The 57,277-nt window shown below is 72.4% G+C and carries 48 protein-coding genes, 1 other RNA gene and 1 pseudogene (1 of these 50 cut by a window edge); 21 read left to right on the top strand and 29 right to left on the bottom strand.

What is annotated here, in order from left to right; translation table 11 throughout:
* From IEZ08_RS21255 to ftsE, 7 genes are all read right to left on the bottom strand, one after another.
* Positions 1-179: the 5' end (the start) of an isocitrate lyase/PEP mutase family protein gene (locus tag IEZ08_RS21255; RefSeq protein WP_068921499.1), read on the bottom strand. 658 nt of this gene lie to the left of the window's left edge; the window shows 179 of its 837 coding nt (coding positions 1-179); the start codon lies at positions 177-179; its stop codon lies beyond the left edge, outside the window.
* Positions 180-402: 223 nt separating this feature from the next.
* Positions 403-543: a hypothetical protein gene (locus IEZ08_RS21250; RefSeq protein ID WP_189242766.1), complete on the bottom strand. Its 141-nt coding sequence runs from the start codon at positions 541-543 to the stop codon at positions 403-405.
* A gap of 203 nt (positions 544-746) precedes the next feature.
* Positions 747-1,131: a transfer-messenger RNA gene (gene ssrA, locus IEZ08_RS21245) on the bottom strand.
* Positions 1,132-1,678: 547 nt separating this feature from the next.
* Positions 1,679-3,538 carry a penicillin-binding transpeptidase domain-containing protein gene (locus tag IEZ08_RS21240; RefSeq protein ID WP_229803363.1) on the bottom strand — a complete coding sequence of 620 codons (1,860 nt, stop codon included), beginning with the start codon at positions 3,536-3,538 and terminating at the stop codon, positions 1,679-1,681.
* A 44-nt stretch (positions 3,539-3,582) separates the two neighbouring features.
* Positions 3,583-4,050: an SsrA-binding protein SmpB gene (smpB, locus tag IEZ08_RS21235; protein ID WP_068921498.1), complete on the bottom strand. Its 468-nt coding sequence runs from the start codon at positions 4,048-4,050 to the stop codon at positions 3,583-3,585.
* Positions 4,051-4,073: 23 nt separating this feature from the next.
* Entirely contained in the window at positions 4,074-4,982 is a 909-nt protein-coding gene (ftsX, locus tag IEZ08_RS21230; RefSeq protein ID WP_068921497.1) for a permease-like cell division protein FtsX, read from the bottom strand.
* 30 nt (positions 4,983-5,012) lie between these two features.
* Positions 5,013-5,702, bottom strand: a complete 690-nt coding sequence (gene ftsE, locus IEZ08_RS21225) for a cell division ATP-binding protein FtsE (protein WP_043620538.1) — start codon at positions 5,700-5,702, stop codon at positions 5,013-5,015.
* A gap of 234 nt (positions 5,703-5,936) precedes the next feature.
* On the opposite strand from ftsE, the gene IEZ08_RS21220 reads away from it, so the two are divergent.
* The gene (locus IEZ08_RS21220) at positions 5,937-6,128 is read left to right on the top strand and encodes a hypothetical protein (RefSeq protein WP_068921496.1); all 192 of its coding nucleotides are present in this window, start codon (positions 5,937-5,939) and stop codon (positions 6,126-6,128) included.
* 6 nt (positions 6,129-6,134) lie between these two features.
* Here the strand turns inward: IEZ08_RS21220 and prfB are convergent, their stop codons facing one another.
* Entirely contained in the window at positions 6,135-7,253 is a 1,119-nt protein-coding gene (gene prfB / locus IEZ08_RS21215) for a peptide chain release factor 2 (protein ID WP_068921495.1), read from the bottom strand.
* 126 nt (positions 7,254-7,379) lie between these two features.
* Between prfB and IEZ08_RS21210 the strand changes: the two genes are divergently transcribed.
* Complete coding sequence (locus IEZ08_RS21210; RefSeq protein WP_189242765.1) at positions 7,380-8,447, top strand: DUF8094 domain-containing protein; 1,068 nt, start codon at positions 7,380-7,382, stop codon at positions 8,445-8,447.
* Between the two features lie 54 nt (positions 8,448-8,501).
* On the opposite strand, the gene IEZ08_RS21205 is transcribed toward IEZ08_RS21210, so the two are convergent.
* Complete coding sequence (locus tag IEZ08_RS21205) at positions 8,502-13,391, bottom strand: NAD-glutamate dehydrogenase (protein ID WP_189242764.1); 4,890 nt, start codon at positions 13,389-13,391, stop codon at positions 8,502-8,504.
* An 864-nt stretch (positions 13,392-14,255) separates the two neighbouring features.
* On the opposite strand from IEZ08_RS21205, the gene IEZ08_RS21200 reads away from it, so the two are divergent.
* The 7 genes from IEZ08_RS21200 to IEZ08_RS21170 are packed head-to-tail and all read left to right on the top strand — an operon-like array spanning position 14,256 to position 22,660.
* Positions 14,256-15,818, top strand: coding sequence for a sugar transferase (locus IEZ08_RS21200; protein WP_189242763.1), 1,563 nt, complete (start codon positions 14,256-14,258; stop codon positions 15,816-15,818).
* Positions 15,819-15,822: 4 nt separating this feature from the next.
* Positions 15,823-17,205, top strand: coding sequence for an O-antigen ligase family protein (locus tag IEZ08_RS21195; protein ID WP_068921491.1), 1,383 nt, complete (start codon positions 15,823-15,825; stop codon positions 17,203-17,205).
* On the top strand, positions 17,202-18,782 hold the full coding sequence (locus IEZ08_RS21190) for a lipid II flippase MurJ (RefSeq protein ID WP_189242762.1): 1,581 nt from the start codon (positions 17,202-17,204) through the stop codon (positions 18,780-18,782). Before IEZ08_RS21195 ends, IEZ08_RS21190 begins: the two co-directional genes overlap by 4 nt.
* On the top strand, positions 18,779-19,498 hold the full coding sequence (locus IEZ08_RS21185) for a polysaccharide deacetylase family protein (RefSeq protein ID WP_068921489.1): 720 nt from the start codon (positions 18,779-18,781) through the stop codon (positions 19,496-19,498). The genes IEZ08_RS21190 and IEZ08_RS21185 overlap by 4 nt, the downstream gene beginning before the upstream one ends.
* Positions 19,495-20,631: a glycosyltransferase gene (locus IEZ08_RS21180; RefSeq protein ID WP_189242761.1), complete on the top strand. Its 1,137-nt coding sequence runs from the start codon at positions 19,495-19,497 to the stop codon at positions 20,629-20,631. Before IEZ08_RS21185 ends, IEZ08_RS21180 begins: the two co-directional genes overlap by 4 nt.
* On the top strand, positions 20,628-21,500 hold the full coding sequence (locus IEZ08_RS21175; RefSeq protein ID WP_189242760.1) for a YveK family protein: 873 nt from the start codon (positions 20,628-20,630) through the stop codon (positions 21,498-21,500). The genes IEZ08_RS21180 and IEZ08_RS21175 overlap by 4 nt, the downstream gene beginning before the upstream one ends.
* Positions 21,497-22,660, top strand: a complete 1,164-nt coding sequence (locus IEZ08_RS21170) for a glycosyltransferase (RefSeq protein WP_203863440.1) — start codon at positions 21,497-21,499, stop codon at positions 22,658-22,660. The genes IEZ08_RS21175 and IEZ08_RS21170 overlap by 4 nt, the downstream gene beginning before the upstream one ends.
* A gap of 236 nt (positions 22,661-22,896) precedes the next feature.
* On the opposite strand, the pseudogene IEZ08_RS39695 reads toward IEZ08_RS21170, so the two are convergent.
* A pseudogene (locus tag IEZ08_RS39695) lies at positions 22,897-23,049 on the bottom strand (hypothetical protein); the annotation flags it as partial.
* Between the two features lie 923 nt (positions 23,050-23,972).
* On the opposite strand from IEZ08_RS39695, the gene IEZ08_RS40300 reads away from it, so the two are divergent.
* The 5 genes from IEZ08_RS40300 (at position 23,973) to IEZ08_RS21140 (ending at position 31,278) form a co-directional block, all read left to right on the top strand.
* Positions 23,973-25,259: a carboxylate--amine ligase gene (locus IEZ08_RS40300; RefSeq protein ID WP_141703611.1), complete on the top strand. Its 1,287-nt coding sequence runs from the start codon at positions 23,973-23,975 to the stop codon at positions 25,257-25,259.
* Positions 25,260-25,361: 102 nt separating this feature from the next.
* Entirely contained in the window at positions 25,362-26,624 is a 1,263-nt protein-coding gene (locus IEZ08_RS21155; RefSeq protein ID WP_068921485.1) for an FAD-dependent oxidoreductase, read from the top strand.
* A 115-nt stretch (positions 26,625-26,739) separates the two neighbouring features.
* Entirely contained in the window at positions 26,740-28,278 is a 1,539-nt protein-coding gene (locus IEZ08_RS21150; protein ID WP_068921484.1) for an FAD-binding oxidoreductase, read from the top strand.
* A gap of 125 nt (positions 28,279-28,403) precedes the next feature.
* Positions 28,404-30,662 (top strand): sensor histidine kinase, encoded by a 2,259-nt coding sequence (locus IEZ08_RS21145; protein ID WP_189242759.1) that lies wholly within the window; start codon positions 28,404-28,406, stop codon positions 30,660-30,662.
* Entirely contained in the window at positions 30,640-31,278 is a 639-nt protein-coding gene (locus tag IEZ08_RS21140; RefSeq protein ID WP_141703607.1) for a response regulator, read from the top strand. The genes IEZ08_RS21145 and IEZ08_RS21140 overlap by 23 nt, the downstream gene beginning before the upstream one ends.
* A gap of 75 nt (positions 31,279-31,353) precedes the next feature.
* Here IEZ08_RS21140 and IEZ08_RS21135 read toward each other — a convergent pair whose 3' ends face one another.
* Positions 31,354-32,025 carry a hypothetical protein gene (locus IEZ08_RS21135; protein ID WP_068921482.1) on the bottom strand — a complete coding sequence of 224 codons (672 nt, stop codon included), beginning with the start codon at positions 32,023-32,025 and terminating at the stop codon, positions 31,354-31,356.
* Between the two features lie 139 nt (positions 32,026-32,164).
* On the opposite strand from IEZ08_RS21135, the gene IEZ08_RS21130 reads away from it, so the two are divergent.
* The gene (locus IEZ08_RS21130; RefSeq protein ID WP_068921481.1) at positions 32,165-32,812 is read left to right on the top strand and encodes a GNAT family N-acetyltransferase; all 648 of its coding nucleotides are present in this window, start codon (positions 32,165-32,167) and stop codon (positions 32,810-32,812) included.
* Between the two features lie 28 nt (positions 32,813-32,840).
* On the opposite strand, the gene IEZ08_RS21125 is transcribed toward IEZ08_RS21130, so the two are convergent.
* Positions 32,841-33,830, bottom strand: a complete 990-nt coding sequence (locus IEZ08_RS21125) for an NAD(P)H-binding protein (protein ID WP_189242758.1) — start codon at positions 33,828-33,830, stop codon at positions 32,841-32,843.
* An 86-nt stretch (positions 33,831-33,916) separates the two neighbouring features.
* Here IEZ08_RS21125 and IEZ08_RS21120 point away from each other — a divergent pair, with 86 nt between their 5' ends.
* The gene (locus tag IEZ08_RS21120; RefSeq protein WP_084779591.1) at positions 33,917-34,273 is read left to right on the top strand and encodes a winged helix-turn-helix transcriptional regulator; all 357 of its coding nucleotides are present in this window, start codon (positions 33,917-33,919) and stop codon (positions 34,271-34,273) included.
* Positions 34,274-34,343: 70 nt separating this feature from the next.
* Here IEZ08_RS21120 and IEZ08_RS21115 read toward each other — a convergent pair whose 3' ends face one another.
* The 4 genes from IEZ08_RS21115 to IEZ08_RS21100 all read right to left on the bottom strand — a co-directional run bounded on the left by IEZ08_RS21115 (position 34,344) and on the right by IEZ08_RS21100 (position 39,915).
* Positions 34,344-35,807, bottom strand: a complete 1,464-nt coding sequence (locus IEZ08_RS21115) for an AAA family ATPase (protein WP_068921479.1) — start codon at positions 35,805-35,807, stop codon at positions 34,344-34,346.
* Positions 35,808-35,873: 66 nt separating this feature from the next.
* Entirely contained in the window at positions 35,874-37,907 is a 2,034-nt protein-coding gene (locus IEZ08_RS21110; protein WP_068921478.1) for an acetoacetate--CoA ligase, read from the bottom strand.
* Positions 37,908-38,008: 101 nt separating this feature from the next.
* Entirely contained in the window at positions 38,009-38,887 is an 879-nt protein-coding gene (locus tag IEZ08_RS21105; RefSeq protein ID WP_189242757.1) for a serine hydrolase, read from the bottom strand.
* Complete coding sequence (locus IEZ08_RS21100; protein WP_189242756.1) at positions 38,884-39,915, bottom strand: LysR family transcriptional regulator; 1,032 nt, start codon at positions 39,913-39,915, stop codon at positions 38,884-38,886. Before IEZ08_RS21100 ends, IEZ08_RS21105 begins: the two co-directional genes overlap by 4 nt.
* 106 nt (positions 39,916-40,021) lie before the next feature.
* Here IEZ08_RS21100 and IEZ08_RS21095 point away from each other — a divergent pair, with 106 nt between their 5' ends.
* Positions 40,022-41,584: a penicillin-binding transpeptidase domain-containing protein gene (locus IEZ08_RS21095; RefSeq protein ID WP_068921475.1), complete on the top strand. Its 1,563-nt coding sequence runs from the start codon at positions 40,022-40,024 to the stop codon at positions 41,582-41,584.
* A 51-nt stretch (positions 41,585-41,635) separates the two neighbouring features.
* Here the strand turns inward: IEZ08_RS21095 and IEZ08_RS21090 are convergent, their stop codons facing one another.
* The 4 genes from IEZ08_RS21090 to IEZ08_RS21075 form a co-directional block, all read right to left on the bottom strand.
* Positions 41,636-42,352, bottom strand: a complete 717-nt coding sequence (locus IEZ08_RS21090) for an HAD family hydrolase (RefSeq protein ID WP_189242786.1) — start codon at positions 42,350-42,352, stop codon at positions 41,636-41,638.
* Positions 42,353-42,434: 82 nt separating this feature from the next.
* A complete protein-coding gene (locus tag IEZ08_RS21085) occupies positions 42,435-43,070 on the bottom strand; it encodes an HAD family hydrolase (protein WP_068921474.1) in 636 nt (211 codons plus the stop codon).
* 85 nt (positions 43,071-43,155) lie between these two features.
* Positions 43,156-43,662 carry a DUF6912 family protein gene (locus IEZ08_RS21080; protein ID WP_068928399.1) on the bottom strand — a complete coding sequence of 169 codons (507 nt, stop codon included), beginning with the start codon at positions 43,660-43,662 and terminating at the stop codon, positions 43,156-43,158.
* Positions 43,663-43,798: 136 nt separating this feature from the next.
* On the bottom strand, positions 43,799-44,443 hold the full coding sequence (locus IEZ08_RS21075; RefSeq protein WP_068921473.1) for an HAD family hydrolase: 645 nt from the start codon (positions 44,441-44,443) through the stop codon (positions 43,799-43,801).
* 82 nt (positions 44,444-44,525) lie between these two features.
* On the opposite strand from IEZ08_RS21075, the gene IEZ08_RS21070 reads away from it, so the two are divergent.
* Complete coding sequence (locus IEZ08_RS21070; protein WP_189242755.1) at positions 44,526-45,728, top strand: acyl-CoA dehydrogenase family protein; 1,203 nt, start codon at positions 44,526-44,528, stop codon at positions 45,726-45,728.
* 10 nt (positions 45,729-45,738) lie between these two features.
* On the opposite strand, the gene IEZ08_RS21065 is transcribed toward IEZ08_RS21070, so the two are convergent.
* The 9 genes from IEZ08_RS21065 to IEZ08_RS21025 all read right to left on the bottom strand — a co-directional run bounded on the left by IEZ08_RS21065 (position 45,739) and on the right by IEZ08_RS21025 (position 53,937).
* The gene (locus tag IEZ08_RS21065; protein ID WP_141703605.1) at positions 45,739-46,197 is read right to left on the bottom strand and encodes a hypothetical protein; all 459 of its coding nucleotides are present in this window, start codon (positions 46,195-46,197) and stop codon (positions 45,739-45,741) included.
* A 36-nt stretch (positions 46,198-46,233) separates the two neighbouring features.
* The gene (locus IEZ08_RS21060) at positions 46,234-46,878 is read right to left on the bottom strand and encodes a response regulator transcription factor (protein WP_068921470.1); all 645 of its coding nucleotides are present in this window, start codon (positions 46,876-46,878) and stop codon (positions 46,234-46,236) included.
* Positions 46,869-48,182 carry a sensor histidine kinase gene (locus IEZ08_RS21055; protein ID WP_189242754.1) on the bottom strand — a complete coding sequence of 438 codons (1,314 nt, stop codon included), beginning with the start codon at positions 48,180-48,182 and terminating at the stop codon, positions 46,869-46,871. The genes IEZ08_RS21060 and IEZ08_RS21055 overlap by 10 nt, the downstream gene beginning before the upstream one ends.
* Before the next feature lie 175 nt (positions 48,183-48,357).
* A complete protein-coding gene (locus IEZ08_RS21050) occupies positions 48,358-49,689 on the bottom strand; it encodes a glycoside hydrolase family 3 protein (protein WP_229803362.1) in 1,332 nt (443 codons plus the stop codon).
* Positions 49,690-49,775: 86 nt separating this feature from the next.
* Entirely contained in the window at positions 49,776-51,458 is a 1,683-nt protein-coding gene (gene ptsP, locus IEZ08_RS21045) for a phosphoenolpyruvate--protein phosphotransferase (protein WP_189242753.1), read from the bottom strand.
* A complete protein-coding gene (locus IEZ08_RS21040; protein ID WP_068921466.1) occupies positions 51,455-51,712 on the bottom strand; it encodes an HPr family phosphocarrier protein in 258 nt (85 codons plus the stop codon). The genes ptsP and IEZ08_RS21040 overlap by 4 nt, the downstream gene beginning before the upstream one ends.
* Before the next feature lie 332 nt (positions 51,713-52,044).
* The gene (locus tag IEZ08_RS21035; protein WP_068921465.1) at positions 52,045-52,491 is read right to left on the bottom strand and encodes a PTS sugar transporter subunit IIA; all 447 of its coding nucleotides are present in this window, start codon (positions 52,489-52,491) and stop codon (positions 52,045-52,047) included.
* Positions 52,492-52,538: 47 nt separating this feature from the next.
* Positions 52,539-52,775, bottom strand: a complete 237-nt coding sequence (locus IEZ08_RS21030) for a PTS sugar transporter subunit IIB (protein WP_068921464.1) — start codon at positions 52,773-52,775, stop codon at positions 52,539-52,541.
* Positions 52,776-52,902: 127 nt separating this feature from the next.
* Positions 52,903-53,937 (bottom strand): SIS domain-containing protein, encoded by a 1,035-nt coding sequence (locus IEZ08_RS21025; protein WP_068921463.1) that lies wholly within the window; start codon positions 53,935-53,937, stop codon positions 52,903-52,905.
* 161 nt (positions 53,938-54,098) lie between these two features.
* Between IEZ08_RS21025 and IEZ08_RS21020 the strand changes: the two genes are divergently transcribed.
* From IEZ08_RS21020 to IEZ08_RS21010, 3 genes are all read left to right on the top strand, one after another.
* Positions 54,099-54,839: a GntR family transcriptional regulator gene (locus IEZ08_RS21020; RefSeq protein ID WP_068921462.1), complete on the top strand. Its 741-nt coding sequence runs from the start codon at positions 54,099-54,101 to the stop codon at positions 54,837-54,839.
* A gap of 35 nt (positions 54,840-54,874) precedes the next feature.
* Positions 54,875-56,212, top strand: coding sequence for a PTS transporter subunit EIIC (locus IEZ08_RS21015; RefSeq protein ID WP_068921461.1), 1,338 nt, complete (start codon positions 54,875-54,877; stop codon positions 56,210-56,212).
* A 262-nt stretch (positions 56,213-56,474) separates the two neighbouring features.
* Positions 56,475-56,990, top strand: a complete 516-nt coding sequence (locus IEZ08_RS21010) for an Rv3235 family protein (RefSeq protein WP_189242752.1) — start codon at positions 56,475-56,477, stop codon at positions 56,988-56,990.
* The last annotated feature ends 287 nt before the right edge of the window (positions 56,991-57,277 follow it).

The raw sequence follows: 57,277 nt of genomic DNA, 5'->3' as shown, positions 1-57,277 counted from the left end.
TCCCCGTCGGGCGAGCCGAGGCTCCAGGCGACACCGGCGCTGGTCGTGGCGATCGCCGTGGCGCCCGCCTCCTCGATCAGCCGTGCGCTGGCGACGTCCCAGGCGTTGGCGAGGAGAAGCACGTCCCCGCCCCGGTGCAGCGAATCGAAAAGAACTGCCTTATCCCGAAGAGTCGTCATATATATCAGTAAATCATCCCGTAACGCACAAATCTCATTAAATCTCCGGCCCAGCCAACGCCTGTAATGCCGCCTTGGCGGAACTCACCGAGTCCGGCGATGCGCGAGATCCCGTCCGAGCTCGTGGGACCGCCGTCAACAGTCGAGGGCGGCGGTGGTCCGGGGCCTGCCTGAGGCGGGGTCCAGGGCGACGGGGAAGGTTCGCCCGCCGGCCAGCCGGATCTCAATCGAACTCGGACCCGTCCACGTGACCGAGTCGAATGCGTCGTCGGGGATGGTCGGCGGGGATGTCGTCGTTGAAGCAACCGAGATCCCATTCCCTGCTGAGCAGCCCGTCGTCCCTGCGGACGCTGAGCCACGTCACCGTGTCTCCACGAAACCCGTACAACCTCCGGATCGGCACCTGACCGCTGGAGTGGAGCAGCTACAGGCCGTGATCCGCGCCGCTGTTCCACGCACACAGGGCCACAAACAACAACGGCGGTGCCTTGACAGGCACCGCCGCTTACAGGGGGTCCGCGCTCCTCGCCGCCGCTCTCGACGAGCGGTGTCCGAGGAACGAGACTTGGGTGGAGGTGGCGGGAATCGAACCCGCGTCCTTCAACTCCAAGAAAGGGCTTCTCCGGGTGCAGCCTGCTCTGCTTTTCTCAGCCCCGGCGATCACACAGGCAAGACGCCGACGGGCTCAGCCACTGTTAGATTTCCCGCTCGACCCCGTGGCCGGGTCTCGCGGTTGAGCCTCCTAGCGATGTCAGCTCCGGGCCGGAGGCGCTCCCGGGCCGACAGAGGTTCCTCGCTGCTTAGGCGGCGAGGGCCAGGTTGCCCTGGCTGACCTCGGAGTGCGTCTTATTGGCACTTATTGGTCGCGGTCACAGGATTAACGAGGTTATGTCCGCAGTCCTCGACCCGCTTCCCCTGACTTGCAAAGCCAAAGTCGAAACCAGTCACCCCCCTGTTGAGTTGTCAACACCGCTCCCCGAAGGGACCGGGCGATCCGAAGATACCGGTTACAACACCGCCGACGCCAACTCGATTCCCACCGGGCACCGCCGAAGGTGAAGTTTCCGGCCTCCGGGACACGCCCTCCGGCGTGACCGTCCCGGGCGCACCGCTCCGGGACATCTCGTACAACATCCGGATCTCCGGCATCATTCCCGGTGCCTCGCCGTACCCGCCGGGCCGGAGAAACGGTGGGGCCCGGGAAAACGGCGAAGCCCCGGGAGCGCGGCGTGACGCACGCGCCCCCGGGGCCGACCGGCAGGGTCGAGCCGGTCCGGACGGCAGGGCCTCCCCCGAGATGAAGCCCTGATCTCATCACGGCGACTGAGTCCGCAACCCCCCGAGCGGTGCTCAGTCACATGGAAAGACGCCGAGAAGGGCCCCGATGGTTGCTCGCTGTCATGAGAATTTTTCGCAGAGTGACGGACGGATCTCCTCCGCCGATCGCCGGCTCGGTGCCACACCCTTCCCCGCCACGGGTCCGGGCCGGCCGGGCCGCGTCACGTCCCCTCGCGCAGGTGCTGGAAGAACCGGCCCGCGACGGTCGCCCCGGCCGTGGGATCGGGGTTCTCCACCAGTACGGCCACCGCGATGTCCCCCTGCCAGCCCACGAACCAGGACAGCGCCCTGCCCTCCCGCGAGGCCGCGGCGGTGACGCCGTGCACCGGGTCGCCCGGAGCCGTGGCGGCACGGGCGGAACCCGATGTCACCGCGGTGCGCATGAGGGCACGCAGGGTGCTGACCGTCTTGTCGTCGAGCTTGACCGGGGAAACCGGTTTGCGCTTCTCCGTCTCGGTCGACAGGTCGGTGGTCTTCGGTTCGAGGACCAGGACCGGCGGGCGCCAGGTGCCGGAGGCGACCGCCCCGGCGACCAGCGCCATGGACAACGGGCTGACCAGGACGTTCTGCCCGGTGATGGCCCGGGCGGTGGCGGCGTCGTTCTTCAGCGGGCCCATCGAACCGCTGAAGGACCTCAGCGGCAGCGTCCAGGACGACCCGATGCCGAACGCGGTGGCGCTGCCGCGCAGCGCGGCCGGGTCGACCCTGCGGGCGAGCGAGGCCAGAGCGGTCACGCAGGCGTTGGCGAAGCTGCCCTGGAGGGTCGGCTGGCTCCCGGCGGGCGAGCCCGTCTGGCGGAACCGGACCCCGCCGACGGTGCGATCCGCCGGGCACGGCAGTTTCTGCTTGAGGTCCACCTGCGCCTTGAGCAGCGCCTCGACGGCCACGATCGAGAAGGCGGTCCCGGCGGGGAACTTCCCGGCGAGCGCGTCCGTCTCCTGGTGGTACTCCTTGGTCGCGCTGACGGCCCACACCTCGCCGGTCGATCCCTGGACCGCGACCACCATGCCCGGTCCCCCCGTGGCCAGCGCGGCGTCGGCGGCCCGCTGCGTGTGCCGGTCGAGCGTGGTGTGCACCGGGGTGGCGGTACGGCCCGGCCGCCACTTGGCGAGCTCCTCCACCTCCTCCAGCGTCTTGAGGTCCACAGTGATCACGCTGGTCTGGGTGGACCCGGTCAGGTGCTCCTGGTAGGCCTTCTGCAGCCCGTCCCGGCCGACGGTGTCCCCGGCCCGCTGCGGGCCGCCGAGCTGCTGCTCGGTCTCCGGAGTGACGGCGGTGACGGCGCCGACGATCTGGACGGGCGAGGCGGGCGCGACCGCCTGCGGCCGGATCGAGAACCGGAGCCCCTCGATCGCCTCCAGCTGCTGGCGGAGCCGGGCGAAGCGGGTGCGGCTGAAGGTGACCAGCGGCACCTCCATGCTGGGGCTGGCCGACAGGATCCGGCTCAGCAACCGGTCCTTGGGGAAACCGGTCAGCTTGGCCAGCTGCTCGCAGAGCGCGGCCGGGTCCTTCAGCCTGGCCGGGATGACCGTGGCCACGTGCAGGTCGGCGAGTTCCTGCAGCGGGTCGCCGGCGCGGTCCACGATCGGGTGGCGGTCCTCGGGGTCGGGCTTCACCGCGAAGCGCTGGCCCTCCCGCAGCCGGGGATGGAGCACGCTGGGCGACCAGCGCACCTTCCACTGCCCGTTCACCAGGTGGAGGGGGAGCCTGCCGTCGTACTCCCACAGGGGGTTGTTCTCCCCCAGGTCGATCTCGGCGGCGAAGTCGGCCTCGGCCCGCCCGTCCGAGCTCCGGATCCCCTTGAGGGCGAACCGGAACGAGGCCGCGTCCAGCTGGATCTTGGCGTCCTCCAGCGCCTTGCGCACCTTCCGCTCGTCGCCGTCGGTGCGCCGGGCGGCCGTGGAGTAGTCACCGGTCTGCCAGCCCACGAGGAAGTCGCGGACCGCCTCGTGAGCCGAGGGCTCGTCGAGGCAGGACGACATCATGGGGACCGTCACCGCCAGCGCGAGCGCGGCGGACACGGTCCTCGGGGTCCTCGGGGCCCTTGAGGGTCTCCCCGTCACGGTTACCTGTTCCTATGCCTGAGCTCGCGGGCCATCTCCCGCTTGGCCTGCTTCTCCGCCAGGGTCTGCCGCTTGTCCCAGTCCTTCTTGCCCCTGGCCAGTCCCAGCTCGACCTTGGCCTTGCCGTCCTTGAAGTAGAGCGAGAGCGGCACCAGGGTCAGGCCGCCCTCCTTCGTCTTGGCGGTCAGCTTGTCGATCTCCTTGCGGTGCAGGAGCAGCTTGCGCGTGCGCCGCGCCGCGTGGTTGGTCCACGTTCCCATCGTGTACTCGGGGATGTGGATGTTGATCAACCACACCTCACCGTCCTTGACGGTGGCGTATCCGTCGGCGAGGGAGGCGCGGCCCAGGCGCAGCGACTTGACCTCCGTACCCTGCAGCACGAGGCCGGCCTCGAAGGTGTCGTCGATGTGGTAGTCGTGCCGGGCACGCTTGTTCTGGGCGATGACCTTCCGCCCGGTCTCACGTGGCATGCCTTGGAGCCTACCGGGACGCGTCACACCCGCAGGTAGCGGCGGAGCGTGACGAAGGAGGCGAGGATACAGATGATCACGCCGATGACCATCGTGCCGAGGATCACCTGGGCCACGTCGTTCCAGGTGAGCTGGGTGCCCGCGGCGAGGTTGATGCTCACGCTGTCGAACAGGAACACCTTGGTCACGATCAGCAGGACGGCGGAGACCACCCCGCCGAGCAGGCCGGCGATGACGCCCTCCATGACGAACGGCAGCTGGATGTAGAGGTTGGAGGCACCGACCAGGCGCATGATGCCGGTCTCACGCCTGCGGTTGTACGCCGAGAGCCGGACCGTGTTGCCGATCAGCAGGATGACCGCGAGGACGAGGAAGCCCGCGATCATGAGGGCGAACCCGCGGATCTTCTCCATCAGGTCGAAGAAGCCGTCCAGGAGTTCCCGCTCGTCGACGACCATCGAGATGCCGGCCACGTTCTTCAGCTCGTCGATGACCGTGCCGTACTCTTCGGGGTTCTTGACCTTGACCCGGAAGGACTCGGGCATGTCCTCGACCTGGATCGCCTTGACCAGGACGTCGTTCTCGCCGTACGTGCTCTTGAAGTTCTCGTAGGCCTTCGCGGAGTTCTCGAACTCCACCGACTCGACCTGGGCCATGCCCTGGATGCGCGCCTGCAGGTCGGCCCGCGCCTGCTCGGTGACCCCCTTGCTGCCCTTGCAGGAGGGGAGGGGGTCGTTCTTCTTGCACAGGAAGGCCGAGACCTCGACCTTGTCCGACCAGAAGCCCCTCATTTTCGCGACCTGAGAGTTGACCATCAGACCGATGCCCAGCAACGCCATGCCGATGGCCACGGTCACGATGACCGCGATGGTCATCGTGAGGTTACGGCGGAGGCCGATCCAGACCTCGGAGAAGATGAAGTTTGCCCGCATGCTCTTCCTGTCGCTTTTGACCGGTCCTGGTCAGTACGCCTGGCCGTACACGCCACGCGACTGGTCTCGGACGATCTTTCCGTCCTCCAGTTCCACTACGCGCTTGCGCATGGAGTCGACGATGGCCGCGTCGTGCGTGGCCATGACGACGGTGGTGCCCGTCCGGTTGATCCGGTCGAGCACCTTCATGATGCCGATGCTCGTCGCGGGGTCGATGTTTCCGGTGGGCTCGTCCGCCAGGAGGATCATTGGCCGGTTGACGAAGGCGCGGGCCATCGCGACCCGCTGCTGCTCGCCGCCGGACAGCTCGTCGGGCATCCGGTGGGCCTTGCCCTCCAGTCCGACGAGCTCGACGACCTCGGGCACGACCTTGCGGATGAACCGCCGGGGCTTGCCGATGACCTCCAGGGCGAACGCCACGTTCTCGTACACGTTCTTGTTCGGGAGCAGCCGGAAGTCCTGGAACACGCAGCCGATCCGACGGCGCAGGTGGGGCACCTTGAAGTTCGACAGGCGGGCGAGGTCCTTGCCCGCCACGTGGATGGCCCCCGAGTTGGGGCGCTCCTCCTTGAGGATCAGGCGGAGGAAAGTGGACTTCCCGGAGCCCGACGGGCCGACGAGGAACACGAACTCGCCCTTGTCGACGTCGACGCTGACGTGGTCCAACGCGGGCCGGTTCTGGTTCGCGTAGACCTTGGTGACATTATCAAAATGGATCACGGGCGCATCACAGCATGTCAGTCTAGGGGTTAGGACGGTCGCGGTGGTGGCAGAGGACCACTTCCCGCCTCTCACCGGCCGGGGCGCGCCGATCTTTACCTTGATCGACGTTCCGGTTGGCCGGAGCCCAGTCTAGGGGGAAGACTGGCATGGAAACTCCATAACGGAAACAAAACGATTCGACGCCCGGTAACGACCGCATAAAGTGGTCACGAATCCGAAGGCGAGGACACTATGAGCTGTGACGACCTGGTCTGCGCGCGGTGCGCTCACCCCGTCGCGGAGGGCCGCTGCCCCCTGTGCCGGGCCAACCGCGACCGCATGCACCACGGCGACCTGGGCGGGATGACGCCCGCCCTCGTCTCCCTCGTGCTGATCGTGCTGTTCTTCCTCACCCTGGCCCTGAAGCACCTGATGGAGGTCTGAGACCGCTCAGGCCTCCCCGCCCGTCTCCTGGCGACGGGCCCAGCGGATCTCCGACTCGATGAACTCGTCGAGGTCGCCGTCCAGCACCGCGCCCGGATTTCCCGCCTCGGTGCCCGTCCGCAGGTCCTTGACGATCTGATAGGGGTGGAGCACGTAGTTGCGGATCTGGGTGCCCCACGAGGTCGTCGCCTCGCCCCGGATCTCACTGAGCGCCGCCGCCTCCTCCTGCCGCTTGCGCTCCAGCAGCTTGGACTGCAGGACCGCCATCGCGGTCGCCTTGTTCTGCAGCTGGGAGCGCTCGTTCTGGCAGGAGACCACGATGCCGGTGGGCAGGTGGGTCAGGCGGACCGCCGAGTCGGTGGTGTTGACGCCCTGACCGCCCGGGCCCGAGGAGCGGTAGACGTCGACCCGCAGGTCGTCCTCGTTGATCTCGATGTGGTCGGTCGTCTCCACGACCGGGACCACGTCCACGCCCGCGAAGGACGTCTGGCGGCGGCCCTGGTTGTCGAACGGGCTGATCCGGACCAGGCGGTGGGTGCCGTGCTCGCCGCGGAGGGTCCCGTAGGCGTAGGGGGCCTTGACCGTGAAGGTCGCCGACTTGATCCCGGCCTCCTCGGCGTAGGAGGTCTCGTAGACCTCCGTCGGGTAGCCCTTGCGCTCGGCCCAGCGGATGTACATCCGCAGGAGCATCTGCGCCCAGTCGGCGGCGTCCACGCCACCCGCCTGGGAGTTGATGGTGACGACGGCCTCCCGCGCGTCGTACTCGCCCGAGAGCAGGGTGCGGACCTCCAGCGCGCCGATCTCGCTCTTGAGTGCGGCCAGCTCGCGGTCGGCCTCCTCGCGGGTGTCGGGGTCGTCCTCGGCCTCGGCGAGCTCGTACAGGACGGTCAGGTCGTCCAGCCGCCGCCCGAGAGCCTCGATCTTGTTGAGCTCACCCTGCAGGTAGGAGAGCTTGCTGGTGACCTTCTGCGCCCGCTCCTGGTCGTTCCAGAGATCGGGGGCGGCGGCCTGATCCTCCAGCTCCTCGATCTGCTTGCGCATCGCGTCGAGGTCCAGCACATCCTGAATGCCGTTCAGCGTGCCGGTAAGCTCGTTGATCTCTTCTGTCGGATCGTTGAGTGCCACGTCTGTAAAGGGTACGCGACCGGGACACCCCGTTGTGTACGGCTCAGGCAGTCATCGTGGCTAGGGTGTGTCCGGTGTGGGCAACCCTGTGCCGGGCACCGCGGCGGGGATCATCGGGAGGCGAGTGTGCGGGGACATGGGCGGCGGGGCCTGCTCGCGCTCGCGCTCGCCGTGGCCGCCCTGGCGGCCGGTCCGGCGGCCTGCACCGCGGCCGGTGACGCGGCCCCCGGGCCGAGCCCCACGGCCGGCGGCGCCACCCCCTCACCTGCTCCGGCCCGCCCCCTGGTCACCATGGCCGAGGCCGGCAGGGCCCTGAAGGAGATCCTGTCCGCCGACGGAGTCCTGGGCGCGGCCGCCCCCCGGCTGCCCGCCGACCAGAACAACCTGCTCAGGCAGTCCCGTGACGGGCACCTGGCACTGGCCCAGGCGGCCTTCGAGAGTGCGGAGAACACGGGCGAGGCCCCGCCGCGCCACACCTGGGGCGAGCCGCGTCTGCTGGTCCCCCGGCTGGAGGGGGGAGCCGCCTGGTTCGCCGCGGTCGTGGACCGCCGCGACGCCTCGGGCGGGACGTACCCGGTGATTCTGACGCTGTCCAGGCAGGGCGAGGACGACTGGCAGATCAGCTCCCTGTCGCGCCTGGAGGAGGAGCTCCCGCAGATCGCCCTGGACGCCGACGGCTACGCGACCGCGCTCGGCGACGACGATCCCGCGGTGCAGATCAGCCCCCGCCTGATGGCGCCGCTCCACGCGACCACCGCCGAGGAGGGCGCGGCCGGGTTCGCCGCCGGGCTGATCGCCGACGGCCCGCACACCTCCGCCCACGCCTCGGAGATCGTGACCGAACGCCTGAAGGAGAAGAAGAAGTGCGTCGGATATGACTCGATCTTCGCCGCGGCGAACTACCCGGTGCGCGCCCTGCGCACCGCGGACGGCGGCGCCCTGATCGCGTACTCCCTGATCAGGACGACCACCCGGGTGGTCAAGGACCGCTGCGCGCCGTTCGTCAGGGTGCCGGAGGAGGCTCTGGGGCTCGCCTCGGCTCCCTACGCCCTCGCCGAGCTGCGCGTCGTGGAGACGCATCAGTACGTGAGCACGGTCCCGGCCAAGGACAGCAGCAGGACGGCCCGGATCGTCGGCTACACGGGCGGCATCACCCGGGTGATCATCACTCCCGACCTGGAGGCCCCCTCCTAGGGCGGCTCCCGGCGGTTGTCCGGAAGCCGCCCGTGCGGCCGGGCCCAGCCCCGGTCAGGACTCCTTGTGCGGCAGGCTGGTGGAGGCCACCAGCGTGCGGACCGCCCGCAGCGCCACCGAGAGCGTCGCCAGGTCGAAGTTGTCGCTCTCCCAGATCTCCGACATCGTCTGCCGTGCCCGCGCCACCGCCGCCCAGTTGGCGTCGGCCCAGTGCGCCAGCCGCTCCTCCGGGGCCAGCCCCGGCTCGCTGTGCACCAGGACGTCCCGGGTGAGCGCCGCGTGCGCGGCGTACAGGTCGTCGCGGAGCGCGGCCCGCGCCATGGAGTTCCACCGGTTGTCCCGGGGCAGCGCGATGACCCGCTCGCGCAGCGCGGACAGCTGGAGCCGGTCGGCCAGGTCGAAGTAGACCTCGGCGGCCTCGTTCACCGGGCGCCCGGTGACGGCCGCGATCTCCACCAGGTCGAAGGTGGAGTAGGCCGGGACCATCGCGGCGACCCGCTCGGCCAGATCCTGCGGCACGCCGCGGGCGATGAACATGTCACGGCGCTCCTCGAACGCCAGCAGGTCCGACCCGGTCAGCAGCTTGGGCAGGTGGGCGAGCAGGCCGTCCATGCCCGTGGAGAAGAAGCTCACCGTCGAGGCCAGATCCAGCGGCGGGCGGCGGTTGCCCAGCAGCCAGCGGGCGGCGCGCTCGCAGAGCTTGCGGGCCTCCAGCTCCATGGCGATCTGAGTCGAGGTGTCGACCTTGTTGTCGAGGCGCTCGACGGCCCGCCAGAAGCTGGGCAGGTCGAAGACCTCCCTGGCGACCAGGTAGGCGCGGGCGATGTCCGGCGAGGAGGCCCCGCTCTCCTCCCCCGTGCGGAACATGAACGTGGTGCCGCCGGAGTTGACCAGGTCGTTCACCACGCAGGTGGTGATGATCTCCCGGCGGAGCGGGTGGTCGTCCATGAAGGTGCGGAACCGCTCGCGCAGCGGCGTGGGGAAGTACGACACCAGCCACGACGCCAGATAGGGGTCGTCGGGCAGGTCGGAGGCGAGGATCTCGGCGTCCACCACCAGCTTGGTGTAGGCCAGCAGCACCGCGAACTCCGGGGCCGTCAGGCCGAGCCCGGCCTGACGGCGCTCGGCGAGCGTCTTGTCCGAGGGCAGGAACTCCAGCTCCCGGTTGATCAGCCCGGCCCGCTCCAGGCGGCGCAGGTAGCGCGCGTGGATGTGGAGCATCTCGGGAGCCTGCGCGCGGGCGGCGGCCAGGACCACGTTCTGGTCGTAGTTGTCCCGCAGCACCAGCCGCGCCACCTCGTCGGTCATCTCGAGGAAGATCTCGTTGCGCTGCTTGTGGGTGAGCTCGCCGTCGCGGACCACGCGATCCAGCAGGATCTTGATGTTCACCTCGTGGTCGGAGGTGTCCACGCCCGCGGAGTTGTCGATGAAGTCGGTGTTGATCAGCCCGCCGTTCAGCGCGAACTCGATCCGGGCGAGCTGGGTGAAGCCCAGGTTGCCGCCCTCGCCGACCACCTTGCAGCGCAGCTGCGAGGCGTCGACCCGCAGGCTGTCGTTGGCCTTGTCGCCGACGTCGGCGTGCGACTCGACCGACGCCTTGGCGTAGGTGCCGATGCCGCCGTTCCACAGCAGGTCGACCGGGGCCCTGAGGATGGCGTTGATCAGGTCGTTCGGGGCCAGCGCGGTCACCCCGTCGGCGATGCGGAGCGCGGCGCGCATCTGCGGCGAGATCGGGATCGACTTCGCGCTGCGCGGCCAGACGCCGCCGCCCTCGGAGATCAGTGACGGCGAGTAGTCCTCCCACGAGCTGCGCGGCAGCTCGAACAGGCGGGCCCGCTCGGCGTAGCTGCGCGCGGCGTCGGGGTCGGGGTCGACGAAGACGTGCCGGTGGTCGAAGGCCGCGATCAGCCGGATGTGCTGGGAGAGCAGCATGCCGTTGCCGAACACGTCGCCGGACATGTCGCCGATGCCGACCACGGTGAAGTCGGTGGTCTGGACGTCCACGCCCATCGTGCTGAAGTGGTACTTCACCGACTCCCAGGCGCCGCGGGCGGTGATGCCCATGGCCTTGTGGTCGTAGCCGACCGAGCCTCCGGAGGCGAAGGCGTCGCCCAGCCAGAAGCCGTACTCCTTGGCCACCTCGTTGGCGATGTCGGAGAACGTCGCGGTGCCCTTGTCCGCGGCGACCACGAGATAGGTGTCGTCCTCGTCGTGCCTGACCACGTCGGCGGGCGGGACCACCTGGCCGTCGACCAGGTTGTCGGTGACGTCGAGGAGGCCGGAGATGAACGTGCGGTAGCAGGCGACGCCCTCGGCCAGCACCTCCTCCCGCGAGCCCGACTTCGGCGGATTCTTCACGACGAAGCCGCCCTTGGAGCCGGTGGGGACGATGACGGTGTTCTTCACCATCTGTGCCTTCACCAGGCCGAGGATCTCCGTACGGAAGTCCTCCATCCGGTCCGACCAGCGCAGGCCGCCCCGGGCCACCTTGCCGAAGCGCAGGTGCACGCCCTCGACGCGGGGCGAGTAGACGAAGATCTCGAACTTCGGCCGGGGCAGCGGCAGCACGCTGATCGAGGGCGAGTCGAGCTTCAGCGAGATGTACGGCTTGCGCTCCCCCGCCCGGCCGGAGCCCGACGTCTGGAAGTAGTTGGTCCGCAGGGTGGCGCGGATCATCTCCAGGTAGGCGCGGAGGATCCGGTCCTCGTCCAGCGAGGCGACGTCGTCCAGCGCGCCGAGGATCTCCTCGTGCAGCGCCTCGGACAGCTCGGCGCGGACCTCGCCGGAGCGGTGCGGGTCCAGCCGCGCCTCGAACAACCGCACCAGCAGCCGCGCGAGCCGTACGTTGCCCAGCAGCACACGCTCGATGTAGTCCTGGCTGAAGGTGGTCCCGGCCTGGCGCAGGTACTTGGCGTAGACCCGCAGGATCTCGATCTGCTCCCAGGTCAGCCCGGCGGTCAGGACGAGCCCGTTGAAGCCGTCGTTCTCCACCCGGCCGCGCCACAACGCGTCGAACGCCTCCTGGAAGAGCCGCTTGAACTCGTCCCGGTCCACCTCCCCCGAGGGGGTGTAGCGCAGGCCGAAGTCGTAGATCCAGGCGTCCTTGGCCTCGGGCATGTCCGCGCGGTCGATCTGGTAGGGGCGCTCGTCGACCACCTCGACGCCCATGCGCTGCAGCAGCGGCAGCACGTGGGAGAGGGAGACCGGCGCCCCGATCCGGTAGAGCTTGAACCGGCGCTCGCCCTCCGCGGCCTCGTAGGGCTCGTAGAGGTTCATCCCGATCTCGTCGCCGGTCTTGGCGAGCGACTCCAGCCGCCGCAGGTCGGCCACGGCCATCCGGGGCGGGAAGTCGGCCTTGTAGCCCTCGGGGAACGCGGTGGCGTACCGGCGGACGAGCCGCGGGGTCTCCTCCTCCGAGCTCAGCTCGGAGATCGCGGCGGCCAGGTCGTCCTCCCAGGAGCGGGTGGTGGCCGCCAGCCGGGACTCCAGCTCCTCCACGTCCACCCCGGCGGCCGACACCGGCCGGCCCCGCTCTCCGCGCACGACCACCTGCAGCCGGGCCAGCGCCGACTCTCCGATCATCGCGCTGTAGCCGGACGTCGTGCCGCCCAGCGCCTTGAGCAGGATGTCCTGCATCCTGACGCGGATCTTGGTGGTGTAGCGGTCGCGCGGCAGGTAGATCAGGCAGGAGATGTAGCGGCCGTAGTCGTCCGGGCGCAGGAAGAGCTTGACCTGCTTGCGCTCGCGGAGCCGGAGCACCCCGAGCGCGATCGGCAGCAGCTGCTCGACCGAGGTGGGGAAGAGCTCGTCCCGGGGGAAGGTCTCCAGGATCTCGATGAGGTCCTTGCCGTCGTGGCTGTCGGGGGCGATCCCGGCCCGGTCGAGCACCTCGGCGAGCTTGCGGCGCAGGAGCGGGATACGGGTGATCGACTCGTTGTAGGCCGAGTGGGTGAACAGGCCGAGGAAGCGCCGCTCGCCGACGACCTCGCCCTCGGCGTCGAAGACCTTGACCCCCACGTAGTCCAGGTAGGCGGGGCGGTGGACCGTCGCGCGGCTGTTGGCCTTGGTGATGATCAGCAGCTGCTTCTCCCGGGCCTTCGCGCGCAGCTCGGGCGGGAGCGAGGAGAAACTGCTCGAACCCGCCTTGTCGTGGCGGAGGATGCCCAGCCCGGTCCCGGGCACCGCGTGCAGCTCGTCGCCGTCGTCTCCGCACTCCAGGCGGTACTCGCGGTAGCCGAGGAAGGTGAAGTGCCCGTCGGCCAGCCAGCGGATCAGCTCCAGCCCGTCCTCCACCGCGGCGGGGTCCAGCGGCGACGGCGGGTTGAGCGCGAGGTCCTCCGCGGTCTGCACGGCCAGCGCCCGCATCTTGGCGAAGTCCTCGACGGTGTAGCGCACGTCCGCCAGGACCCGCTTCAGGTCGGTCTCCAGCTGCCGGAGCACGGCCGGATCGGCCTGGCGGTCGATCTCGAAGTGCATCCAGGACTCGGCGAGCATCTGCCCGGTGATGTTCTCCTGGTCCCGGTCGAGCAGCCTGCCGGTCATGTCCCTGCGCACCCGCATCTGCGGGTGGATCACCAGGTGGATCCCGATGTCGTGACGGTCGAGCTCCATCCGCACCGAGTCCACCAGGAAGGGCATGTCGTCGGTGACCACCTCGACGACCGAGCCGCCGGGGTCCCAGCCGTGCTCCTCCAGGGTGGGCGTGTAGGCCCGCACCAGGGCCCTGCCCTGGGGACGGACCTCGGCGAGCTGCCGGTGCGCGGTGGCCGGGCCGTACACGTCGACTGGATCACGGTCCAGGAGGTCCTCTGGAGCGACATGCCGGTAGTAGAGCCTGAGGAAGGCGAGCACCTCCTCAACGTTCCTGTGGTCGCTGCCCGGTGTGTGCGCGCATCTCTCAGCGGCACTCCTCAGCAGCTCGTCTTTGGCCTCGTCGAGCGGCATGTCGCTCTCACTCCTTTGTGAGGGGTTTTGCGGTTTTAGCGGGACCTACGTCAGGCTGTAGTTCCCGGGGAGAAGACGGTGATGCCCGGTCTCCGGTTGCCAGACGGCCGCGTCATCGCGGCGACGCCTGCGGGGGTGGGCAAATCTTCGGCAAGCCGCCGCGGGTCTTCGTGTGACCCGTGATCCCTCGCCGTCGGCGGCGGGGACTCGGGAGGCACATGATCACGGACCGTGATCCCCCGCCGGGAGTGAACGGTGGGACAAGCATCCCACAATGCGGGTTCGCGCCCGCGAAACGGACACGTCCTCTCGCCGCCCAACCTCCGCCCTCCGGGCAGGGCCCGTGCCACAACACCTCCAGCGGCGCCCGTTCGGTCCTCGTTGACCGAGATGAGCCACCGCTCCTGATACCACCTGAAAAAGTGGAGAACGTCAATGTGACAGCCCGTCACCGTCCCCGGCGCCGAACCCCTCCGGCGGCGCATGCGCACGGCGCGCCTTTCCCCGCCCCACCCCGGGAAAAAATTGGACCGACCGGAGTCGCGCTTTAATTCCCGGCCGATCCGGTATGCCCGCGCAAAAAGCAGGGTCATCCGACACTTGAGACCACCGCGGACGCCCGCGAGTTCAGATACGCGATTAGCGATGCCTCCCTCGCTAGCATCTGAAACTCGCGGAGCCGGGTCATTCGCATTAGCCGGAGGGGCTCCGCGCATTATCGAAACGTGTGTCCAGTACGGCGGAAATTAATCGCCCAGGGTCCCTGCCGATCGATTTCGGCAGCAATGAGGGCGATCGATATGGGGGAATCTTGACCGGACTCGGATTGATCGTGGAAGCGGGGCCCGCCCCCTGGAGGGACCGATGACCACGACCATCAGGGACAGCCGCCCGTCCGGTGCCACGTCCGGCAGCATCTCCCGCGGAACAGCCCCGGGCGGACGGATCCCCCACCGGAGGACCACGCGGCGGCCGCGCACCGGCCGCCGTCCGCTCCCCCGGGTGGGCCTGCCCGCGGCCGACGCCGTCTGCGCCGTCACCGCCGTCACCGCCTCGGCTTCCGTCGCCGGGTCCATCACGGCGTCCGTCGCGGTGTCTGTCACGACGTCCGCCACGGCGTCCGTCGCGGTGCCGGTGACGCCGTCCGCCGCGACGCCGTCCCCCGCCGTGGCCGTGACCGCCGCGCTCCTGCTGATCGCGGTCAACGCCGTCCTGGGGCTGTACCGGCAGCGCCTGGTCCCCTCCGTCCTGGACGATCTGCCGTCCCTCGCGGGAGGCGGGGCCGTCGCGATGGCGCTCGCCCCGGCCCTCGCCCCTCTCCTCATCCCCGTCCCGGCCCTCGGCGCCGCGGCGCCGCCCGCGGGCGGCCTCGGTGGCTGGGCGGTCGCCGTCGCCCTCCACACCGTCCTGGCGTGCGGCGTCCGGGGCGCCTCGTACGCGGCCGTCCGGGGCCGGCGGACGGGCTCGGGCGCGCGGCCCACCCTCCTGATCGGTACCGGGTCCCACCGCCACCGCCTCGCGGCGGCCCTGCTCGACCACCCGGAGTACGGCATGGCGCCGGTCGGCGTCGTCGACGACCGGCAGAGCCCCGAACCGGGCATCGTGCCGGTGCTCGGCCGTACCGGGCGGTTCGCCGAGATCCTTCGGGCCCACCGGATCCACACGGTGATCGTCACTCCGGCCGCCGCCGACGTGGCGGCCCACCGCCTCGCCGGGGTCGCCAGGGATCTCGGCTACGAGGTTCTCCTCGCCCCCGAGCCGGGAGGTCTCCTCGCCGACTTCCTGCCGCCGCGCGACCACATCTGGGGCTTCCCCGTCCTGCGGATCCGCCCCCTCCCGCAGGCACGGCCGGCCTGGCCGCTGAAGCGGGCCCTGGACATCGTCCTGGCTCTGGCGGGCCTGGTGGTGTGCGCGCCGGTCATCGCCGTGTGCGCCCTGGCCGTGCGCTGTGAGAGCGGTCCCGGCGTGCTGTTCCGGCAGACCCGGGTGGGGTGCGGCGGCCGCCGCTTCGAGCTGCTCAAGCTGCGTACGCTCAGGCCCGGCGACCCGCACGAGTCCGAGACGCGCTGGAGCATCGCCGACGACCGGCGCGTCGGCCCGGTGGGCAGGCTGCTGCGCAGGACCTCGCTGGACGAGCTCCCCCAGCTCTGGAACATCCTGCGGGGCGACATGAGCGTCGTCGGCCCCCGGCCCGAGCGCCCGTTCTTCGTCGACCGCTTCTCCGCGTCCCTGCCGGACTACGACGAGCGCCACCGCGTCCCGGCCGGGCTCACCGGCTGGGCCCAGGTCCACGGCCTGCGCGGGGACACCTCCATCGAGGACCGGGCGCGGTTCGACAACCACTACATCGACGGCTGGACGCTCCGGTCCGACATGAAGATCGTCCTGCGTACCGTCGTGTCCGCGTTCCGTCCCAGTGGAAGCTGAGGACGTGGCGCGCCGGGGGACGGCCGCGGACACGGCGACGACCGCGGACACGGCACCGGGACCGGGCGCAGCGACGGCACCGGGCACGGCGACGGGCACGGCGACGGCCCCGGTGTGGCGCAGGCCGAGCGTCCTGGCGGCCGCGACCGTGCTCCTGGTCTGCGTGCCGCAGGAACGCGACGACCTGACCGTCGCCGCCGACGTGACACTCGCCGACGCCGCGTCGGTCGCCCTGGTCGTGGTGGCCGCCGCGACCCTCCTGCGGCCCGGCCGCCGGCTGCCGGGGCGCGTCTGGATCACGGCGCCCCCGGTGGTCGCCGTGACCGCGGCCACCGTGGCCTCGCAGGACGTCATGGCGAGCCTGCCGGGCCTGGCCCGCTACCTGCAGGTGTTCGTGCTGGTCCCGCTGGCCGTCGTCGCGGTGCTGCGGGACCGGGTGGACCTGTGGCTGGTGGGCGGGGCGGTCTGCGGGACCGCCCTGGCCCAGGGGGCGGTGGGATCCTGGCAGGCCCTCACCGGGACCGGCGCCTCGTACGCGGGCGAGAACATCCGGGCGGTCGGGACCTTCGGCGCGACCGACGTGATGGGCATGGCGACGGTCGTCGGTTACGGGCTCGTCGTCGCACTGGCGCTCGGCCTGGCCCTGCGGGGCCGCCGGCGGGCGGTCGCCCTGGGCGCGGCGGCGATGCTGGTGGCGCCGCTGGTGCTGTCGTTGAGCCGGGGCACCTGGCTGGCGGTGACGTGCGCCGCGGCGGCGATGTTGGTGACGTACGGCCTGCGGACGGCGGTGCGCGCCGGCCTGCTCGCCGCGGCCGCCTGCGTCCTGCTCGCCGGAGCCCCGGCCCTGGGGCTCACCGGGGACCGGGGACCGGAATCGGGATCGGACACGCTGGGCCACCGGCTGGCCTCGATCGGCTCGTCGGTCACCGAGCCCGACCGGTCCGTCAGCGACCGCTACGGCCTGTGGGAGACGGCCCTGGGCATCTGGCGGGACGCCCCCGTCACCGGCGCGGGGCCGCGGTCCTTCCCGGCCCTCCGCGACTCCCGCGCCCCCCTCCACCTGTCGTCGGGCAGCGACACCGCCGACCCGGTCAGCGGCTTCCAGCGGCAGCCCCTGCTGTCCCCGCACAACATGTACCTCCTGGTGCTCAGCGAGCAGGGCCTCCTCGGCGCCACGGCCTTCTGCCTCTTCCTCGGGTGCGTGACGGTCTGGTGCGTGCGACGCGCCCGCCGTACCCGCTCCCCCTGGGACCGCGCGGCGGGCCTGGCCGCGTCGGGTTTCCTCACCTGGCAGCTCGTCGACTTCGTCTACTCGGACATCGGCGGCCCGCCGACGCTGGTGACGTCCGTGATGCTGGGGACCGCCCTGTGGTGGGCCGCCGCATGACCCTGACGCGATCACCCGCGCTCCCGGCCCGTGACGCTGACCGTGACCGTGCCCGTGACCGGCACCGGCGGCCGGGCCGCGAGCGCAGCCCGTTCCGGCGCGCCGTCACCGTCACCGCGGTGCTCATCGCGCTCGGCTCCGCCCTCGGGTTCGGCCGCGACCTGCTCCTCGCCCAGATCTTCGGCGCGACCGGGAGCACGGACGCCTTCCTCGTGGCGTGGACCGTACCGGAGACCGCGGCGCCGCTGCTCATCGAGGGGGCGATGGCGTTCCTGCTGGTCCCCCTGTTCAGCCGGGCGGCGGACGCCGGCGGCATCCGGGAGGCGGTCGCGGCCACGCTCCCCCGCGTCCTGGCCGGGCTCGTCCCCGTCTCCGGAGGGACCGCGCTCGCGGCGCCGTGGCTGGTCGACGCCCTCGCCCCCGGGCTGGCCGACCCCGGGCTCGCCGTACGGTGCATGCGGATCACCGCCGCCACGGTCCTGATGTTCGGGCTGGCGGGCTACCTGAGCGCGGCGCTGCGTGCCCGGCAGGTGTTCGGCCCGCCCGCGGCGATCTACGTCGCCTACAACGCGGGCGTCATCGCCTTCGTCCTCGCCCTCCACGACCGGCTCGGGGTGGCCGCCGCGGCCCTGGGGGTGGCGTGCGGCGGCGCCCTGATGGTCGCGGTGCAGGTTCCCGGCTTCCTGCGGCACATCGGTCCGCCCCGCAGGACACCGGCCGGAGCCTCGGTCCTGCTGGCGGCGTTCGTCCCGATCGCCGCCTTCACCCTGCTGCGCCAGGGACAGGTCTTCGTCGAGCGCTTCGCCGGTTCCTCCCTCCCGGCCGGGTCCATCTCCCACCTGAACTACGCCCAGAAGATCGCACAGGTGCCGATGACGCTCTCGCTCATCATCGCCACGGTGACGTTGCCGGCGCTCGCGCGGAGCGTCACCGCCGGAGACACCGCCGCGGCCCGCCGCCGGATCACCGGTGACCTCGGGCTGGCCGGGGCGATCGTGCTGTCCGGCACGGCCTTCCTGCTCGCGTTCGCCCCCGAGATCGTCGCGCTGCTCCTGCAGCGGGGGGCGTTCGCCCCGGCGGACACGGCCGCGACCGCCGCGATCGTGCGCCTCTACTCGCTGGGCCTGCTCGGGCAGACGGTCGTCGGGGTCCTGTGCCGGGTGTTCTTCTGCGGGGAACGGCCGACCTGGTACCCGGCGGGCGCGATGGCCGCGGGACTGGCCGTCACCGCCGGCCTGGCCGCCGCCGCTCCCCACTGGGGGACCGCGGGGATCACCCTCGCCAACGTCGCCGGCATCACCCTCACCGCGGCGGCGCTGCTCCCCGGGCGGGGCGGGCCGCTGCCCCTCCCCGTCCGCCCCGTCCTGGCCGTCCTCGGCCGCCTCGCCCTCGCGGCCGCGGCCGCCACCGGGGCCGGCTGGCTCGTCCGTCCCGTCCTGGCCGGTCTGCCCGCGGTCGCCACCCTGGCGCTCGGCGCGGCCGTGGTCGGCTCCGTGTTCATCGTCGTGGCGACCGCCACCGGATCCAAGGAGATCGCAAGAATGATCGGCTACGCACCAGCGGAGGAGCGACCATGAGCAGGCACGCGGCGGTCATGCCGTACGTCCTCATGTACCACTCGGTGGAGGAGTACGAGAGCGACCCGCTTCTGATCACCGTCTCCCCCCGGCGCTTCGCCGCGCAGATGAGTTGGCTGAGGCGGTCCGGGCTGCGCGGGGTGTCGATGCGCGACCTGCTCGCCGCCGAGGCGTCCGGCCGGGCGCGCGGGATGGTCGGGCTGACCTTCGACGACGGCTATGCCGACTTCGCCACGGAGGCGGTCCCGATCCTGGTGCGGTACGGCTTCACCGCCACCGTGTTCGCGGTCGCCGGGCACCTGGGCGGGCACAACGTGTGGGACCCGGACGGCCCGCGCAAACCGCTGATGACCGCGCAGCAGCTCCGCGAGGTGGACGCCGCGGGCATGGAGGTGGCCTCGCACACGGTCAACCACACGTTCCTGGAGATGGCCGACGACGCCGGGCTGGAGCTGGAGCTCAAGGAGAGCCGGATGGTCCTGGAGGACGTCCTCGACCGCGACGTCACCGGCTTCGCCTACCCGTACGGGCTCGCCGGGGCCCGCGAGGTGGACGCGGTGCGCGCGGCCGGGTACTCCTACGCCTGCGCCATCTGGAAGTCCGAGCACAGCGGGCGGCACGCGCTGGCGCGCACCTACGTCGGGGACCGGGACGGGGCGCTCCGGATGCGCGCCAAGCGCATCCGCCACCGGTTGCGGTGGGGCCGCTCCCGATGAAGGTGCTCCACGTCATCACGGGTCTGGCCGCGGGCGGCGCCGAGCAGCAGTTGCGGGCGCTGCTGCCGCACCTGACCGCGCGGTGCGAGGTCGCCGCGCTCACCAACCCCGGCGGCGTCGCCGACGCCATCAGGGCCGAGGGCACTCCCGTCCACCACCTGGGCATGCGGGGCAACCTCGACCTGCGCGCCGTGGGCCGGCTGGCCCGGCTGATGCGGGCGGGCCGCTACGACATCGTCCACACGCACCTGTACCGCGCCTGCGTGTACGGCAGGGTGGCGGCGCGGCTCGCGCGCGTCCCCGCGATCATCGCGACCGAGCACTCGCTGGGGGACGCCGTCATCGAGGGCCGCCGCGTCACCGCGGGGATCCGCACGCTCTACCGGGCCACCGAGGCCATGGGGGACGTGACCGTCGCGGTCTCCCGCGCCGTGGCGGACCGGCTCGCCCGGTGGGGGGTGCCGCGCTCCAGGATCGAGGTGGTCCCCAACGGCGTCGACGGAACGGCCTTCCGCCACGACCCCCGCCTCGGCCTGCAGGCCCGCGCCCGGCTGGGCATCGCGCCGGACGCGTTCGTCGTGGGCGGCGTGGGACGGCTGGAACCGGGGAAACGCTTCGACGTCCTGCTGCACGCCGTACGGGGTTTCGAGGGGGCCGTCCTCCTGCTGGCCGGGGCCGGGTCGGCGCGCGGGACGCTGGAGGACCTCGCCCGCGTGCTCGGGGTGGAGCATCGGGTGGTGTTCGCCGGCGAGTCCATGGACATGCCCGCCCTGCTGTCGGCCATGGACGTGCTCGCCTCTCCGTCGCAGGACGAGACGTTCGGACTGGCGGTCGTCGAGGGGCTCGCGGCGGGGCTGCCCGTCCTGTACGCCTCCTGTCCCGCCCTGGACGAGCTGCCCGCGGACGCCGCCCCCGGGGCCCGGCGCATCCTGCCCGACCCGGACCACCTGCGCGCCGAGCTCCGCACGCTCGCCGCCACCGGGCCGGTACGGCTCCCGCCGCCCCGCGCCGTCGCGCACTACGACATCCGCCGCCACGCGGCCCAGTTGGAGGCGCTGTACGCGCGTGTCCTCGGTCCCCCCGTCCCGGTCGAGGCCGGTTCCAGCTCCGGCAAGCAGGAGGAGTACCAGTGAGCAAGCCCGTGACGGCGGTCCCGCGCACGCCCGGAAGGCCGGGGAGACCGGAAAGAGCCGGGAAGCCGGAGAGGTCGGGGAAACCGGAAAGGGCCGGGAGGCCGGGGAAGCCGGAGACGCCAGGGCGGACCGGGAGGCCGGGGAGGGGCGGGAAACCGCCGGGCAGCGGGCCGCGCGAGCTCCGGCGCTGGTGGCCGCTGGCGGTCGCCGTACTGCTCGGGACGCTGTCCGGCCTGGTCTTCTCACTGGTGAAGGAGCCCGCCTACAGCGCCGACGCCTACGTCGTGGTGGTCCCCGCCAATCCGGGAGGTACGGCGCAGGCGGTGAACTTCGCCCAGGCCTACGCCAGGATCGCCGTCCAGCCGGAGATCCTGGCCGTGACCACGGAAGAGGTGTTCCTCCCCCTGGCCGCCGCCGAACGCCTGCGGAACACGGTCCGGGCCGCGGCTTCTCCGGACGCCCCCCTCGTGTGGCTGAACGCCTCCGCTCCGGACCCGCAGCAGGCCGCGGACCAGGCCAACGCGGTGGCGGAGGCCCTGATCGCCTACGCCAACCGCCAGGCGGGCAACACCGGGGTCCGCCTGGCGGGGTTCACCAGGGCCCTGCCCCCGATCTCGCCCTCCACCCCGGCTCCGGCCCTGGCCATGGCGGTCGGCGCGGCGGCCGGCGTCCTGCTCGGCGGCCTCGGCTGCCTGGCGTCCCCGGTCCGGCTGCCCGCCGCCCGCGGCCTCCTGCGAGCCGTGCGCAGGCGCCTGAACCGGGCCGGGCCCGAGTCCCGGCCCGGATCCGGGGGCGGGCTCCCGCCCCGGCCCCGGACCGGATCGGCGACCACCGCCGACACCGTGGTCTACGAGCGGATCACCCCGTGATCGGCGTGCTCCACGTCGCGCAGCCCGTGGAGGGCGGCGTGGCGGTCTACGTCGCCGCCGTCGCCGCCGACCAGGCACGCCGCGGCTGGGACGTGGCGGTGGCCTGCCCCGGGCGCGGCCGCCTCCCCGCCGAGCTGGCCGCGCTGGGCGTCCGGTGGCTGGAGTGGGAGGCGGGGCGGTCTCCCGGTCCCGGCGTCCCCGGCGAGGCGCGGCGGCTGCGCCGGCTGCTCGACCGGTTCCGGCCGGACGCCGTCCACCTGCACTCCGCCAAGGCGGGGCTGGTGGGCCGCGCGGTGATCCGCGGCGCGGTCCCCACTCTCTTCCAGCCGCACGGCTGGTCCTGGCTGGCCGCCCGGGGGGCGACGGCGCGGGCGGCACTGGCGTGGGAACGGGCGGCCACCCGCTGGACCAGCCTGCTGGTGTGCGTGGGCGAGGGCGAGGCGGACCTCGCCCGGTCCCATGGCCTGCGGGGGGACGTCACGGTCGTCCGCAACGGGGTGGATCTCGGACGCTTCCGCCCGGCCGGCCCCGGAGTCCGTACGGCGGCCCGCGCCCTGCTCGGCGTCCCCGAGCGCGTCCCGCTGGCCGTGTGCCCCGGGCGGGTCACCCGTCAGAAGGGACAGGATCTGCTGGTCGCCGCGTGGGGACGGGTCCGCGCGGAGGTCCCGGGCGCCCGCCTGGCGATCGTCGGCGACGGGGACCTCCGGCCCGTCCTGCGCTCCTGCGCCGGGCCCGGGATCGCGTTCGCCGACGCCGTCGCCGACCTCCGGCCCTGGTACGCGGCGGCCGACGTGGTCGTCCTCCCCTCCCGCTGGGAGGGGTTGCCGCTGACCGCACTGGAGGCGCTGGCCAGCGGCCGGCCCCTGGTCGCCTCCGCCGTCCCCGGGCTGTCCGAGGTGGTCACCGGGGAGGTCGGCGCCCTCGTGCCGACCGGGGATCCCGCCGCCCTGGCCGAGGCGGTCGCCGTACGGCTCCGTCACCCCGGGCTGGCCGCCCGGGAGGGGGAGGCGGGGATCGCACGGGCGGCGGACTTCGACGTGCGGCCCGCGCTGGACAGGCTGGCGTCCCTGACCGCCGCCGTGACGCCGGCCGCCGGCGGGACGGGGGGCGGCTGCGGAGCGGGAGTCGGCTCCGGCGGCGGTACACGCGTCAGGCGCTGACGGAAGGCCCGGGACGAGTCCGGGTTCTCCGGACACTGCCAGACGCCGTGCGGGCAGTAGTCGGCGATCGAGTGGTACGCGACGTCGTGATCGGAGATCCACGCCAGCATGCTCCGCACGTACTCGGGACGGTCCCCCCTGCGGAACAGCCCCCACTCCGGGAACGAGATCGGCTTGCCGCGCGCCCCGGCGAAGGCCGCGTGGTGCCGCATGCCGTACGGCTGGGAGACGTAGTCGGAGAAGGTGTTCCCGGGCGGCTGGTCGTAGCTGTCCAGGCCGATGATGTCGACCACGTCGTCGCCGGGGTAGCACTCCGGCCAGGGGATGGCGTCCGGGCCGCGGCTCGCGGTGAAGTCGAACCGGAAGTCCTGCCCCTCCACCCCGCGCATCGTCGTGACGATCCGCCGCCAGTAGGCCTTCCACGCCTGCGGGTCGGGCGCGCAGCGGCTGGAGTAGGTCGTCCCGTTCATCTCCCAGCCCAGGACGATGATCGTGTCGGCGGCTCCGCCGTCCACCAGCCGGGTCGCCAGCGTCCGGAAGACGGGATCGAACGCGCCCTTCGCACCCGCCGCGAGGATGGCCGCCACGGCGTCGTCGGGCAGACCCCCCTCGTTCGGCGCGACCATGGGGACGTTGAGCGCCAGCATCCGCTCCGGCCTGGCCGCGCGCCAGCGCGTCCAGGGATCCAGGATGAAGCCGGGTCCTTCGAGGGCGCGCCAGTTCTCACCCGGCAGGTAGGTCCGGCCGACGGTCACCGTCCGGCCGTCGAGCCAGGACTCGAACAGGGGCAGCCGCTCGACACCGCGCCCGTCCGAGGCCAGGAACACCCCGAAGGGCGCCTCCGCCGCGGCCGCCCCGGGCCGCTCCCGGCCGGTCTGGGCGGACGGGGCGGTCTGGGCGGACGGGGCGGACGGGGCGGACGGGGCGGACGGGGCGGGCAATCCCCATATCACCGCCGAAACAGCAAAGGTGGCGAGAACTCCATAGGAACATGCCTTTCTGTATTTCATTCTCCTCATCCCGAAGCACCCGTTTTCCGACCCCGCGACCGCGGCCGCGGACACACCCTCCGCCCAACCTATACGCCCGCGCCGAAGGCGGCGGGCACGCCGGATAATCTCCTGGATAGCGACGGAAAATGTCATCGCCGACGAAGACGCCGAGATGGGCCCCATATGACGTGAACGACCCGGACGACTCACCGGCCCGGCAGCGATCCCATTAAATGAATGGCCCATATAATGAGCGGCCGATATCCACTCCGAACCATCCGACGGGTACGGCGAGTATGTTCAACAGTGTAAAAAATCCGGTGAGGGACCACTCGCCGTACGACATTCCTCCGGCGCTCCGGCTGGACACGGGCACGCCGGCGCTGGTACTCCGGCTGGACGACAACGTGCTGCACCACGGCACGCTGGCGGTCATCCGCTCACTGGGCCGCGCCGGGGTGGAGGTGCACGCGGTCCTGGAGGGGCCGCACGCCCCCGCCGCCCGCTCCCGCCACCTGGCCCGCATGCACGTGCTGCCGGGCGAGGCGGCCGCGCCGGGCGCTCCCGGAACGGCGCGGGCGCTGACGACCGCGCTGGCGGCGATCGCGGCGCGCATCGGGCGCCGCGCGCTCCTCATCCCGATGGACGACGCGGGCGCGATCTTCGTGGCGGAGCACGCCGCCGAGCTCCGCCCCTGGTTCCTGCTGCCCGGCCAGCCTCCGGCCCTCCCCCGCCGGCTGGCCGACAAGTCCGCCCTGGCCGAGCTCTGCGCGGCGCTGGGCGTCGCCCATCCCGAGACCCACGTGATCCGGACCCGCGACGACGCGGCCCGGGCCGTCGCCCGCCTGGGACTGCCGTTGATGGCCAAGTGGGCCGCTCCCTGGCTGCTGCCCCCCGGCGCGGGACTGCGCAGCACGACGCCGGTCCACACGCCCGGGGAGGCCGCCCGGCTGCTGGAGCAGGCGTCCGGCCACGGCAGCGCGCTGCTGTTCCAGCGCTTCCTGCCCGGCGCCCCCGGCTCCGACTGGTTCTTCCAGGGATACTTCGACGAGCACTCGTCATGCCTGATCGGAGGTGCGGGCAGGAAGGAGCGGGCCTACCCTCCCCGCGCCGGCCTGACGACGCTCGGCCGGTGGCTGCCGAACCCCCGCGTCGAGACGGTGGCGCGCGGGGTCGCCGCGGCCCTGGGCTACCGGGGCGTCCTCGACCTCGACTTCCGCCACGACACCACCACGGACACCTATTACCTGCTGGATTTCAATCCCCGCCTCGGGGCGCAGTTCCGGCTGTTCACCGACGGGAACGGGCTCGACTTCGTCCGCGCCCTCCACCTCGACCTCACCGGCCGGCCCGTCCCCGCCGACAGGCCCGCATACGGGCGCACATACATGGTGGAGAACTACGACGCGTTCCCCGCCTTTCACGACCGGCGCGCGAAAGAAATCACCTGCGCCGGCTGGATGCGCTCCGTACGCGCCGCCGACGAGTTCGCCTGGTTCGCCGACGACGATCTCAAACCTTTTGTGGCGATGACGAGACAGATATTGAAACGAGGCTTTACCCGCCTCGCACGCCGCCATCAGAACTCTCCGGCACAGCCGCGTTAGGCTTCGGCGATGTTTCGGAACCCCGGAGCCCACCGGCGCTCCGGCTCCCTTTTTTCGCGGCATATTCGCGGCATATCCCACCGACCCCGAGGAGAGAAGAACATGCGTGCGCCGATCATCGACGTCGCCGTCGTCGGAGCGGGCCCGTACGGCCTGTCCGTGGCGGCCCATTCCATCGCGGCCGGGCTCGACACGCGCGTCTACGGGCGCCCCATGCAGGCATGGGACCGGCACATGCCGCGGGGGATGCTGCTGAAGTCGGAGCCGGCGGCGTCGAACCTGGCCGACCCCCGCGGCGACTACGGGCTGGAGACCTACTGCGAGCCGAGGGGCCTGCCCTGCGCCTACGGCACGCCCATCCCGCTGGAGACGTTCGTCGACTACGGCAGGTGGTTCCACACCCAGGCGATCGGGGACGCCCTCGACGACTCCTCCGTGGCCAGGATCCGCTCCGACCGGGGCATGTTCGCCGTCGAGCTGACGACGGGACAGACGGTCATGGCCCGGACGGTCGTCCTGGCCCTGGGGTTCCTGCCCTTCGCCCACCGGCCCGCCGCGCTCTCCGGGCTGCCGGCGGCGGTGGTGACGCACAGTTCCGACCACTACGACCTGTCGCGCTTCGCCGGGCTCGACGTCACGGTGGTCGGCGCGGGACAGGCCGCCCTGGAGACCGCGACGCTCCTGCTGGAGAGAGGGGCCCGGCCCCGGGTGGTGGCGCGCAGGGACGCCCTGGCCTGGAACGGCGTGCCCGCGACGGACCGGCTGGCGATCGAGCGGGCCCTGGCGCCGCGCTCCGGCCTGGGCACCGGCTGGCGCGCGTGGGTCTGGTCCGAGCTGCCGGGCACGGTACGGCACCTGCCGGCGGCGGCCCGGCGCCACATCGTCCGCACCACCCTGGGCCCGGCCGGGTCGTGGTGGCTGCGGGAGCGCTTCGACGGGCGCGTCCCGGTGCTCCTGGGTCAGACGCTGGAGGGCGCGACGCACCGCGACGGCGTGAGCCTGAGGCTGCGGGGCGCGGACGGCGACCTCACCACGGTCCACACCGACCACGTCATCGCGGCCACCGGTTACGCGGTGGACGTCGCCCGGATCGGCATCCTCGACGGGAGGCTCACCCGGGCGATCCGCCGTAGCGGGACCTCCCCGAAGCTGTCGAGGAACTTCGAGACCTCCGTCGACGGCCTGTTCGCCGTCGGCCTGGCCGCGGCGGGCACGTTCGGCCCGGTCATGCGGTTCGTCCACGGTGCGGGATTCGCCGCCCGCCGGACCACCGCCGGCCTGACCTCCCGGCTGAAGAACCGCCCGCCGCTCCCGGAGGTCACCCCGCTCGACACGCCGAGGGTACGGGAGCACGTCGGCGGCTGAGCCGGACGGCGGCGTGACACCCCCGGCCGGATCGCGGCGTGATGCGACTGTGACCAACCGGGCCGGTCGGGGAAGCATCTCATGGGCAGGAGAACGCCACCTCTCGGGAGAGCACATGGAGCCCGTTCCTGCCGGACGGACACTGGACAGACGGACGCTTCTGCGGATCGGCGGCATGGCCGCGCTGTCCGCGGGAGCCGGGCTGTCCGTGGGAGCCGGGCTGCCGCCCACCGGGACGGGGCCGCTCGCCCAGGCCGGTCCGTCGGCGCGGACCGGTCCCCGGCCGTCGGACTGGAACGCTCTCCGCCGCGGGCTGCAGGGCCGGCTCATCCGGCCCGGCGACGCCGCCTACGACGCCGCCCGCCGCCTGTTCGACCCGGCCCACGACGCGGTACGGCCCGCGGGCGTGGCCTACTGCGCGAACCCCTCGGACGTCGCCGAGTGCGTGGGCTTCGCGCGCCGGCTGGGCGTGCCGCTGGCCGTACGGTCCGGCGGGCACTCCTACGCGGGCTGGTCCACCGGCCCCGGCCTGGTCGTCGACGTCTCCCCGATGCGGGAGGTGAGCCACGCCTCGGGGCGGGCGACCGTCGGGGCGGGGGCCAAGCTCGTCGACGTCTACGACCGGCTGGCGGCGCACGGCGCGAGCATCCCCGCGGGAACCTGCCCCACCGTGGGGGTGAGCGGGCTGGCGCTGGGCGGCGGGATCGGCGTGGTGGCCCGCAAGTACGGCCTCACCTGCGACGTGATGGAGTCGGTCCAGATCGTCACCGCCGACGGCCGCCTGCTGACCTGCGACGCGAACCATCACCCGGACCTGTTCTGGGCCTGCCGCGGCGGAGGCGGCGGGAACCTCGGCGTGGCGGTCTCCTTCGGCTTCCGCACCCACCCCGTCCGCGAGGTCACGGTGTTCTTCCTGCACTGGCCGTGGCGGCGGGCCGCCCGCGCGGTGCGGGCCTGGCAGGCGTGGACGCCGTCGGCCCCGGACGAGATGTGGTCCACCCTGCACCTGAGCCGCAGCGGCGGCGGGACGGACGTCCAGCTGGCCGGCGTCTACCTGGGCGGCAGGGCGGAATGCGAGCGGTTGCTCGACCGGCTGGCCGACCGGATCGGCCCGGTCTCCTCCAGCTCCGTCCGGAAGAGGTCCTATCGGGAGGCAATGATGATCATGGCGGGGTGCGCCGCCCTCTCGGTCTCCGAGTGCCATCAGGGCGGTTCCCTGCCCGGCCGGACCCGTGACGGCAGGCTGGGCCGGGCCGGTTTCACGGCCAAGTCGCACATGGCCTACCGGCCGGTCTCCGAGGCCGGCGCGCAGGCGCTGGCCGCCCAGGTGGCCAGGGCAGGCGAGCACACCGTCCTCCTGGACGCCCTCGGCGGCGCGGTCGGCCGGGTCCGGCCCGACGCCACCGCCTTCCCGCACCGGGCCGCCCTCTACAGCGTGCAGTACTACGCCGACCGCGCCGGGGCCGCGGTGTGGGCCCGGCGCGCGCACGCCGCGATGCGCCCCCACTTCGGCGACCACGCCTACGTCAACTACATCGACCCGGAGCTGAGGGGCTGGCGCGCCGCCTACTACGGCGCCAACGCCGGGCGCCTGGCCCGCGTCAAGGCGGCCTACGACCCCGGCCGTCTCTTCCGCCTCCCCCAGGGCATCTGAGCCGGTCCGCGGTACTCCCCGGGCCCGGCCCCCGCCCCGCCCCGCCGTCCCTGTCCCGGGACACCGTCCCGTGCGTTCCGGGACGGCGGGGCGGGTACCGTGTGGCGACCGGAACCGGAGGGACAGTGATCACAGCGGTGCGCATCGCGCGGGCGGCGTGCGCCCTGACGCTGACCCTGATCGCGGTCTCCCTGGTCCTGTCCGTCCTCAACGGCCACCACCCGATCGAGCAGAGCCACCTGCTGCTGGTGGCGGCGTGCGCGCTGGCGGGCGGCCTGATCGGAGTGCACCGCCCGGAGCACCCGGTGGGCCGGCTGCTGGCCCTGAGCGCGTTCTGCTTCGCGCTCTACGAGGCGTGCGGCCGGTACGCCATCTACGGCGTGCTGAGGCGGGCGGCGGACGCCCCCGGGCACGGCGCCGCGTCGGGCGTCCCCGCGCCGGGCGTCTCGGCGGGCGGTCCCGAGCCGGGTGCTCCGCTGCCCCTCGCCGAGGCCATGGCCTGGCCCCAGACCTGGCTCTGGATCCCGGCCAACCTGGCCCTCACCCTGGTCCCGCTGTTCTTCCCCGGCGGCGCGCTGCCCTCGCCCCGCTGGCGGTCGTTCGTCCGGGCGGCGGTCGCCGTGACCGGGCCGGCCATGGTGGTCAGCGCCCTGCGGCCCGGGGAGAACGAGCAGGTCAGCTCCGGCCCGGGGGTGCCGAACCCGCTCGGAGTGGCGGCCATGGCCGGACCGGCCGAGATCGCGGAGGCGGTGGCGCTGGCCGTCCACGTGGCGGTCTTCGCGGTGGGAGGACTCAACCTGCTGGTGCGGGCGCGGCGCGGCACCGGCCGGGAGCGCGAGCAGATCAAGTGGCTGGCCTACGCGGTCGGGCTCGCCCTGCTCGTCGCCAACGGCAGGCTGGTGGCGGGGCTGACCGACGGCGACCCCGAACGCCCCTACCCGCCGGTCCACTCGCCCTGGGAGCTGCTCGGCACGCTGGGCGGGATCCTCATCCCCGCCGGCATCTGCATCGCGATCCTGCGTCACCGGTTGTTCGACATCGACCTGGTGATCAACCGGACGCTGGTCTACACGCTGCTGTCGGTCTGCGTGACCGGCGGCTACATCCTCGTCGTGGGTTATCTCGGCGCGCTCCTCCCCTCGGCGGACCTGCCCGCGTCCGTGCTGGCCGCCGGGCTGGTGGCCCTGGCCTTCGCCCCGCTCCGGCAGCGTCTGCAGGGCTGGATCAACCTGCTGATGTACGGCGAGCGGGACGACCCCCACGCGGCGCTGACCCGGCTGGGCCGCCGGCTGGAGGCCAGTGAGGAGCCGGGCGCGGCGCTGTCCGCGGTCGCGCGGTCGGTGGCCGAGGCCCTGCGCCTGCCGTACGCGGCGGTGGAGACGGCCACGGGCCTGCGGCACGCCTGCGGCCCGGAGGCGGTCACGGCGGTGGAGGACACCCGGGGGAAGGACGGCACCGCGGGCGGGGACACCGCGGAGCGTCCCGCCGGCGGTGCCGCCGACGACGGTCTGCTCCGGCTGCCGCTGGTGTACGACGGCGAGCGGGTCGGCGACCTCATCCTGGCTCCCCGGGCGGGTGAGAGCAGGCTCGGCCCGCGCGACCTGGCCGTACTGACCGACCTGGCCCGGCAGGTCGCCGTGGCCGTGCACGCCGCGCGGCTCTCCGCCGATCTACGGCGTTCCCGGGAGCGCCTGGTGATGGCTCGCGAGGAGGAGCGCCGCCGCATCCGGCACGACCTGCACGACGGGCTGGGCCCCACGCTGGCCGCGCTCACCATGCGCGCCGAGACCGCTCACGACCTGGCCGGAGATGAGAAGGTACGGCGGCTGCTGGCCGACATCATCGACGACGCCGAGGCGGCGATGGCGGACGTCCGGACGCTGGTGGACGGGCTGCGGCCCCCGGCGCTCGACTCCCTCGGGCTGCTCGGCGCCCTGCGCGCCCACGCGATCCGGCAGGCGCCCCGTCTGCGTGTCGCCGTCCGCGCCCCGGACGCCCTGCCCCCGCTTCCCGCCGCCACCGAGGCGGCGGCCTACCGCATCGCGGCGGAGGCGCTGGCCAACGTCCGCAGGCACGCGGGAACGGACGAGGCTGAGCTGCGGATCGAGGTGTCGGGGACGGCGCTGGTGCTGGAGATCCTCGACGACGGTGCCGGGATCGGCTGGGCCGGGATCGGCGGGACCGGAACCGGGACCGGCGGGACCGGCGGGACCGGCGCGGTCGGCGCGCGGGAGGGCGTCGGGCTGACGTCGATGCGCGAACGCGCCACCGAGCTGGGAGGATCGTGCGCGGTCGAGGAGCGCGCGGGAGGCGGGACCCGGGTCAGGGTCGTGCTGCCGACGCGGGCGGAGGGGAGCACCGGTGATCAGGGTTCTGCTGGTTGACGATCACGCCGGGTTCCGCGCCGGACTGCGGGCTCTGCTCTCGGCGGTCGACGGCGTCGAGGTCGCCGACGAGGCGGCCAGCGGCGAGCAGGCGCTGGCCCTCGTCGGCCGGGCGCAGCCGGACGTGGTCCTGATGGACCTGACGATGCCCGGCATGGGCGGGATCGCCGCGACCGAGCGGCTGGTCCGCGACCACCCGCACGTCCGGGTGATCGTGCTGAGCATGGCGGACGACGACGACTCGGTGTTCGCCGCCATGCGGGCCGGGGCGCGCGGCTACGTCCTCAAGGGCGCGCGCAAGGCGGAGCTGGTGCGCTCGGTGCAGGCCGTCGCCGACGGCGAGGCCATCTTCGGGCCGGCGATCGCCGCGCGGATGGCGGACTACTTCGCCGAGCGTGAGCGGGGCGGGCCCGCGCAGCCGTCGCTGCCCGAGCTGACCCGGCGGGAGCGGGAGATCCTCGGCCTGGTCGCCGGCCATCTCACCAACCCGCAGATCGCGGCCCGGCTCGGGCTGAGCCAGAAGACCGTGCGCAACCACGTTTCGGCGATCTTCGCCAAACTCCAGGTCGCGGACCGGGCCCAGGCGATCATGCGGGCGAGGGAGGCCGGGCTCTGAGCGCGGCTCACACAGGCGACAGGTTCACACAGGCGACAGGTTCACACAGGCGACAGGTTCACACAGGCGACAGGTTCACACAGGCGACGGAGCCCGGTCCGTGAGCTGCCCCTCCCACTCCCCCTGCGGCATGCGCAGCACGCGCAGCGCGATCCAGCCGTAGGCGGCCAGGTGCAGCAGCGCGCCGGTGGACTGCACGGCGGGCGGCTGATCCATGGTCACGAAGGGGATGACCGTGCCCACAGCCGCCGCGGCGGGCACCCACCACGGGGCCAGGCGGGTCGCGGCGAGCCCGATCAGGAGGGTGAAGAGCCCGATGTGGAGCAGGAAGCCGGGCAGCAGCATGCCGAACACGAACCCCCAGAGCTCACCGGCGCGCGTGATCACCTCTTCCGCCTGGGCGTCGCTCAGGGACTGGGCCAGGGCCAGGTCGTAGAAGTCGGTGGTGAACAGGGTCAGCCCGTGCCCGGCGCCGATCAGCCCGAGCGCGGCGCCGATGACGCCGGTCCGGGGCGCCCGGTACTTCAGCAGGTGCGCCATGCCCAGGACGGCCGGGATGAGGCTGAGCGTCGCCCAGATGTAGAGCAGGGCGCTCACCTGCACGGCGTTCGCGTTCTCCCGGAAGATCGCGGGATCGTGCTCGGCCCCCGGCGGGGCGGCGAAGAAGGCGAGGAACTCGAAGGCGGGCCAGGCGAGCAGGGCGATCCCGGCGACCCGGCGACGGAATGAATCCGGACTTTTAATCATGGACGGCAGTAAATCTCCCAGCCATCCCGGTCTTCCCGGGCCACTGTCCCGCCCGCCCGGGAGGAATGTCCCGCACGAGGGCGCCGCAGGGAGAAAACCGGTGGACCCGCCCCCGGTTCCGTCGGCAGGATCGACGGGCATGCGGAACTTCCCCGTCTTCCGGTTGCGGGTGACCACGCCCCGCCTCGAACTTCGCCTTCCCTCGCTCGACGACCTGGACGATCTCGCGGACCTGGCCGTCGAGGGGATACACGATCCGCAGGCCATGCCGTTCCTGTTCCCCTGGACCGACGCGGAGCCCGCTTCACGGGCGCGCAGCGCGTACCAGTTCCACTTCCGCCAGTGGGCGGCCTGGACCCCGCAGAAGTGGACCTGCCCCTTCGCCGTGGTCTTCGACGGGCAGATCGCCGGGGTCCAGGAGGTCTCGGCGGCCGACTTCGCGATCACCCGGGAGGTCGCCACCGGTTCCTGGCTCGGCAAGCGCTTCCACGGCCGGGGCATCGGGACCGAGATGCGCGCCGCCGTCCTCCACTTCGCCTTCGACGGCCTCGGCGCCCAGAGCGCGACCTCGGGGGCCTTCACCGACAACCACGCGTCCCTGGCGATCTCCCGCAAGCTGGGCTACCGCGACGACGGCGTCGACGTCCACGTCCGCCGGGGCGAGCGCGCCGAGACCCGGCGTTTCCGGCTGCTCCGGGACGACTGGACCACGCCGCCCGGATTCGGGATCCACGGCCTCGGTCCGTGCCTACCCCTGTTCGGCGCCGACCGCGCGGAAGGAACGTGAACGCGCGCACCCGGCCGCGGGCCCTGCGTCACAACAGGACGGTGTCATCGGTGACCCGCTGACCGACGTCCCAGTGCTCGGCGATCCGGCCGCGGTCGATCCGCCAGACGTCCACCGAGACCGCGCTCGGCACCTCGGGGCCCGCGGTGATCAGGCTGTAGGACCAGACGTGGTCCTCCTCGGCCACCAGCTTGCGGAGCTCCAGCCGGAAATCAGGGAAGCGGTCGGCGACCTGTTCCCGGAAACTCTTGACCGTGGCCTCCGGCCCCGTACCGGCGCCCGGGTGGTGGTTGGCGAAGTCGTCGGTCAGCAGCGTCCGGGCGCGGTCGAAGTCCTTGTCGTTGTAGAAGGCCCGGCAGAACTCCTCCACCAGCGCCTTGTTCGAGGCGAGGTCGGCCCGGGCGACGGTGATGCGGCGGCCGGCGGAGCGGCCCGTCTCCAGTTCGTCGACCAGGGCGACGGCGTAGTCCTCGGCGCTGATCGAGCTCCCGCCGTCGGCGTCGGTGAGCAGCCGGTCGCCGCCCAGGCGGTAGTTCCCCGTGCGCTCGCCCGGCGTGATCTCGGCCGGCGGCGAGATGTAGGTCCAGCCCAGGTCACCGGCCTGCTCACGGACGAAGTCCAGCAGCGCGGCCTGGGACAGGGCCTCGGCCCTGTAGAGATCGGGGAACCCGGGGGTGTCGACGAGCCGGACGCCCGGCGCCGCCTCCAGGCTGCCGGCTCCGCCGACGATCACCAGTCGCCGTACCCCCGCCTCGCGCACCCCTTCCAGCACGCCGCGCCCGGCCGCCAGCAGCGGGCCGGACGGCTCCGAGCCGTCGCGCGGCGGCGCGATCGCCAGGACCACGGCGTCGTGTCCCGCGGCGAGCGCGGCCACGGCCGGGGCGTCGGCCGCGTCCACGACCCGCGTCCCTCCGGCGCCGCTGCGGGTCGCCCCGGTGACCTCGTGCCCCCGCTCCCGCGCCTCGGCCGCGATCCGGCTCCCGATCATGCCCCCGGCCCCGATCAGCAGAATCCTCATGAAACACCTCCTGAGAAGTCGTCGCGGCCGACAGTATCCATCAGATACTGGTTACTTCAACGTGCCCTTGCTACCCTTGGGAAACCATGATGGACGGAGACGCGTTCAACCCCGAGTGCCCCACCCGCCTGGTCCTCGACCGCATCGGCGACAAGTGGTCGGTGCTGGTCGTGCTGAGCCTGCGCAACGGCCCCCGGCGCTTCACCGAATTGCGTGACACGATCGGCGGCGTCACCCCCAAGGTCCTCACCCAGACCCTGCGCGCCATGGCCGCCGACGGCCTGCTGACCCGGCACGTCTTCGCCGAGGTCCCGCCCCGCGTGGAGTACGAGCTGACCCCGCTCGGCCAGTCGCTCCAGGCCCCCATCCGGGCCATCACCGACTGGGCCGAGGAGCACGTGAACGAGGTCATGGCCGCCCGCGAGTCAGCCGTCGGCAGCTGACCACGCCATCGGGGCCCGCCGAGCCTCTGCGACCCGGGTCACAGAAGTGAGAAGATCGCGGTTTCCGGCGTCAGCCGTACAGCGTGGGCAGATCCACCAGGAGGACCAGGTCGTCCTCCCGTGCGGCGGCCATGAGGTCGGCGTCGAAACCGGCGCCGCTGTAGCAGGCCAGAACCGTGCGGGAGGTGTCATACCCTTTCGCGGCGAGCAGGTCTCGGGCACGCCGCAGGCGCTGGAGATGCCTGATCCCCATGACCTTGTCCCACTTCGCCTCACCGAGCGACCTGACCGCACGCGCCTCGTTCGGGTAAGCGGGACCGAGGACGGCGACGCCCACCTGGATCTGCTTGCGAGTGGAGGGATCCACGACCGTACCCGCCGCGACCTCGCCCACGCCCCCCGTGAACACCTCGCGCGCGTGGCGTAGTGCGAACTCCCGGCACAGGGTCTCGAAGTGCGGGCCCATGATCCTGGACAGGAAACGCTGCCGGGACCGATCCCATACCTCCTGGGCATGGCCGATGCCGAGATCGGTCCACTCAGGACGCATGATCGCCTGATAGAAGGAGATCAGGGGTTCGGTGATCCGGTACTGCGAGGCGGACTTGAAGGCGTCTTTCTCCTTGACCAGAAGCCCGCAGTCCTCCAGAACGTTGATCGGATGGGCGATGTCAGAGGATTTGTAACCGATATGGCCAGCGATCCCGCCCCAGGTGCTGTTCCCCTCGGCGACCGCGGCCAGAACCGAGTGATAGAGCGCGGGGTCCCGGATGTCGCTCTCCTCGGCCAGGAGGTAGCGCCCCTCACGGAAAATGGGGGTGCGACGGTTGAGAACCGTACGGACCACCCAGCCGTCGAAGTCCTCCAGGGAAGCCGGGAGGTCACCGGCTGTGAACTCGTCCCGGTAGGCGGGTGTCCCGCCTACCACGGCGTGCACCAGCGCGGCCAGCCGGGGATCGGAGATTCCCCAGAACCGCGCTGCCTCACGGAACCCCAGCGGCTGGACCAGCAGTTCCAGGCGGGCCCGTCCACGGAGGGGTGCCTGGCCGGACAGGATCCTCCCCATCACGGAGAGCGCGGACCCGCAGATCAGGACCCGCGCGAGGCTGCTTCCCCGGTGGGTCCGCCCGCGCAGGTCGATCTCCTGCTTGAGGATCGACGGCAGGGCCGGTTCGGCCTTCATCAGGTACGGGAACTCGTCGATGATCAGCGGGAGCGGCCGGTCCTTCGGGAGCGAGAAGAAGAACTCCAGCGCGTCCCGCCAGTCCGCGAAGGGATAGCCCACCGGCGAGCCTTGGTGTCGGGCCAGAGCCATGCCGAACAGGCGGAGCGACTCGACGCTCGTCCCCTCGGTCGCCTCGAAGTAGAACCCGCCCGTCGCCTCGGCCAGCGCCTTGAGCAGGAACGTCTTGCCCTGCCTGCGACGGCCGCTGACCACCCCGAACGCCACCTCGGCCTGCGTCCCCTCGGCGAAGGAGGACAACGCCTCCCACTCCCAGTCACGGTCGAAGACGTAGTCGGGTTTCACGACCATGGGCGACCCCGCAAATCACTGAAGTACAGTCCACTGGACTGGAACTTCAGTGATTTGCGGACGGTCTCAGGATTCGGGTGTGAAGTGGGACAGCACCTCGGGGTTGGCCATGGCGTCGAGGTTGGCGGCCTTCTCCGGCGGTGTCCCGAGGAGGATCTTGCGGACCGGGACCTCCAGCTTCTTGCCGCTCAGGGTGCGCGGGATGCCGGGGACCTCGGTGATCTCGTTGGGGACGTGCCGGGGGGACAGTTCCTCCCGCAGCGTCGCGCGCAGGCGCATGACCAGGTCGTCGGTGAGCTCCGCGCCCTCGGCCATGGTGACGTAGAGCAGCAGGCGACCCTCCTGGCCGAGCTGGCCGGTGTCGATCACCAGGCTGTCGGCGATCTCCTCGAAGCGCTCGACCACCCGGTAGAACTCGCTGGTGCCCATGCGCACGCCGCCGCGGTTCAGCGTGGAGTCGGACCGGCCGTAGATCACGCAGCCGCCGCCGGGGAGGATCTTGATCCAGTCGCCGTGCCGCCAGACGCCGGGGTAGTCGGCGAAGTAGCTCTCCCGGTAGCGGGAGCCGTCGGGGTCGTTCCAGAACATCACCGGCATGGACGGCATCGGCTGGGTCAGCACCAGCTCGCCCACCTCGCCGACCACGGGCTCGCCCGACGGGTCGAACGACTCGACCTTCGCGCCCAGGCAGCGGCACGGGATGACCCCGGCGTCCACCGGCAGCAGCGGGACCGCGCCGACGAAGCCGGTGCACACGTCGGTGCCGCCGGAGAACGAGCCGAGCTGCGCCTCCGGCAGCGTCTCGTGCACCCAGGCGAAGCCCTCCGGCGGGAGCGGCGAGCCGGTCGAGCCCAGACCGCGCAGCCTCTCCAGCCCGGTGGGCTTCACGCCCGCCTTCATGGAGGCGATGATGTACGGCGCGCCGGTGCCGAAGTAGGTGACGCCCTCCTCGGCGGCCAGCCGCCACAGGGCGTCGGTCCCGGGATGGGTCGCCGAACCGTCGTAGAGCACCACGGCCGCGCCGACCAGCAGGCCGCCGATGAGGTAGTTCCACATCATCCAGCCGGTCGTGGTGTACCAGAAGAAGACGTCCTCGGGGCCGAGGTCCTGGTGGAAGGAGAGCGCCTTGAGGTGTTCCAGGACCACGCCGCCGTGGCCGTGCACGATCGGCTTGGGCAGGCCGGTGGTGCCGGAGGAGTAGACGATCCACAGCGGGTGGCCGAACGGGACCGGCTCGAAGGCCAGGGGCTCCTCGGACGAACGCAGCTCCGCCCAGCTCACGACGGGGCAGCCGGCGCCCGGGACGCCCGGCGCCCGGCCCGCGGGTGCGGCGGCCGACGCGCCCGCCGTACCCGCCGTGCCCACCGGGCTCTCCGGGCTCTCGGGGCTCTCGGGGCTCTCGGGGCTCTCCGCGGCGCCTCCGGCGGGCATGCGCACCCGGGCGACGAGGGACGGGAGCCGGGCGGCGATGTCGCCGGCCACCTCGGCCCGGTCGAAGTGTCTGCCGTTGTAGTCGTAGCCGTCCACCGTGATGAGCACCTTGGGCTCGATCTGGGTGAAGCGGTCGATCACGCTGGGGGCGCCGAAGTCCGGCGAGCAGGAGGACCAGATCGCGCCCAGGGACGCGGTGGCGAGGAAGGCGACCAGGGTCTCGGGCACGTTCGGCGCGTAGGCCGCGACCCGGTCGCCCCGGCCGACCCCCAGCCGGGCCAGACCTGCGCGGACCCGGGCGACCTCCCCGGCCAGCTCGCCGAGCGTGAGCGTACGCCGCGCCCCCGACTCGTCGCGGAAGATCACCGCGATCCGGCCGGGCTCCGACGCGGCGCGGCGCAGCGCGTTCTCCGCGTAGTTCAGCGTCGATCCGGTGAACCATTCGACGCCCGGCATCGTCCCAGATATGACGGGCCCGTCACCACGCGCTCCGGCGACCTCGAAATAGTCCCAGACCGATGTCCAGAACTCGGCCGGAGCGTCTACCGACCACTGCCACAGAGCCTGATAGTCAACCGGCCGCCCGAGCCACTCCATGTAGCGGGTGACCTTGGCGTCCCGCACGATCTCCGGCGTGGGTTCCCAGAGCCGCGTACCTTCCTCAACCATGACCCCATCCTCTCCGCGTCCCGCCGGGATGTCATCCCCGGGTACCCACATACGGCGGCGGACGATATGTGGACCGGCCACGTAGCCGTCCCGCGGGCCGGTCACCCGGGCCGGGACCGCAGGCGTTCCACGGCGGCCCGGGCCGCGGTGCCGATCACCGCGTCGGCGCGCGGCTGGTTCTGGGCGGTGCCGTACGAGCGGGTGAAGACGGCGACGGCGTAGCACCCGCCGTCGGGGTACTCCACGACGCCGGCCTCGTTGCGGAGGGTGGGCAGCGTGCCGGTCTTGCCGCTGACCGCGACGTCGTCGTAGGGGAAGCCCGAGGCCAGCCGGTGCGGCCAGACCTGCAGGCCCAGCAGGCGGCGCATCCACGCGCAGGACTCGGGCGAGGCCGCCTCGTCCCGCCAGATCATGGCGAGCAGCCGGGCCGTCTCGCGCGGCGTGCTGCGGTTGGTACGGGCCGGGTCGAGCACGCGCAGCCGGGAGACCACCGCCGGATCGGTCGGCATGTCCTCCTGGCCGGAGTCCTCCACGACGCTGGTGAACAGCGTCGCGCAGTCGTGCTCCACCCGCGTCCGGGCCAGTCCGAACCCGTCCAGCATGGTGTTGACCGCCCCCAGGCCGACCCGGCCGATCAAGGTGTCGGCCGCGGTGTTGTCGCTCACCGCGATCATCAGGTAGGCCAGGTCGCGCAGGGACATCGTCACGTCGTCGGTCATCGCCGACACCCCGGTGGGCCCGGGAGTGTGGCGGCCCGCCATAACGGTGACCCGCTCGGCCGGGTCCAGCGCCCCCCGGTCCGCCTGCCGGAAGAACTCCACCAGCAAGGCGATCTTGAATACCGACGCCAGGACCACGGGCTCGTCCGCGCCGTAGGCCACCTCGGCACCGGTGTCCACGTCCACGGCGTACAGGAAACCGGTCACACCCGCCGCGCGGAACAGCCCGTCGAACTCCTCCACGCCCGCGCCGCCCGTCATGCCAGGAACCCCGAGGCGGGCCGGGACCGCACCCGCCGCACCGGCGCCGCGCCGTCGTCCGTCATCCCCGCATTCTCCTTCAGCACCCGTACGGCCACCGCCCCGAACGCCTCGGCCGCCGGTCCCGCCTCGCCCCGCCAGGCGACGGAGATCCGCCAGGCCAGCGGACTGCCCACCAGCGGCCTCCAGCACAGGCCCGGCAGCGTCACCCGCGGGCCGAAGGCGACGGCCGTCCCCGCCATGACCAGGCCGAGGGTCTGCGCCTGGTGCACCTCCTGCGGGACGAACCCGTGGCGGCGGCACTCCCCGAGCGTCTCCTCGTGCAGCCCCGGCTCCCCGGGGTACAGGACGAGCCGCCGCCCGGCCAGATCGGCCAGGTGGACCGAGGACAGGCGCGCGAGCGGGTCGGACTCGGCGAGCACGACGCCCGGGTACTGGACGAGCACCGGCCCGAAGCTCAGGCCCGGGGCGGCGATCGGGTGGCGGAGCACGCCCACGTCCAGGGTGCCGGCGGTGAGGGCGGCGGCCTGGTCGGCGCTCCACATCTCGGTGGGCACGAGCCGCACCCCTCGCCCCGTCCCCTCCCGGCCCGCTCTCCCGCGACCCGCCTCCGTGGATCCCGTCCCCTCACCGACCGCTTTCCCGCGACCCGGCTCCCCGGGACCGGTCGCGACCGCCTCCCGGCACGCCGCCTCGAACCCGGCGATCAGTGCCGCGATCACCGTCGAGCCCAGGTCCGGCGGGATCCCGGCCCGCAGGACCGCCCCCTCCTCCCGCCCGGCGAGGGCGCGGAGCCGGTCGACCCGGGCGAGGATCTCCCCCGCCTCGGCCAGGACCGCCCGCCCCGCCTCGGTCAGCCGGACCCGGCGGCTGGAGCGGTCGAACAGCCGCACGCCCAGTTCCTCCTCCAGCCGCCGGATGCCCTGGCTGAGCGGCGGCTGCGCCATGCCGAGGCGGACCGCCGCGTTGCCGAAGTGCAGTTCCTCCGCGACGACGGTGAAGTAGCGCAGATGCTTCACCAGGTCCATGACCAGCGATCATATCACTTTCCATATAGATTAGAGATCTATATGGATATTGGACATTGCACGTTCCCCTCTGGTCTCCTCGATCGGCGAGGACAAGGGGGACGCTATGAGACTGAAGGCGCTGGCCGCGGCGGCGGTGCTGGTTCCGGCCGTGGCGATCGGCGGGATCGCGTGGTCGCTGCGCACCGAGGGCACTCCCGAGGAGACCGCACGCGACTTCCTGGCCGCCTGGTCACGGCAGGACTACCCGGCGATGCGGGCGCTCGCCGTCGGTCCCCCGGACGACTTCGAGCGCTGGTACCGGCGCTTCCGGAGCGACCTGAAGCTCTCCGGGACCCGCTTCGAGGTCACCGGGACGGGCGGCACCGCGGCCGGTACCGGGGAAGACACCTCGACCGGCACCGCGGTACGGTTCCGCGCCCGGCTGGAAGGACCCGTGGACTGGTCCTACGACGGATCGCTGACCCTGGTCGAACACGAGCGGACCTGGCGGGTGCGGTGGTCCCCCGCCGCCGTCCATCCCCGCCTCCGTGAGGGGACGCGCGTCAGGGCCGTGACGGCCGAGGCCGAGCCGGCGCCCGTCCTCGCCGCCGACGGCACCCGCATCGACACCGCCTCCGCCCCCGGCTCGGTGCAACAACTCGTCGAGGAACTGAAGAAGACCTACCGCGATCACCTCACCGGCACCTCCTCCGGCCGGATCGAGCTGGTGAGGGGGGACACCACGCTCGCGACCCTCGCCGCCTCCGAGGCGGAACCGGGCAGGGAGCTGAGGACCACCGTCGACCTGCGGGTCCACCGGGCCGCGGCGGACGCCCTGCGGGAGGTGGACAGGCCCGCCTCGCTGGTCGCGCTCCGCCCCTCGACCGGCGAGATCCTGGCGGCGGTCAACAAGCCGGGCGGGTTCAACCGGGCGCTGCTCGGCCACTACCCGCCGGGCTCGACGTTCAAGGTGGTCACCGCCTCGGCCCTGGTCGCCGACGGAATGACCGCCGGGGAGCGGGTGTCCTGCCCCGCCGAGCAGAACATCGGCGGCTTCCCGTTCCACAACGCCGGGTTCGAGGACTACGGCACGCCCTCGCTGCGGGAGGCGTTCGCGCACTCGTGCAACACCACGTTCGGGCGGCTGGCCGTGGACCGGCTCGGCGGGCGGCGGCTGGGGGAGGTCGCCGGGGGCTTCGGGTTCGAGGCGCCGGTGGAGCCCGGGGTGCCGGCCGTACGGGCGCGGTTCCCCGCCCCGAAGGACGACACCGATCTCGCCGCCGCCTCGATCGGCCAGGGCCGCGTGCTGACCAGCCCGCTCAACATGGCCACCGTGGCGGCGGCCATCGCCGACGGCTCCTGGCGCCCGCCCCGGCTGGTGGACCCGGACCTGCTCCCGCCGGGCCGGCCGAGGAAACTGGAGCCCGCGGTGGTGCGGGCGCTACGCACGCTGATGCCCGCCGTGGTCGTGGAGGGCACGGCGAGCGCGGTCTCCTTCCCGCCCGGTACGGCGGGCAAGACCGGGACCGCGGAGTACGGCTCCGGCGAGGAGCCGCCCTCGCACGCCTGGTTCATCGGCTACCGGGGGGACCTGGCCTTCGCGGTGATCGTCGAGGGCGGCGGCTCCGGTTCCGGGACCGCGGCGCCGATCGCGGCCCGGTTCCTGTCCGGGCTGAGCGGCCGGTGAACATCGGCCCGGGGACTCCGCGGCCGGTGCGCCATCGGCCCGGGGATCCCTCTATCCGGCCTGGCGGGCGGGTGAGGTGAGGCGGGCCACGGCCGCGACGACCTCCGAGGGGTTGGCCAGGCCGGGCAGGACCACGTCGGCGCCCGCCTCGTGGAGCTCGGCCGGCAGGGAGCGCCCGGTGGCGACGGCGATCATCGCGGCCCCGGCGATCCTGGCGGCCTGGACGTCCCGGACGGAGTCGCCGATCAGCACGGTGTTGCCGCGGTCGAAGACCGCGCCGTGCTTACGCCCCGCCCGGCCCTGCGCCACCTGGAGCAGGGTGGCCTTGGGGTAGACCTCCTCGCCGTAACCGCCGACCTCGAAGTCCACGTGCTTGTGGAGGCCGAAGGCGGTCAGCTTGTGCACGGCGTTGCTCTTGATCGTGCCGGTGAGCACCGACTGGACGGTGCCGCCGAGCCTGGCGACGGCCTTCAGCGCGTCCTTCGCCCCGGGCATCGCCCGTCCCTCGGCGGCCAGCCGCCCTCGGCGGGCCGCGAAGGCCTCGGCCAGGGCGTCGAGGAACGCCGGGAGGTGCTCGTCCTCGGCGACGATCCCGTTGATCGCCAGCGTCTCGAAAATGATCTCGGAGTCCGGGCGCCCGTTGTGCTGGGTCAGTTTCATCAGGGGCCGCCCGGTGACCCGCCGGAAGGCGTCGGCGTACGCGTCGCGGGTGACGATGGCCACGTCGACGAGGGTGAGGTCGACGTTCCAGAGAACGAGGCGGTTGATCGTGGCCTCCGGAGACTGGGTGGGGATGCCAGGGTACGGCCACCGCCGTGCCCTGGCTGCCACAGATGCCGAAATCGTCCGGTTATGCGTAGTCGATGGCGTCCGCGAGGCTGTCCACGACCGGAACCCCGCACGCCTCCAGGTCCCTGCGGCTGGTCATGCCGCCGGTGTAGAGCACCGCCCGGGCCCCGACGTGCTGGGCGGCGTGGGCGTCGTCCACGCTGTCGCCGATCACGAGCACGTTCTCCGGGTCCACCCCCAGCCTGGCGAGGTGGTTCACCATGGACTCGGCCTTGTGCCCGCCCGAGAACGTGTCCAGCAGCCCGTCGACACGGGTGAAGTGCCGGTCGATGCCGTACTCGGCGATCTTGGCGACCAGCATCTCGTGCCGCCACATCGACAGCAGCGACTGGCTGCCGCCCTCCCGCTCCCAGCTCCGCAGCGTGGACAGCGCGTCGGCGGCGAGGCCGCATTCGAGCATCAACCGGTGGTAGTGCTCATGGAAGGCGTGGTCCATCCGCTCCCACTCGCCCTCTTCGAGCGGGCGGCCGAGCATGCGCTCGTAGGCCGTCCAGATCGGCCGGGTGTAGACCTCCCGGAAGCCGTCGACGTCGTAGCCGCCCATGCCGTACGGCGCGAAGACCGCGTTCGTCGCCGCCACCACGGCGTCGATGTCGTGGAAGAGCGTGCCGTTCCAGTCCCAGATGATGTGCCTCATATCGCACTCATCGTAGCCATCCCGCCCAACCTGACGCATGCCGATAAACCCGCGCGGGCGTGAATGAGCGCAGGTGGACGGCTTCTCAGTCGATCAGGTCGGGGATCTCCTGGGTGGCGTACCACATGAGTTCGTGGGCCTCGGCACCGTCCACGGCGAACCGGGCGTCCTCGTCACCCTTGTCGGCCGCGGGCAGCGCGGCGATGGCGGCCTCGACGTCCTCGACCGCCGACGGGTCGTCCACGTGCACCGCGGCGAGCTTCCCCATCGGGACGGCCCGCGCCAGCCGCACCCGTGCCCGCTCCCGGAGATCGACCCCAGCGGTCACGTCCTCGTCCGGGACGTCGGCGGCGACCACCACCCGCCGCGCCGCCACCTTCACCCCGTCGGCCCGGTCGGCGGCCAGCATGCGCAGCGACGCCCTGGCCGCCTCCGTCAGGGCGACGTACTCCAGTTCCTCGGTGTCCCCCGAGGCGTACCACTCGGTCAGCGCGGGGGTCACCGCGTAGCCGGTCAGCGGGGCCGGGCCGAACTCCCTGGCGGTGGCCACGCGGGCCAGCGCCGGGAGGGTGCACGGCAGGTAGACGCGCATCAGTGCCTCGATCTGTGTCTTTTCGGAAGACGGCACCGGACCGGCGCCGAGCATCAAACGAGTGTGCCAGTACGGGCGCCCTCCCCGCGAGGTACGGTACCGCGGCGGCGTGCCCCCTCAGCCCGGCGGACAGCTCTCAGCGCAGCGGGATCCCGAACAGGGACTCCATCTCGGCGATGGTGGTCTCGGCGTCCCGGTGGTGCAGGCCGACGATGCCCAGCGCGCGGGCGGCCGTGATGTTGGCCTCGATGTCGTCGATGAACACGCACTCGGCTCCGGAGAGCCCGACCAGCCCGAGAGCGTGCTCGAAGATCCGGGGCTCGGGCTTGCGCATGCCGACCTCGCCGGAGATGACGATCTCGTCGAAGATCCCGTCCCAGGAGTCGCGGGGGTAGTCGTTGGCCCAGGAGTTGGAGAGCAGGCAGGTCTTGAAACCCGCGGCGCGGACGGCGCTCAGCATGTCGTACATCGGCTGGACCGGCTGGAACCCGGCGAACATCCTGGTCAGCAGCCCTTCGGCGGCCGGCTGCACGCCGTCCAGCGTGAGCAGCCGCGCGGCCAGGTCCCGCTCGAAGTCCAGGGCGGAGATCTCGCCCCGCTCCAGCGCGTGGATCGTGTTCTCCGCGCCCGCGGCGGTGTCGTAGGCGTGCATGACCAGCTCACGCATCACGTCGCGGTAGTGGGCCGCGTCGATGCGCTCCTCGGTGATCCACGCGTCGATCGCCTCGTGCAGGCCGGTGGTGAGCACGCCGCCCCAGTCGATCAGCACACCCTTGAGCATTCCGCCTCCTCGCATAGAACCGGTTACAGAGTAGGCGTAGCCGGTGGGAAGCCGGAAAAAGGGTGATGCCAAACTGACCGGTATGGACTTCGCGCTCAGCCCGAAGGCAGAGGAATACCTCGCCAACCTGACCGATTTCATGGCCTCCCACGTCTATCCGGCGGAGCCGGTCTACCACGAGTGGCGGGCCGCCCGGGGGCACGACGACCACCGGTTGCCCCCGGTGGTGGAGGACCTCAAGGTCGAGGCCCGCTCCCGCGGTCTGTGGAACCTGTTCCTGCCTGCCGAGTCGGGGCTGTCCGTCCTCGACTACGCGACCCTGGCCGAGGTCACCGGCCGCTCCCCCGACCTCGCTCCCGAGGCGCTGAACTGCGCCGCTCCCGACACCGGGAACATGGAGGTCCTGCACATGTTCGGCACGCCCGGACAGCGGGAGCGCTGGCTGCGTCCCCTGCTCGCCGGCGAGATCCGCTCGGCGTTCGCGATGACCGAACCCGCGGTGGCCTCCAGCGACGCCACCAACATCACCACCTCGATCAGGCTCGACGGCGCCGAATACGTGGTCAACGGCCGGAAGTGGTTCATCACCGGGGCGGCCGACCCGCGCTGCCAGATCATGATCGTGATGGGCAAGACCGACCCGGACGGCCCCGCCCACCGCCAGCAGTCGATGGTCCTGGTCCCGATGGACACCCCCGGCGTCGAGATCGTCCGCCACCTGCCGCTCTTCGGCTACCAGGAGCAGCACGGCCACTCCGAGATCGTCTTCACCGACGTCCGGGTGCCCGCCGAGAACCTGGTCGGCGCGGAGGGGGACGGGTTCAGGATCGCCCAGGCCCGCCTCGGCCCCGGCCGCATCCACCACTGCATGCGGGCCATCGGCATGGCCGAGCGCGCGCTGGAGCTGATGTGCGCCCGCGCGGTCAGCCGCGTCGCCTTCGGTCAGACCCTCGCCCAGCAGGGGGTCGTCCAGCAGCAGATCGCCGAGTCCCGCCTGGCCATCGAGCAGGCCCGGCTGCTCACCCTGAAGGCGGCCTGGATGATCGACACCGTGGGCGCGCAGGCCGCCGCCTCCGAGATCTCCGCCATCAAGGTCGTCGCCCCCCGCATGGCCTGCCAGGTCATCGACCGGGCCATCCAGGTCCACGGCGGGATGGGGGTCAGCGACGACGTCCCGCTCGCGATGATGTACGCCCAGGCCCGCGCGATGCGCATCTTCGACGGTCCCGACGAGGTCCACATCCGCACCGTCGCCCGCCGGGAGCTCAAGCCGTACCTGTCCTGAGGACCGGGGTTCACTCGGGGCTCGGGCCGGGCCGGGCCCCGGGCGGGATCCCCTCGATCCGGGTGCCGGGAGGCACCCCCAGGACGTACTCCGCCCTGCAGTCGTCCCCGCGCGAAGGGCCGAACCCGCGGCAGGACACCTCGTCGATCAGCGTCACGCCGTCCCACGCCTCGAACACGTCGGGCCGCTCCCCGGACCAGGTGATCTTCCGCTCCACCGAGAACCGTCCCCCCGGGCCGGGCACGACCCGCACGCTCGCCTCCCTGGGGACCTGCACGACGAGCACCGGAGCGGAGAACCGATAGACCCGCCGGGAGGTCTCGGAGCCGTTGGAGAAGGTGAGCGCGGCGTCGCGGAAGCTTCCGGGCCGTCTGATGTCCTGCCACGCCGCCACGGACGGCATCAGGACGGTGAACGCGGTCAGCACCCCGCCCACCGTTATCCAGGCGGTCCGCACGCCCCTTCGCATGACGATCCCCCTCCTCTCCCGAATCTCTCGGAGCCGTCAGACCTTCAGGAAACGCAGTACGGCCAGCACCCGGCGGTGGTCCTTGTCGTCGGCGCCGGACAGGCCGAGCTTGGTGAAGATGTTGTTGATGTGCTTGCCGACCGCACCCTCCGAGACCGTCAGCGCCTCGGCGATGCCGCTGTTGGAGCGGCCCTCCGCGATCAGCGCCAGCACCTCGTGCTCCCGGGGCGTCAGCAGGTCGAGCGGGTCGCTGTGCCTGCGGATCAGGAGCTGGGCGACCACCTCCGGGTCCAGGGCCGTGCCCCCGCCGGCCACCCGGCGCAGGGCGTCCATGAACTCCGCGACATCGGCCACCCGGTCCTTCAGCAGGTAGCCGATGCCGCTGGTCTCGGTGGACAGCAGCTGGGTGGCGTAACGCTCCTCGACGTACTGGGAGAGCACGACGATCGGCAGTCCCGGATGGCGGCGGCGCAGCACGAGCGCCGCGCGCAGTCCCTCGTCGGTGTGCGAGGGCGGCATCCGGACGTCGGTGACGACGAGGTCGGGCACGTGCTCGTCCACGGCGCGCAGCAGCCCCTCGGCATCGGCCACCGCCGCGGCGACCTCCATGCCCCCGGAGCCGAGCATCCAGACCAGCCCTTCCCGCAGCAGGACGGAGTCCTCGGCGAGCACTACGCGCACGGCAGCTCCACCTTGATCGTCGTCGGGCCGCCCGGCGGGCTGTCGATGTCCAGCTTCCCGTCCACCGAGCCGACCCGCTGGGCCAGGCCGCGCAGGCCGGTGCCTCGGGCGGGGTCCGCACCGCCCCGGCCGTCGTCGTGTACGGCCAGGCGGAGCAGACCGTCGCGGCCCTCGACCGTGACCTCGGCCGCGGACGCGCCGGCGTGCTTGGCGATGTTGGTCAACGCCTCGGAGACCACGAAGAACGCCACGGCCTCGACCGCGGGGGACGTCCGCGCGGGTGCGTCCACGCGGAGCCGTACCGGGAACGGGGCCTGCGCGGCGAGGCCGGACAGCGCCGCGTCCAGGCCCTGGTCGTTGAGCACGGCCGGGTGCAGCCCCCGCACGAAGTCGCGCAGCTCCCGCAGGGCCTGCTTGGCCTCCTCGTGCGCCTGCTCGATCGTCCTGCGGGCGGGCTCGGGCACGTCGGTGAGGGCGGCGCGGGCCATGCCGAGCTTCATCGCCAGCGACACCAGCCGCTGCTGGGTGCCGTCGTGCAGGTCGCGCTCGATGCGACGGCGCTCGGCGTCCGCGGCGTCGATCACCTCGGCGCGGCTCTCCTGGAGGGTCTCCACCCGCTGGACCAGCTCGTCGCTCCGGCTGGGTGCGAGCAGCGCCTCGGCGGCCAGCACGTCCAGGGCGGTCATCACGCGTGCCGCCCACGGCCCGGCCGTGAGCAGGACCACCGCCAGGGCGGCGAGCGCGGCGACGGCCCAGCCCTCCGACCACTCCGAGATCCGCACGGCGGCGGTGCCCGCCGCCAGGCCGCCCGCCCAGACCCCGGCCACCACGGCGAACCCGGCCCCGCTGATCAGCGGGGCGAGCAGGTGGTAGGCGAACTGCCGCCAGGTGCTCCGCGCCCGCGCCGCGGCCACCAGCCGCTTCAGCGGGTTCCGGTCGGCGGGAGGGCGCGGCGGCGGAGGGATCTCGATCTCCAGGAAGGCGGCGAACCGAGCCCGCTGCAGCCGGGTGAACATCGGCACGGCCCGCAGGAGCAGGGGGACCGCCACCAGCGGGGCCACCACGGTCCAGACGAACACCGCCGACAGCGCGGTCAGGACCAGGAGCACCGAGGCCGCCAGCAGCGCGATCGGCAGGCCGGTCACCACGTGGAAGGTGCGCAGCCAGGCCCGCGCCGACCAGTGGGCCCGGATCCGGTCCCACGGGGTGGTCAGGTCGGCGCCGGTCACCGGGCCGCCCCCCTGCTGGGATGTTCGGGCGAGGTCCCGGCGGGGAGCCTCTGCGGAGGCCGGAGGGACGGTCATACGCCTACCGTAGAGATCGCGGTCACCCGGGAACATGGGGGCAGTATCACCGGGAAAGGTGAGGCTTCCCCCACCCCGCCGGAGACGGCGGGCCCGCACCCGCCGCGGAGCCCGTGGCCCCGGCGGGTGCGGAATCCGCGACCCCGGCGGGTGGGGCTCCCGGGAGGCGCCGGGGTCAGCGGGCCTTACGGTTGATCAGCGAGGCGAGTTCGCGGTGCTCAGCCGAGCGCAGGATCCGCTCCGCCTCGGCGGGGTCGGCGGCCGGGGCCCGCTCCAGGATCCCCCGGGCGGCCTTCAGCGTCAGCAGCCGCCGTACGGACTCGTCGAGCCGCTCGGCGGGGATCCGGCCGGACTCCACCGCGGCCAGCACCGCCGCGTGCGCCTTCCGATAGTCCGGCGGCATCAGCAGCAGGTCCGCCCCCGCCAAGATCGCCCGCACGGCCACCTCGCCGTCGCCGTACTTCTTGCGGACGCCCTCCATGTCCAGCGCGTCGGTCGAGACGACCCCCTCGAAGCCGAGCTTCTGACGGAGCAGACCGGTCAGGATCGGCTTGGACAACGTGGCCGGGTCCCCGGACGGGTCGAGCTTGGGCATGACCACGTGCGCGCTCATGACCATGTCGACGTCCTGGCGGATGGCGGCGGCGAACGGCGGGGCGTCCAGCCGCTCCCACTGGGAGCGGGAGTGCTTGATCACCGGGAGGCCGGTGTGACTGTCCACGCCGGTGTCCCCGTGGCCGGGGAAGTGCTTGGCGGTGGAGGCGATCCCGGCGTCGTGGAAACCGCGCACCGCCGCGGCGACCATCGACGCGACCTTCCGCGGGTCGGAACCGTAGGCGCGCGGGCCGATCACCGGGTTGCGCGGATTGATGTTCACGTCCGCGACGGGGGCGAAGTCGAGGTTGACGCCGAGCGCCCGCAGCTCGGCGCCCGTCGCCTCGGCGGCCCTGCGGGCCAGTGACGGGTCACCGGTGGAGCCGATCACCGACGCGGCGGGGAACTCGGTGACCAGCGGCGTGAGCCGGGAGACCGGCCCGTTCTCCTGGTCGGCGCCGATGAGCAGCGGGACCCGCGGGGAGGCCGCCTGCAGGCCGTTGGTGAGGGCGACGACCTGGCGGACGTCCTTGACGTTCTGGGCCCAGGGGAACAGGATCACGCCGCCGGGCCGGTACTTCGCGATCATCTTGGCGGGGGTGCCCACGCCGAAGCGCGCCTGGTTCTCCCCCGAGGTCGTGCCGGCCGCCGGGCCGTACAGGACCGGCATGAACAGCTGACCGACCTTCTCCTCGGTGCTCATCTCCGCCAGCACCGCCTCGACGCCGGACGGCGCCGGGGTGGCCGTGGCGTCCGCGGGGGTGACCGTGGCGCTCGCGGTGGGCGGGGTGGCGGTGGGCGCCGTGCCCGCGCGGCCCGCTGAGGGCCCCGAGGGCCCCGAGGGCTCCGCGGCTCCCTGGCCGGCGCACCCGGCCGCCATCGCCACGATCATCACAAGACCAGCCGCACGCACGCACCGAACCATGCCGACCACGCTATCCGCGCCGACGACCGGAAGCTCCCTTTCCCGGCGTGTCGCGGGACGGCCCGCCGCGGGCCTCACAGGGCCAGGTCGGTCAGGCCCGGCAGGTGCTCGCGGGCGGCGGCGCGGGCCTGGGCCGGGGAGACGGCCCGCCGCGCGGCCTGTCCGGCGAGCACGCACTGCTGCTGCGTGTGACGGGCGAGCACGGCCCGTACGGCGGGCAGCGACGGGGGCGCCATCGACAACGAGGTGACCCCCAGACCGACCAGGACGCAGGCGAGGACCGGGTCCGCGGCCGCCTCCCCGCAGACCCCGCACGGCCTGCCGTGCCGGGCGGCTCCGGCCGCGGCCATGGCGACCAGGTCGAGCAGCGCCGGCTGCCAGGCGTCCTGGAGCGTGGTCAGCGCGCCCACCTGACGGTCGGCGGCGAAGGCGTACTGGGCCAGATCGTTGGTGCCGATCGAGAAGAAGGCCACCTCGGCGGCCAGGTCGGAGGCGCGCAGGGCGGCGGACGGGATCTCGATCATGACGCCGGCGGACGGCAGCCCGGCCTCCCGGCACGCGGCCGCGAAGCGGGCGGCCTCCTCGGCGGTGGCCACCATCGGGGCCATCACCCGGACCCGCGCGGAGGCCTGGGAGGCGGCGCGTGCCAGGGCGGTCAGCTGGCCTGTCATCAACTCCGGATGAATCCGGAAAAGTCGTGAACCGCGCTCTCCCAGCGCCGGGTTGGGCTCCTCGCCCGCCGGAGGCAGGAAGGCCAGCGGCTTGTCCGCCCCGGCGTCCAGCGTCCGCACCACGACCTGGCCGCCGGGGAACGCCCGCAGAACCTCCAGGTAGGCCGCCTCCTGCTCCTGCGGGGACGGCGCCTCCTTCCTGCCGAGGAAGAGGAACTCGGTCCGGTAGAGCCCGACGCCCTCCGCGCCGTGCTCCAGCGCGGCGTCCACCTCACCCGGCCCGCCGATGTTGGCCAGCAGCGGCACGGCGTGGCCGTCGGCGGTCGCCCCGGGGCCGGTGCCGGCCGCGAGCACGACCGCGCGGGCCGCGGCGGCCTTGCGGGCGATGTCCACCTCCTCGCCGGACGGCGAGAGCCGTACCAGACCCGAGGTGCCGTCGACGAGCACCGGTGTGCCCGTGGGGATGGAGGCGGCGCCAGGGCAGGCCACGACGGCCGGCACCCCCAGCGTGCGGGCGATGATCGCGGTGTGGCTGGTCGGCCCGCCCTCCTCGGTGACGAACGCGGCCACCACGCCGGGCGAGAGCAGGGCGGTGTCGGCCGGGGCCAGGTCACGGGCCACGAGCACGTACGGCTCCGCGGCCCCGACCGGCACGCCGGGCAGGGCCACGCCCTCCAGGACCGCGATCACCCGGTCCCTGACGTCGTCGAGGTCGGCGACTCGGGCACCCAGGTATCCCCCGGCGTCCACCAGTATCTCCCGGTAGCGCCCGAACCCTTCGTAAACCGCCCGGGAGGCGCTCCGGCCCTCGGCGATCAGCTCGGCGACCTCCTCCGCCAGGCCGGGATCACGGGCCATCATCGCCTGGGCGTTCAGGACCTGCTGCCCTTCGCCGCCCGCCCGGGCCCCCCGCTCCTCCAGGTCGGCGGCGACCTGCTCCAGGGCGTCCTCGGCCCTGGACCGCTCCGTCCCGGCGTCGCCGCCGTGCCGGGAGCCGGGCGCGGGCACCGGGATCTCGTGGGCGAGGACGTAACCGGTCCCGAAACCGACGCCCGGGCTCACTCCCACCCCGGCGAGGCGGCTCATGGCGCCGAGGCGATTTCCGCAAGCCGGTCGAGGAGCTCCTCGGCGCCCTCCCCCTCCGCGCTGATCACCACCGTGTCGCCCTGCCGTACGTCGAGCGAGAGGACCCCGAGGATGCTCTTGGCGTTCACCGGACGGCCGCCCACCTTGGCGACGGTGACGTCCAGGGCCGCCTTGGCCGCGGTCTGCACGAACGTCGCCGCGGGACGGGCGTGCAGGCCGACCTCGGCCTTGACGGTGACTTGGCGCTCGGCCACAGAATCCTCCTATCAGGATCGGCCGGGCGGTCTAGACCGCCCGGCGCGTCAGATCGTCGACGGGACCGATCGATTCCCGCCGGGGCCGCCGCCTCCGGGTTGCCGCCGGAGCGGCGGCCACGGTGCCCAGACACTCATACCCGCTGCCCCGGCCTCGACTCCGGCGGCCACGGCCCGGACCCAGTCTGCCCCGGTCCCGGCGAGCGAGATCACCGGCCCCTCGTCTCCCGCCGTCCGGCCGTGGTCCCGCGGTCGCCGGATCACCTCCGCGCCGCCACGGCAACAGCGGGGACAGCCGAGGGGTCGTCTCGGGCCATTTGGGTTATTTCTGGTCATCTCCACTGGAACAACGCGTCACCCGCGCTCACCGCGCCCTCCGCGAGCCCCGACACGGCGCCCTCCGGCGCGTCCAGGGCCACCACCGGGCAGACCGGGCACCGCCCGCCCGCCTCGATCTCGGCCGGGTTCCAGGCCACCACGGGCTGTCCCGCGCGCACCCGGTCCCCCTCGGCCGCCAGCAGCTCGAATCCCTCGCCCCGCAGTTGCACGGTGTCGATCCCCAGGTGGACGAGGATTCCCCGGCCGTCGTCCCCCACCACGACGAAGGCGTGCGGATGCAATTTGACGATCTTTCCCGCGATGGGCGAGATCGCCCGGCCGGGCTTCCGCGCCGGGTCGATCGCCGCCCCGGGACCGACCATCCCCCCGGAGAACACCGGATCGGGCACCGACTCCAGGCTCACGGCCGCCCCCGCGACCGGAGCCAGAACTGTCGTCATCACACTCCTCCCGGCTCTCGGCGATCCCCGGCCGAGCGGGGACCGCCTCAGCCGATGATGTCCTCGATGTCGCTGGCTATCGTGTCGGCCTCGGGTCCCACGACCACCTGGACGACGTTCCCCGCGGCCATCACACCGTGGGCGCCGGCCGCCCTGAGGGCCGCCTGGTCGACCTTGGAGACGTCGCGCACCTCGGTCCGGAGCCGGGTGATGCAGGGTTCGATCTCGATGATGTTCTCCGCACCCCCGAGACCCGCGATGATCGCGTCAGCGTCTGCCGCCATGTCGTCCTCCTGACGTCATCGGTCCCACGTTCAGGGTCACGAGCCTGTCATGGGCCCCGCCCTCCCGTCACGCGGTACGGCGCAGGCCCCGCGAAAGCTTCTGACCAGGCTAAACGACGACGTCCTCTCAGTCCGTCTGAGTGACCTTGTTGAGGCCGCGCGGCGCGTCGGGGTCGATCCCCAGCCTGCGGGCGAGAGCCTCGGTCAGCAGCTGGCCGGGGACGACCAGGCCGAGCGGGGCGACCCACTCGGGCAGGTCGGGGCCGTTCAACGCGGCCGTGCCGGCCCCCGCGAGCGCGGCGCCGCCGCCGACGGTGAAGGCCGCGGCGCCGGCGCCGACGACCCGCTCGGCCAGCGCCACCGTGCCGGCCAGGGTCGGGCCCTCGCCCGCCGCCACCAGGATGGCCGGGGTGTCCTCGTCGACCACGGCGATCGGGCCGTGCAGCAGGTCGGCGTAGGACAGGCCCATGGCGTGCAGGTAGCAGGCCTCCTTGAGCTTGAGCGCGGTCTCCAGCGCGGTGGAGAAGGCCAGGCCGCGGCCGGAGACCACGACGCCCGGCTTGTCGGCCAGGCCCTCGACGACCGCGTCCAGGTCGCCCGGGTCGCCGATCAGCTTGTCCACGGCCTCGGGGACGCGCCGCAGGTCGGCGGGGTCGGCGTCGGCTCCCAGGCCGAGGGCGAGCACGGCCAGGGCGGCGAGCTGGGTGGTGTAGGTCTTGGTGGCCGGGACGGCCTTCTCCTCGCCCGCGAGCGTGCACAGGGCGAGGTCGGCGGCCTGGGCCAGCGGGCTCCCCTCCCCGCCGTTGGTGATCGCGACGGTCTTCGCGCCGCACTCCCCGGCCCAGGTCAGGGTCTCGACGATCTCCTCCGTCCGGCCGGACTGGGACAGGCCGACGGCCAGCACGCCGTCGAGGTCCAGCCTGCGGCGGTAGGTGGTCGCGATCGAGGGGGCGGCGAGGGTGGACAGGCGTCCCGTGTGTGCCTCGACGAGGTAACGGCCGTAGACTGCGGCGTTGTCGGAGGTGCCACGCGCGATGAAGAGCAGCTGACGTGTCTGCCCCGCGAGCCGCTCCACCTCCCCGATCCGGGGGAGGAGGGCGTCCAGCGTGGCGTTCAACGCAGCGGGCTGCTCGGCGATCTCGCTGCGCATCTTGGTCGTCATATCTCGCTCATCCTTCAATCGGGACAGACGAGATCGGGCCGTTGTCGATCCGCCGCCGGTCCGCACGTTGACACCCTTTTCCGGCCTCTGGTCTAGTCCGGACTAGACCAGTCCAAACCATAACCCATCGAACGCAGTGGAATCGAGAGGGGAGGACCCCGTTGGCCCAGATCGATCCGGACAGCCCCGTGCCGAAGTACTTTCAGCTCCGGGAAATCCTGCTCGACCTCATCGAGAGCCATGAGCTGGCCGTAGGCACCGCGATCCCGTCCGAACGGGAGCTCTGCCAGCGTTTCGGGCTGTCACGGATGACGGTACGGCAGGCGGTCGACCACCTCGTCTCCGAGGGGAGGCTGCAGCGCGTCCCGGGCAAGGGCACCTTCGTGGCCCGCCCCAAGATCGAGATGGCGCTCCGGCTGACCTCCTTCAGCGACGAGATGCGCTCCCGGGGCATGGAGCCCGGCTCCCGCGACCTGGACCGCCGGGTGATCCGGGCCAGCGCCCACCTCGCCCGCGAGCTCGGCATCCAGCCCGGCGACGAGGTGCACTTCATCGAGCGGCTGCGGACCGCGGCCGGCGAGCCCATGTGCATCGAGCGGTCCCACATCCCCGTCGCCCTCGCACCCGATCTCGGCGACCACGACCTGACGGGCGGCTCCCTCTACGAGCTCCTGGAGGCCCACTACGGCCTGATGCTCGACGCGGGCGAGCTCACCATCGACGCCGGAATCGCCGACCCCGACGACGCCGATCTGCTGAAGCTGCCGCGCGGCGGGGCCGTGCTCCTGCTCCAGCAGCGCTCGTTCGCCGGGGGCGTCTGTGCCGAACTCGGTATCTCGACCTACCGCGCCGACCGCTATCAACTGCGTACGATCCTGGAGACGCCTGCGCGCCGTACCTGACCTCCTCCCGCACTCACTTCCTGGAGGGATGTCCGATGAGTTCCGCCGCAGCGGAGGCGGGTCTCCCCGCCCCGTCCCCGTCGAGCTCCGCCGTGATGAGCGTGCTGCAGCGACTGGGCCGCTCCCTCATGCTCCCGATCGCCGTGCTGCCCGCCGCCGGCCTGCTGCTCCGGCTCGGCCAGGACGACCTGCTGGGCCGTACGGACAACGCCTTCCTCGACGACGTCGCCCACGTGCTCGCCACCGCGGGCGGCGCGCTCTTCGACAACCTGCCGCTGCTGTTCGCGATCGGCGTGGCGATCGGGTTCGCCCGCAAGGCCGACGGCTCCACCGCGCTGGCCGCGCTGGTCGGCTATCTCGTCTTCCACGCCGTCAGCATGAACCTGTTCTTCATCCTGTTCGACGAGACCCTGAAGGGGTCGATCACCACCCAGGTCTTCGATCCGGCCAACCCCGGCACCCCCACCGTGGTGCTCAACCTCGGCGCGCAGAACCCGACCCGCGTGCTCGGCGGGATCGTCATGGGTGTGGTCTCCGCGCTGCTCTGGCAGCGGTTCTACCGCACCAAGCTCCCGACCTGGCTGGCCTTCTTCAGCGGCCGGCGGCTGGTGCCGATCGTCACCGCCCTCGCCGGTCTCGTGATCGGAGTGGTCCTCGGCTTCGTCTGGCCGGTCCTGGGCGGCTGGGTCCGCGCCTTCGGCGTCTGGCTCGCCGAGAACAGCACCCTGGGCGCCGGCATCTACGGCATGGTCAACCGCGCCCTGATCCCGCTCGGCCTGCACCACATCGTCAACAACGTCATCTGGACCCAGGTCCCCGAGTGCGTGACGGCCACCGGCAAGCAGCTCGCCGGCGACCTGGTCTGCTTCAACAACGGGGTGCAGGGCTACGGCGGCTTCGAGGCCGGGTTCTACCCGATCCTGATGTTCGGCCTGCCGGCGGCGGCGATCGCCATCTGGCGGGCCGCCCCCGCGCACCGCCGTACCGCCGTCGGCTCCATCATGATCTCGGCCGCGTTCACCGCGTTCCTCACCGGCATCACCGAGCCGATCGAGTTCGCCTTCATCTTCGTCGCGCCGGTGCTGTTCGTGGTGCACATCGTCCTGACCGGGATCTCCCTGGCACTCGCCTCGGCCCTGGGTGCCAAGCTCGCCTTCAGCTTCTCCTCCGGCCTCATCGACCTGGGCCTGTACGGCACCGCCGCCAACGCCCGCGGGATCCCGATCCTCATCGCCATGGGCCTGGTCTACGCGGTGATCTACTACGTCGTGTTCAGCTTCATGATCAGGCGGTTGAACATCATGACCCCGGGCCGCGAACCCGAGCCGGACGTGGACTCCGGCGAGACGTCCGCCCCCGCCAAGCCCGCCTGAGGAGCCGAGGACCCGGGGACCCGTACCACGGGCGGGGGCGGGCCGCGGCCTCCGGTCCGTCGTTCCGGTTGCCCGTAAGGAAGCACGGGCGTTTCCGCAACCCGGCCCTCCCCGGTGCGCGCCGCTCCAGCTCAGAAGGACTTTCTCCCCTCTATGAGGGCGAAACCATAGCGTTCCGGAGAAAGTTGGCGTGGCACGTATCTGCGCGGGGGACCGGAAACTCCTACGGGGTGTAAGACCCCCGACGAGAATCGGAACCACCATGTCGCACCCTCCCCGACCGGTGACGCTCCCCCGGATCGTGTCCCTCGCCCCGGCCGAGCCCGCGGGCGACGAGCCCCCGCCCCGGGACACCCCGTACGTGCAGGGAACGCTCGCCCTCGCCTACGATCCCGAATCCCGCGAGCCCGGCCCGGACGATCCCGACGGCTCCCACGCCCGGCCGCTGATCTGGGGACCGCCCGGGGCCGTCCCGGACGCCCGGCGGCTGCGTGCCCTGGGACAGGCGTTCGCCGAGATCCTGTCCGGGAGACGGCCGCCGTCCACCGTCTCCCGGCAGACGACGAGCCAGGTGCAGGCCGAGCTGCTGCGGGCGGGGAAGGTCTTCGACTGCCCCCGTCCCCCGATGGCCGGCAGGCTCCATCTCTCCCAGCCCCGGGACGGGGTGGTGGAGATGTGCGTGCTCGTGCGCTGCGGCGAGCGATACCGCGGGCTGGCGTTACGGCTGGAGCGGACGGGTGTGCAGTGGTTGTGCACCGACTTCGAGACGACGCCCTGACCGCCGCCGGGCGACCCGGTGAGAACCGCGCAGCCCGGCGCAAGCCGTACAGCCGGTGAAAGCCGCGCAGCCCGGCGCAAGCCGTACAGCCGGTGAAAGCCGCGCAGCCCGGCGCAAGCCGTACAGCCGGTGAAAGCCGCACAGCCCGGTGAAACGCCGGGGGCCCGCACCCTGCGGACGCTGTTGGTTAATTCCGCCTCGCTGGATCTCATCCAGCGGGGCGGAGTGCTGCGAAGGGCGAGATGCGAGTCTTGGCGAGTGGTCTGCCGGTGAGCCAGGCATCGATG

This window comes from Planobispora rosea (assembly GCF_014648175.1).
Taxonomy (GTDB): domain Bacteria; phylum Actinomycetota; class Actinomycetes; order Streptosporangiales; family Streptosporangiaceae; genus Planobispora; species Planobispora rosea.
Note: the sequence above shows the minus strand (reverse complement) of the source record. Positions and strands in the feature narration are given on the sequence as shown.

Excerpts from the sequence above, each read along its gene's own strand:
- IEZ08_RS21220 (WP_068921496.1), top strand. The coding sequence starts at position 5,937 with ATGAGCTGTGACGACCTGGTCTGCGCGCGGTGCGCTCACCCCGTCGCG.
- IEZ08_RS21190 (WP_189242762.1), top strand. The coding sequence starts at position 17,202 with ATGACCCTGACGCGATCACCCGCGCTCCCGGCCCGTGACGCTGACCGT.
- IEZ08_RS21105 (WP_189242757.1), bottom strand. The coding sequence starts at position 38,887 with ATGACGGGCGGCGCGGGCGTGGAGGAGTTCGACGGGCTGTTCCGCGCG.
- IEZ08_RS21065 (WP_141703605.1), bottom strand. The coding sequence starts at position 46,197 with ATGCGAAGGGGCGTGCGGACCGCCTGGATAACGGTGGGCGGGGTGCTG.
- IEZ08_RS21015 (WP_068921461.1), top strand. The coding sequence starts at position 54,875 with ATGAGTTCCGCCGCAGCGGAGGCGGGTCTCCCCGCCCCGTCCCCGTCG.
- IEZ08_RS21030 (WP_068921464.1), bottom strand. The coding sequence starts at position 52,775 with ATGGCGGCAGACGCTGACGCGATCATCGCGGGTCTCGGGGGTGCGGAG.
- IEZ08_RS21155 (WP_068921485.1), top strand. The coding sequence starts at position 25,362 with ATGCGTGCGCCGATCATCGACGTCGCCGTCGTCGGAGCGGGCCCGTAC.
- IEZ08_RS21205 (WP_189242764.1), bottom strand. The coding sequence starts at position 13,391 with ATGCCGCTCGACGAGGCCAAAGACGAGCTGCTGAGGAGTGCCGCTGAG.
- smpB (WP_068921498.1), bottom strand. The coding sequence starts at position 4,050 with ATGCCACGTGAGACCGGGCGGAAGGTCATCGCCCAGAACAAGCGTGCC.
- IEZ08_RS21150 (WP_068921484.1), top strand. The coding sequence starts at position 26,740 with ATGGAGCCCGTTCCTGCCGGACGGACACTGGACAGACGGACGCTTCTG.
- IEZ08_RS21070 (WP_189242755.1), top strand. The coding sequence starts at position 44,526 with ATGGACTTCGCGCTCAGCCCGAAGGCAGAGGAATACCTCGCCAACCTG.
- IEZ08_RS21100 (WP_189242756.1), bottom strand. The coding sequence starts at position 39,915 with ATGGACCTGGTGAAGCATCTGCGCTACTTCACCGTCGTCGCGGAGGAA.
- IEZ08_RS21130 (WP_068921481.1), top strand. The coding sequence starts at position 32,165 with ATGCGGAACTTCCCCGTCTTCCGGTTGCGGGTGACCACGCCCCGCCTC.
- ftsX (WP_068921497.1), bottom strand. The coding sequence starts at position 4,982 with ATGCGGGCAAACTTCATCTTCTCCGAGGTCTGGATCGGCCTCCGCCGT.
- IEZ08_RS21035 (WP_068921465.1), bottom strand. The coding sequence starts at position 52,491 with ATGACGACAGTTCTGGCTCCGGTCGCGGGGGCGGCCGTGAGCCTGGAG.
- IEZ08_RS21135 (WP_068921482.1), bottom strand. The coding sequence starts at position 32,025 with ATGATTAAAAGTCCGGATTCATTCCGTCGCCGGGTCGCCGGGATCGCC.
- IEZ08_RS21080 (WP_068928399.1), bottom strand. The coding sequence starts at position 43,662 with ATGCGCGTCTACCTGCCGTGCACCCTCCCGGCGCTGGCCCGCGTGGCC.
- ptsP (WP_189242753.1), bottom strand. The coding sequence starts at position 51,458 with ATGAGCCGCCTCGCCGGGGTGGGAGTGAGCCCGGGCGTCGGTTTCGGG.
- IEZ08_RS21180 (WP_189242761.1), top strand. The coding sequence starts at position 19,495 with ATGAAGGTGCTCCACGTCATCACGGGTCTGGCCGCGGGCGGCGCCGAG.
- IEZ08_RS21185 (WP_068921489.1), top strand. The coding sequence starts at position 18,779 with ATGAGCAGGCACGCGGCGGTCATGCCGTACGTCCTCATGTACCACTCG.
- IEZ08_RS21125 (WP_189242758.1), bottom strand. The coding sequence starts at position 33,830 with ATGAGGATTCTGCTGATCGGGGCCGGGGGCATGATCGGGAGCCGGATC.
- IEZ08_RS21110 (WP_068921478.1), bottom strand. The coding sequence starts at position 37,907 with ATGGTTGAGGAAGGTACGCGGCTCTGGGAACCCACGCCGGAGATCGTG.
- IEZ08_RS21120 (WP_084779591.1), top strand. The coding sequence starts at position 33,917 with ATGATGGACGGAGACGCGTTCAACCCCGAGTGCCCCACCCGCCTGGTC.
- IEZ08_RS21075 (WP_068921473.1), bottom strand. The coding sequence starts at position 44,443 with ATGCTCAAGGGTGTGCTGATCGACTGGGGCGGCGTGCTCACCACCGGC.
- IEZ08_RS21055 (WP_189242754.1), bottom strand. The coding sequence starts at position 48,182 with ATGACCGTCCCTCCGGCCTCCGCAGAGGCTCCCCGCCGGGACCTCGCC.
- IEZ08_RS21010 (WP_189242752.1), top strand. The coding sequence starts at position 56,475 with ATGTCGCACCCTCCCCGACCGGTGACGCTCCCCCGGATCGTGTCCCTC.
- IEZ08_RS21095 (WP_068921475.1), top strand. The coding sequence starts at position 40,022 with ATGAGACTGAAGGCGCTGGCCGCGGCGGCGGTGCTGGTTCCGGCCGTG.
- IEZ08_RS21200 (WP_189242763.1), top strand. The coding sequence starts at position 14,256 with ATGACCACGACCATCAGGGACAGCCGCCCGTCCGGTGCCACGTCCGGC.
- IEZ08_RS21115 (WP_068921479.1), bottom strand. The coding sequence starts at position 35,807 with ATGGTCGTGAAACCCGACTACGTCTTCGACCGTGACTGGGAGTGGGAG.
- IEZ08_RS21085 (WP_068921474.1), bottom strand. The coding sequence starts at position 43,070 with ATGAGGCACATCATCTGGGACTGGAACGGCACGCTCTTCCACGACATC.
- IEZ08_RS21025 (WP_068921463.1), bottom strand. The coding sequence starts at position 53,937 with ATGACGACCAAGATGCGCAGCGAGATCGCCGAGCAGCCCGCTGCGTTG.